Annotated in this window: 57 protein-coding genes and 1 tRNA gene (1 of these 58 running past the window's edge); 23 read left to right on the top strand and 35 right to left on the bottom strand. The window is 63.1% G+C overall.

Annotation, left to right across the window (positions count from 1 at the left end):
• Together IB263_RS00290 and IB263_RS00285 are read left to right on the top strand one after the other, a co-directional pair.
• Positions 1-426 carry the end of a LysR family transcriptional regulator gene (locus IB263_RS00290; RefSeq protein WP_192437335.1) on the top strand. Its footprint begins 474 nt before the window's first position, so the window shows 426 of its 900 coding nt (coding positions 475-900); the start codon falls outside the window, past its left edge; the stop codon is at positions 424-426.
• Positions 427-597: 171 nt separating this feature from the next.
• On the top strand, positions 598-975 hold the full coding sequence (locus tag IB263_RS00285) for a DUF3471 domain-containing protein (RefSeq protein ID WP_192437333.1): 378 nt from the start codon (positions 598-600) through the stop codon (positions 973-975).
• Between the two features lie 49 nt (positions 976-1,024).
• On the opposite strand, the gene IB263_RS00280 is transcribed toward IB263_RS00285, so the two are convergent.
• Both IB263_RS00280 and IB263_RS00275 read right to left on the bottom strand, forming a co-directional pair.
• The gene (locus tag IB263_RS00280; protein WP_034804933.1) at positions 1,025-2,029 is read right to left on the bottom strand and encodes an inorganic phosphate transporter; all 1,005 of its coding nucleotides are present in this window, start codon (positions 2,027-2,029) and stop codon (positions 1,025-1,027) included.
• On the bottom strand, positions 2,029-2,673 hold the full coding sequence (locus tag IB263_RS00275; protein WP_043622835.1) for a DUF47 domain-containing protein: 645 nt from the start codon (positions 2,671-2,673) through the stop codon (positions 2,029-2,031). Before IB263_RS00275 ends, IB263_RS00280 begins: the two co-directional genes overlap by 1 nt.
• Before the next feature lie 203 nt (positions 2,674-2,876).
• On the opposite strand from IB263_RS00275, the gene recF reads away from it, so the two are divergent.
• Genes recF through IB263_RS00260 form a run of 3 tightly spaced genes read left to right on the top strand, consistent with a single transcriptional unit; the run spans position 2,877 to position 5,268 of the window.
• On the top strand, positions 2,877-4,001 hold the full coding sequence (recF, locus tag IB263_RS00270) for a DNA replication/repair protein RecF (RefSeq protein ID WP_060580671.1): 1,125 nt from the start codon (positions 2,877-2,879) through the stop codon (positions 3,999-4,001).
• A gap of 27 nt (positions 4,002-4,028) precedes the next feature.
• On the top strand, positions 4,029-4,790 hold the full coding sequence (locus tag IB263_RS00265; RefSeq protein WP_192437331.1) for a molybdopterin-synthase adenylyltransferase MoeB: 762 nt from the start codon (positions 4,029-4,031) through the stop codon (positions 4,788-4,790).
• Positions 4,791-4,800: 10 nt separating this feature from the next.
• Positions 4,801-5,268: a GNAT family N-acetyltransferase gene (locus IB263_RS00260; RefSeq protein WP_192437995.1), complete on the top strand. Its 468-nt coding sequence runs from the start codon at positions 4,801-4,803 to the stop codon at positions 5,266-5,268.
• Between the two features lie 48 nt (positions 5,269-5,316).
• Here the strand turns inward: IB263_RS00260 and IB263_RS00255 are convergent, their stop codons facing one another.
• On the bottom strand, positions 5,317-6,321 hold the full coding sequence (locus IB263_RS00255; protein ID WP_034804939.1) for a D-glycerate dehydrogenase: 1,005 nt from the start codon (positions 6,319-6,321) through the stop codon (positions 5,317-5,319).
• Positions 6,322-6,503: 182 nt separating this feature from the next.
• Between IB263_RS00255 and IB263_RS00250 the strand changes: the two genes are divergently transcribed.
• On the top strand, positions 6,504-7,055 hold the full coding sequence (locus tag IB263_RS00250; RefSeq protein ID WP_034804952.1) for an SH3 domain-containing protein: 552 nt from the start codon (positions 6,504-6,506) through the stop codon (positions 7,053-7,055).
• A 39-nt stretch (positions 7,056-7,094) separates the two neighbouring features.
• On the opposite strand, the gene IB263_RS00245 is transcribed toward IB263_RS00250, so the two are convergent.
• On the bottom strand, positions 7,095-8,087 hold the full coding sequence (locus IB263_RS00245; protein ID WP_060580534.1) for an adenosine kinase: 993 nt from the start codon (positions 8,085-8,087) through the stop codon (positions 7,095-7,097).
• An 87-nt stretch (positions 8,088-8,174) separates the two neighbouring features.
• Complete coding sequence (locus tag IB263_RS00240) at positions 8,175-8,603, bottom strand: VOC family protein (RefSeq protein WP_060519439.1); 429 nt, start codon at positions 8,601-8,603, stop codon at positions 8,175-8,177.
• A 68-nt stretch (positions 8,604-8,671) separates the two neighbouring features.
• Between IB263_RS00240 and IB263_RS00235 the strand changes: the two genes are divergently transcribed.
• Positions 8,672-9,265 carry a TetR/AcrR family transcriptional regulator gene (locus IB263_RS00235; protein WP_060580533.1) on the top strand — a complete coding sequence of 198 codons (594 nt, stop codon included), beginning with the start codon at positions 8,672-8,674 and terminating at the stop codon, positions 9,263-9,265.
• 22 nt (positions 9,266-9,287) lie between these two features.
• On the opposite strand, the gene nth is transcribed toward IB263_RS00235, so the two are convergent.
• Positions 9,288-10,058 (bottom strand): endonuclease III, encoded by a 771-nt coding sequence (nth, locus tag IB263_RS00230; RefSeq protein ID WP_192437329.1) that lies wholly within the window; start codon positions 10,056-10,058, stop codon positions 9,288-9,290.
• Between the two features lie 22 nt (positions 10,059-10,080).
• On the opposite strand from nth, the gene IB263_RS00225 reads away from it, so the two are divergent.
• Positions 10,081-10,578: a DUF2244 domain-containing protein gene (locus IB263_RS00225; protein ID WP_034804964.1), complete on the top strand. Its 498-nt coding sequence runs from the start codon at positions 10,081-10,083 to the stop codon at positions 10,576-10,578.
• Positions 10,579-10,681: 103 nt separating this feature from the next.
• Positions 10,682-11,569 (top strand): bifunctional helix-turn-helix domain-containing protein/methylated-DNA--[protein]-cysteine S-methyltransferase, encoded by an 888-nt coding sequence (locus tag IB263_RS00220; RefSeq protein WP_034804968.1) that lies wholly within the window; start codon positions 10,682-10,684, stop codon positions 11,567-11,569.
• Between the two features lie 77 nt (positions 11,570-11,646).
• Here the strand turns inward: IB263_RS00220 and IB263_RS00215 are convergent, their stop codons facing one another.
• The 6 genes from IB263_RS00215 to mepA all read right to left on the bottom strand — a co-directional run bounded on the left by IB263_RS00215 (position 11,647) and on the right by mepA (position 17,776).
• Complete coding sequence (locus IB263_RS00215) at positions 11,647-12,282, bottom strand: 2,3-bisphosphoglycerate-dependent phosphoglycerate mutase (RefSeq protein WP_060519435.1); 636 nt, start codon at positions 12,280-12,282, stop codon at positions 11,647-11,649.
• Between the two features lie 34 nt (positions 12,283-12,316).
• Complete coding sequence (gene dapB, locus IB263_RS00210; RefSeq protein WP_134886741.1) at positions 12,317-13,135, bottom strand: 4-hydroxy-tetrahydrodipicolinate reductase; 819 nt, start codon at positions 13,133-13,135, stop codon at positions 12,317-12,319.
• A 21-nt stretch (positions 13,136-13,156) separates the two neighbouring features.
• Positions 13,157-14,992 (bottom strand): ABC transporter ATP-binding protein, encoded by a 1,836-nt coding sequence (locus IB263_RS00205; protein ID WP_089043069.1) that lies wholly within the window; start codon positions 14,990-14,992, stop codon positions 13,157-13,159.
• Between the two features lie 112 nt (positions 14,993-15,104).
• Positions 15,105-16,124, bottom strand: a complete 1,020-nt coding sequence (locus IB263_RS00200) for a glucokinase (RefSeq protein ID WP_192437327.1) — start codon at positions 16,122-16,124, stop codon at positions 15,105-15,107.
• Positions 16,125-16,237: 113 nt separating this feature from the next.
• The gene (locus tag IB263_RS00195) at positions 16,238-16,618 is read right to left on the bottom strand and encodes a methylglyoxal synthase (RefSeq protein WP_034805003.1); all 381 of its coding nucleotides are present in this window, start codon (positions 16,616-16,618) and stop codon (positions 16,238-16,240) included.
• A gap of 105 nt (positions 16,619-16,723) precedes the next feature.
• Positions 16,724-17,776, bottom strand: a complete 1,053-nt coding sequence (mepA, locus tag IB263_RS00190) for a penicillin-insensitive murein endopeptidase (protein WP_034805006.1) — start codon at positions 17,774-17,776, stop codon at positions 16,724-16,726.
• Positions 17,777-18,007: 231 nt separating this feature from the next.
• Between mepA and IB263_RS00185 the strand changes: the two genes are divergently transcribed.
• The 5 genes from IB263_RS00185 (at position 18,008) to IB263_RS00165 (ending at position 24,868) form a co-directional block, all read left to right on the top strand.
• On the top strand, positions 18,008-19,867 hold the full coding sequence (locus tag IB263_RS00185; RefSeq protein WP_192437325.1) for an extracellular solute-binding protein: 1,860 nt from the start codon (positions 18,008-18,010) through the stop codon (positions 19,865-19,867).
• A gap of 177 nt (positions 19,868-20,044) precedes the next feature.
• Positions 20,045-21,127, top strand: a complete 1,083-nt coding sequence (locus IB263_RS00180) for a microcin C ABC transporter permease YejB (protein WP_034805012.1) — start codon at positions 20,045-20,047, stop codon at positions 21,125-21,127.
• Positions 21,127-22,263, top strand: coding sequence for an ABC transporter permease (locus IB263_RS00175; RefSeq protein WP_060580527.1), 1,137 nt, complete (start codon positions 21,127-21,129; stop codon positions 22,261-22,263). The genes IB263_RS00180 and IB263_RS00175 overlap by 1 nt, the downstream gene beginning before the upstream one ends.
• Before the next feature lie 8 nt (positions 22,264-22,271).
• The gene (locus IB263_RS00170) at positions 22,272-23,900 is read left to right on the top strand and encodes an ABC transporter ATP-binding protein (protein WP_034805312.1); all 1,629 of its coding nucleotides are present in this window, start codon (positions 22,272-22,274) and stop codon (positions 23,898-23,900) included.
• A gap of 8 nt (positions 23,901-23,908) precedes the next feature.
• Entirely contained in the window at positions 23,909-24,868 is a 960-nt protein-coding gene (locus IB263_RS00165; RefSeq protein ID WP_060580526.1) for a glyoxylate/hydroxypyruvate reductase A, read from the top strand.
• A gap of 145 nt (positions 24,869-25,013) precedes the next feature.
• Here the strand turns inward: IB263_RS00165 and IB263_RS00160 are convergent, their stop codons facing one another.
• The 3 genes from IB263_RS00160 to IB263_RS00150 form a co-directional block, all read right to left on the bottom strand.
• Complete coding sequence (locus IB263_RS00160) at positions 25,014-25,868, bottom strand: NlpC/P60 family protein (RefSeq protein WP_034805036.1); 855 nt, start codon at positions 25,866-25,868, stop codon at positions 25,014-25,016.
• 6 nt (positions 25,869-25,874) lie between these two features.
• Positions 25,875-26,225, bottom strand: coding sequence for a helix-turn-helix domain-containing protein (locus tag IB263_RS00155; RefSeq protein ID WP_034805040.1), 351 nt, complete (start codon positions 26,223-26,225; stop codon positions 25,875-25,877).
• 87 nt (positions 26,226-26,312) lie between these two features.
• Positions 26,313-27,704, bottom strand: a complete 1,392-nt coding sequence (locus IB263_RS00150; protein ID WP_113079413.1) for a M17 family metallopeptidase — start codon at positions 27,702-27,704, stop codon at positions 26,313-26,315.
• Positions 27,705-27,835: 131 nt separating this feature from the next.
• Between IB263_RS00150 and IB263_RS00145 the strand changes: the two genes are divergently transcribed.
• Entirely contained in the window at positions 27,836-28,660 is an 825-nt protein-coding gene (locus tag IB263_RS00145) for a tetratricopeptide repeat protein (protein WP_060519421.1), read from the top strand.
• Positions 28,661-28,830: 170 nt separating this feature from the next.
• On the opposite strand, the gene IB263_RS00140 is transcribed toward IB263_RS00145, so the two are convergent.
• The 10 genes from IB263_RS00140 to IB263_RS00095 form a co-directional block, all read right to left on the bottom strand.
• Positions 28,831-29,817, bottom strand: a complete 987-nt coding sequence (locus IB263_RS00140) for a type II secretion system F family protein (protein ID WP_034805049.1) — start codon at positions 29,815-29,817, stop codon at positions 28,831-28,833.
• 9 nt (positions 29,818-29,826) lie between these two features.
• Positions 29,827-30,837 carry a type II secretion system F family protein gene (locus IB263_RS00135; protein WP_192437323.1) on the bottom strand — a complete coding sequence of 337 codons (1,011 nt, stop codon included), beginning with the start codon at positions 30,835-30,837 and terminating at the stop codon, positions 29,827-29,829.
• An 8-nt stretch (positions 30,838-30,845) separates the two neighbouring features.
• Positions 30,846-32,312, bottom strand: coding sequence for a CpaF family protein (locus IB263_RS00130; protein WP_162727380.1), 1,467 nt, complete (start codon positions 32,310-32,312; stop codon positions 30,846-30,848).
• 17 nt (positions 32,313-32,329) lie between these two features.
• Positions 32,330-33,616 carry a CpaE family protein gene (locus tag IB263_RS00125; RefSeq protein WP_060519415.1) on the bottom strand — a complete coding sequence of 429 codons (1,287 nt, stop codon included), beginning with the start codon at positions 33,614-33,616 and terminating at the stop codon, positions 32,330-32,332.
• An 18-nt stretch (positions 33,617-33,634) separates the two neighbouring features.
• On the bottom strand, positions 33,635-34,294 hold the full coding sequence (locus IB263_RS00120; RefSeq protein WP_034805061.1) for a CpaD family pilus assembly protein: 660 nt from the start codon (positions 34,292-34,294) through the stop codon (positions 33,635-33,637).
• 92 nt (positions 34,295-34,386) lie between these two features.
• A complete protein-coding gene (locus tag IB263_RS00115) occupies positions 34,387-35,964 on the bottom strand; it encodes a type II and III secretion system protein family protein (RefSeq protein WP_192437321.1) in 1,578 nt (525 codons plus the stop codon).
• Positions 35,961-36,770 (bottom strand): Flp pilus assembly protein CpaB, encoded by an 810-nt coding sequence (gene cpaB, locus IB263_RS00110; RefSeq protein WP_034805067.1) that lies wholly within the window; start codon positions 36,768-36,770, stop codon positions 35,961-35,963. The genes IB263_RS00115 and cpaB overlap by 4 nt, the downstream gene beginning before the upstream one ends.
• A 121-nt stretch (positions 36,771-36,891) precedes the next feature.
• Complete coding sequence (locus IB263_RS00105) at positions 36,892-37,404, bottom strand: prepilin peptidase (protein WP_089043059.1); 513 nt, start codon at positions 37,402-37,404, stop codon at positions 36,892-36,894.
• 114 nt (positions 37,405-37,518) lie between these two features.
• Entirely contained in the window at positions 37,519-37,704 is a 186-nt protein-coding gene (locus tag IB263_RS00100; RefSeq protein WP_034805073.1) for a Flp family type IVb pilin, read from the bottom strand.
• A 28-nt stretch (positions 37,705-37,732) separates the two neighbouring features.
• On the bottom strand, positions 37,733-37,918 hold the full coding sequence (locus tag IB263_RS00095; protein WP_034805075.1) for a Flp family type IVb pilin: 186 nt from the start codon (positions 37,916-37,918) through the stop codon (positions 37,733-37,735).
• A gap of 257 nt (positions 37,919-38,175) precedes the next feature.
• On the opposite strand from IB263_RS00095, the gene IB263_RS00090 reads away from it, so the two are divergent.
• The 7 genes from IB263_RS00090 to IB263_RS00060 all read left to right on the top strand — a co-directional run bounded on the left by IB263_RS00090 (position 38,176) and on the right by IB263_RS00060 (position 43,673).
• Positions 38,176-38,589: a pilus assembly protein N-terminal domain-containing protein gene (locus IB263_RS00090; protein ID WP_060519409.1), complete on the top strand. Its 414-nt coding sequence runs from the start codon at positions 38,176-38,178 to the stop codon at positions 38,587-38,589.
• Positions 38,590-38,705: 116 nt separating this feature from the next.
• Positions 38,706-39,344, top strand: coding sequence for a TadE/TadG family type IV pilus assembly protein (locus tag IB263_RS00085; RefSeq protein ID WP_192437318.1), 639 nt, complete (start codon positions 38,706-38,708; stop codon positions 39,342-39,344).
• Between the two features lie 11 nt (positions 39,345-39,355).
• Positions 39,356-39,943: a TadE/TadG family type IV pilus assembly protein gene (locus IB263_RS00080; RefSeq protein ID WP_113554105.1), complete on the top strand. Its 588-nt coding sequence runs from the start codon at positions 39,356-39,358 to the stop codon at positions 39,941-39,943.
• 141 nt (positions 39,944-40,084) lie between these two features.
• Positions 40,085-41,305, top strand: a complete 1,221-nt coding sequence (locus IB263_RS00075; RefSeq protein WP_192437316.1) for a phosphopentomutase — start codon at positions 40,085-40,087, stop codon at positions 41,303-41,305.
• Positions 41,302-42,270, top strand: coding sequence for an adenosine deaminase (locus tag IB263_RS00070; RefSeq protein ID WP_090296100.1), 969 nt, complete (start codon positions 41,302-41,304; stop codon positions 42,268-42,270). The genes IB263_RS00075 and IB263_RS00070 overlap by 4 nt, the downstream gene beginning before the upstream one ends.
• A 117-nt stretch (positions 42,271-42,387) precedes the next feature.
• The gene (upp, locus tag IB263_RS00065) at positions 42,388-43,017 is read left to right on the top strand and encodes a uracil phosphoribosyltransferase (RefSeq protein ID WP_034805105.1); all 630 of its coding nucleotides are present in this window, start codon (positions 42,388-42,390) and stop codon (positions 43,015-43,017) included.
• A 128-nt stretch (positions 43,018-43,145) separates the two neighbouring features.
• Complete coding sequence (locus IB263_RS00060; RefSeq protein ID WP_034805316.1) at positions 43,146-43,673, top strand: TIGR02281 family clan AA aspartic protease; 528 nt, start codon at positions 43,146-43,148, stop codon at positions 43,671-43,673.
• Here the strand turns inward: IB263_RS00060 and deoA are convergent.
• The 9 genes from deoA to IB263_RS00015 form a co-directional block, all read right to left on the bottom strand.
• Positions 43,666-44,982: a thymidine phosphorylase gene (gene deoA, locus IB263_RS00055; protein ID WP_192437313.1), complete on the bottom strand. Its 1,317-nt coding sequence runs from the start codon at positions 44,980-44,982 to the stop codon at positions 43,666-43,668. The two genes, IB263_RS00060 and deoA, sit on opposite strands and share 8 nt — an antisense overlap.
• On the bottom strand, positions 44,979-45,785 hold the full coding sequence (locus tag IB263_RS00050; protein WP_060580511.1) for a purine-nucleoside phosphorylase: 807 nt from the start codon (positions 45,783-45,785) through the stop codon (positions 44,979-44,981). Before IB263_RS00050 ends, deoA begins: the two co-directional genes overlap by 4 nt.
• The gene (locus IB263_RS00045) at positions 45,782-46,174 is read right to left on the bottom strand and encodes a cytidine deaminase (protein WP_034805117.1); all 393 of its coding nucleotides are present in this window, start codon (positions 46,172-46,174) and stop codon (positions 45,782-45,784) included. Before IB263_RS00045 ends, IB263_RS00050 begins: the two co-directional genes overlap by 4 nt.
• A gap of 4 nt (positions 46,175-46,178) precedes the next feature.
• A complete protein-coding gene (locus tag IB263_RS00040; protein ID WP_043622808.1) occupies positions 46,179-47,150 on the bottom strand; it encodes an ABC transporter permease in 972 nt (323 codons plus the stop codon).
• 4 nt (positions 47,151-47,154) lie between these two features.
• Entirely contained in the window at positions 47,155-48,288 is a 1,134-nt protein-coding gene (locus IB263_RS00035; RefSeq protein ID WP_034805123.1) for an ABC transporter permease, read from the bottom strand.
• Entirely contained in the window at positions 48,285-49,820 is a 1,536-nt protein-coding gene (locus IB263_RS00030; protein WP_034805126.1) for an ABC transporter ATP-binding protein, read from the bottom strand. Before IB263_RS00030 ends, IB263_RS00035 begins: the two co-directional genes overlap by 4 nt.
• A 248-nt stretch (positions 49,821-50,068) precedes the next feature.
• Positions 50,069-52,387 (bottom strand): heavy metal translocating P-type ATPase, encoded by a 2,319-nt coding sequence (locus tag IB263_RS00025; RefSeq protein WP_192437311.1) that lies wholly within the window; start codon positions 52,385-52,387, stop codon positions 50,069-50,071.
• Between the two features lie 95 nt (positions 52,388-52,482).
• Positions 52,483-53,895, bottom strand: coding sequence for a coniferyl aldehyde dehydrogenase (locus IB263_RS00020; RefSeq protein WP_371814041.1), 1,413 nt, complete (start codon positions 53,893-53,895; stop codon positions 52,483-52,485).
• Entirely contained in the window at positions 53,885-54,592 is a 708-nt protein-coding gene (locus IB263_RS00015; protein WP_192437307.1) for a lysoplasmalogenase, read from the bottom strand. The genes IB263_RS00020 and IB263_RS00015 overlap by 11 nt, the downstream gene beginning before the upstream one ends.
• A gap of 211 nt (positions 54,593-54,803) precedes the next feature.
• Between IB263_RS00015 and IB263_RS00010 the strand changes: the two genes are divergently transcribed.
• On the top strand, positions 54,804-55,535 hold the full coding sequence (locus IB263_RS00010; protein WP_192437305.1) for an alpha/beta fold hydrolase: 732 nt from the start codon (positions 54,804-54,806) through the stop codon (positions 55,533-55,535).
• An 89-nt stretch (positions 55,536-55,624) separates the two neighbouring features.
• Here the strand turns inward: IB263_RS00010 and IB263_RS00005 are convergent.
• Positions 55,625-55,701 (bottom strand) — tRNA-Met (locus IB263_RS00005).
• Positions 55,702-55,709: the final 8 nt, after the last annotated feature.

Here is a 55,709-nt window from a genome sequence, read left to right as displayed (position 1 = left end):
GCGAGAAGCCGGCGCCTGCTGGTCGCCGCGCCCGACTATCTCGACCGGCACGGCACGCCCGCGTCGCTCGCCGAACTCGACGGCCATCGCGGCATCTTCTACACCAACCGGGGTGCTGCCGACTGGCGCTTCGAAGGACCTGGCGGTGCGACAGTCGTACGGGCGCGCCTGGCGCTTGGCATGAACAATGGCGACATGTTGCACGATGCCGCCGTCGCCGGGCTCGGCATCGCGCTGTTGCCCGCCTTCATCGCCGGTCCGGCCGTGCGCGAGGGGCAACTGAACGAGATCGACGTCGGGCTCAGCCCGGAGCCGGAGTTCATCTACATGGCGCATCCAGAGGGCCGGCGCGCCTCCACCAAGCTCAGAGCCATCGCCCAGCACCTGAAGGAAGCCTTCGGCGATCCGCCCTATTGGGATCCGTGACGGCTCCGCAATCCCGGCACAATCGTTGCGGGCGACGGTATCGCGCCGATCGCCGATCAAGTCTTGACCAAGGCTTGACCGAAACCGGCTGGTGAGCAGTTCATCTGGCACAATGGGGGAACCGGCGGCTATAGATCCTTCGTCGGCTACCGTCCGTCGACGGGTGTCGGCGTGGTCGCCCTGTCGAATGCGTCGACCGACGTCGGCGTCGACGACATCGGCCGCCATCTGCTCAATCGCAACGCGCCGCTTGCGCCGCCGATCGTCAAGCGCACGGCCATAGTGATCGACCCGGCGCGCTATGATGCCTATGTCGGCACCTACAGGCTGGCGCCCGACTTCGAACTCACGATCTTTCGGGATGGCGATAGTCTGTTTGCCCAGGCGACCGGGCAGGACCGGCTCGAAATCCTTCCGGAGGCCGAGCACCGCTTCTTTACGAAGCTCATCGATGCCCAGATCAGCTTCACGCTCAAAGGCGACCGTGCCGAAAGCCTGACCTTGCACCAGGGTGGGCAGAGCAGCCCTGCGCCTCGGGTCTCGAAATGACGAGCGCCTCCCGCCTGCTTATGAGGGCGGGAGACGATTTCCAGATCGATCAGAACAGCAGATCGATGGTGAAGTAGGCGAGCGCCGAAATCGCCGCTGCGGCGGGCATGGTGATGAACCAGGCAATGACGATATTGCCGGCAAGCCCCCAGCGCACGGCCGAAACGCGACGCGCAGCACCAACGCCGATGATCGCTCCGGTGATGGTGTGGGTGGTCGAGACCGGGATGCCGAGCCAGGTGGCGGCAAAGAGCGTGATCGCTCCGCCGGTCTCGGCGCAGAAGCCCTGCATCGGATTGAGCCTGGTAATCTTCGAGCCCATGGTGTGGACGATGCGCCAACCGCCGAACAGCGTGCCGAGCGCGATCGCCGCCTGGCAGGTGATCACCACCCAGAACGGCACATAGAACTCCGAGCCGAGATAGCCTTGCGAGTAGAGCAGCACCGCGATGATGCCCATGGTCTTCTGCGCGTCGTTGCCGCCATGGCCGAGCGAATAGAGCGAGGCCGAGACGAACTGCATGACGCGGAAGGTGCGGTCGACGGCAAAGGGCGTCTGGCGCACGAAGATCCAGGAAACGATCAGCACCAGCATGAGCGCCAGGAAAAAGCCGATCGCCGGCGACATGAAGATCGCGCCGACGGTCTTCAGGAGGCCGGTCCAGACGATCGAACTGAAACCGGTGCTCGCAAGACCGGCACCGACGAGGCCGCCGATCAGCGCGTGCGACGAACTCGACGGGATGCCGAAGAGCCAGGTGACGATGTTCCAGACGATTGCGCCGATCAGCGCCGAGAAGATCACCAGCGGCGTGACGATGCCGGGATCGATGATGCCCTTGCCCAGCGTCTCGGCCACGTGCAGGCCGAAGAACAGGAAGGCGATGAAGTTGAAAAAGGCCGCCCACATGACCGCGTACTGCGGTCTCAGCACCCGTGTCGAGACGATCGTCGCGATCGAGTTGGCGGCGTCGTGCAGACCGTTCAGGAAGTCGAAGAACAGCGCGATGCCGATCAGCCCGACGAGCAACGGAAAGGCGAGCGTCGCATCCATCAGACGTTCTCGATCACGATGCCGCTGATTTCATTGGCGACGTCCTCGAAGCGGTCGACGACCTTTTCGAGCTCGCCATAGATCTCGCTGCCGATGATGTAGGCCATCGGGTTGCTGGCGCCGTGGCGGCGGAACAGGTCCTTGAGGCCCTGTTCGTGCAGTTCGTCGGAGCGGCCCTCGATGCGGGTGACCTCTTCGGCGATCGCGATCAGGCGGTCGTGATTGGCGCCGATCCTATCGAGCAGCGGAATGGCCTCGGCGATCAGGTGCGCGGCCTTGACGACCGTGGTGCCCATTTCGCGCATGCCGGGATCGAAGCTCTTCTGTTCGTAAAGGCGGATCGTCTTGACGGTCTTGTGCATCATGTCGATGGCATCATCCATCGACTGGATCAGATCCTTGATGTCGCCGCGGTCGAAGGGCGTGATAAAGGACCGGCGCACGGCCAGCAGCACCTCGGCGGTGATGTGGTCCGCCTCATCCTCGAGCGCGACGATCCGGTCGCAGTGTTTTTCCAGATCGTCGCCGCCAGCGAGAACCTTGTCGAGCGCATCGGCAGCACCGACGACGGTGCGCGAATGTTTTGCGAAGAGGTCGAAGAAGCGATCCTCGCGGGGAAGAAGTTTGCGGAACCAGGCCAGCATCACACGTATATCCATCTGTGGATTGTCATGCGGCTGTCATATTTCACTAGGTCCTTTATGAAAAGCACCGAATCAAAGGGGTTTGTCGCCTTTCCCCTGTCGATATCGGCCTATCTTGCACGATATGGCGACGCGCCCCATTTCGCCTTGCCTTGGCAGGCGCTTTCGTCCTAGCTGCGCCCAACGTCGAATCCGGACTGCCGATGCCAAACAAGGTCTTTCTCAACCGCCTGAAGCTTACGGAGTTCCGCAACTATGCGGCCCTCTCGCTTGAGCTCGATCAGCGCCATGTGGTGCTGACGGGGGAGAACGGCGCCGGCAAGACCAACCTCATGGAAGCCGTCTCTTTCCTTTCGCCCGGCCGCGGCCTCAGGCGCGCAGCCTATGCGGACGTGACTCGGGTCGGTGCCGGCGACGGGTTCTCGGTCTTTGCGGAAGTCGAGGGCATGGAGGGAACCGTCGAGATCGGCACCGGGACTGCCGGCGTCACGGAAGGGCAATCCCGGCGGCTGCGGCTGAATGGAACACCGGCAGCGACCGTAGACGAACTGACCGATCACCTGCGCGTCCTCTGGCTGACGCCATCGATGGATGGGCTCTTTACCGGGCCTTCGGCCGACCGGCGGCGTTTCCTCGATCGTCTTGTGCTGTCGCTCGATCCGGAGCATGGCCGTCGCGCCAGCGAATTCGACCGGGCGATGCGCAGCCGCAACCGGCTGCTCGGTGAATTCCGCCCGGACCCTTCCTGGCTGACGGCGATCGAAAAGGAAATGGCCGGTCTCGGCGTCTCCATGGCGCTGGCGCGGCAGGAAATGCTCGGTCTGTTGACGGCGCTGGTCGAGCGCACTGTCGATGAAAGCGTCTTTCCCTCGGCGCGCCTGGCGTTGTCGGGCTTTCTCGACGACGAGGGCCATCGTCCGGCCTATGATCTGGAAGAACAATATCTGACGATGCTGCGTGATGGGCGTCCGCGCGACGCCGCGGCGGGGCGCACGCTCGACGGGCCGCACCGGAGCGACCTGCTCGTGCGTCACCGCGAGAAGGACATGGAGGCAGCACGCTGCTCGACCGGGGAGCAGAAGGCGCTGCTCGTCGGCCTGGTGCTGGCGCATGCGCGCCTCGTCGGCGACATGACCGGCCACGCGCCGATCCTGCTGCTCGACGAGATCGCCGCCCATCTCGACGTCAACCGGCGCGCCGCTCTGTTCGATCTCGTCGACGGCCTTGGCGGCCAGGCCTTCATGACCGGGACGGACCAAGCGATGTTCGAGGCGCTGGGCGAACGCGGCCGCTTTCTGACGGTTTCGCACGGCAGTGTTACGGGATAAGCAGAGGTCACCGAGGAGGATTTTGCCATGACCGGTGAGAACAAGCTCGACCAATCGGAGATCACCCGCTACGCCCGCCATATCGTGCTGCCGGAGATCGGGGGTGCCGGGCAACAAAGGCTGAAGGCGGCCCGTGTGCTGGTGATCGGGGCCGGCGGGCTCGGCGCTCCAGTGCTCGTCTATCTTGCCGCCGCCGGCATCGGCCGGATCGGCATCGTCGACGACGATGCGGTCGCGCTTTCCAACCTGCAGCGGCAGATCATCCACCGCACTGAAGACATCGACCGCGCCAAGGTCGAGCGGGCCGCCGAGGCGATCACCGCCCTCAACCCGCATGTCGGCGTCGACGAACACAGGCTCAGGCTCAACCCCGACAATGCCGAGGCGCTTTTCCGGCAATATGACCTGGTGATCGACGGCTCGGACAATTTCGATACGCGCTATCTCGCCGCCGATACGGCGGCAGCGGTCGGCATTCCGCTGGTGACCGGCGCCGTCGGCCGCTTCGACGGATCGCTGTCAGTGCTGATGCCCTACAGCGCCGGCGCCGATGGACGGCCGAACCCATCCTATCGCGATCTCTTTCCCGAGCCGCCGCCGGCCGGTGTCGTGCCCTCCTGCGCGGAGGCCGGCATCGTCGGCGCGCTGACTGGCGTCATCGGCACCTTGCAGGCGATGGAGGCAATCAAGGTGATCGCCGGCTTCGGCGAACCGCTGGTCGGACGGCTGCTGATGTATGACGCACTGACGGCACAGTTCAACACCATCCGCTATCGCCGCAGAGCATAGGCCGACCATGGTGCAGATCTTTCGCATCGACGAAGCATTCGACCGCTACGAGGAACTGCTGGCGCTGATCCTTGGCGCCTTCTCCTACATGGACGGGCGGATCGACCCGCCGTCGTCGGCGCATGCATTGAACATCGAGTTGCTCCGGCAGAAGATCGTTGAAGAGATTGCCTTCGGCGTTCGCGACGGCGAAAGGCTCGTCGGCTGCATCTTCTGCAAGCCGGGGGACGATTGTCTCTATATCGGCAAGCTTGCCGTCGCGCCTGAGACGCAAGGAAAGGGTATCGGTCGGCTGCTGCTCGCCGAAGCGGAGGCGACGGCGCGTGCGCTGAAGCTGCCGGCGCTGAGGCTCCTCACCCGCATCGAACTCATCGACAATCACCGCGCCTTTGCCGCCTGGGGCTTCGTCCAGAGCGGCACGATGTGCCATCCCGGTTTTACCCGGCCGACGGCGATCGAGATGCGCAAGACACTTTAGCTTCCGGGCTTGAGCGAACCGAATGGACGGCCGCACGGCGTTTCGCGTTCAGTCGCGGCCCGGAAGCACGCGGTCCGGTGGTCGGTGGCCATCGAAGAAGGTGCGGATGTTAATCACCACCTTCTCGCCCATGTCGATGCGGCCCTCAAGCGTCGCCGAGCTCATATGCGGCAGAAGCACGACCTTGCCCTCACCGGCAAGCTTGATCAGCTTCGGATTGACGGCCGGCTCGTTCTCGAAGACGTCGAGGCCGGCGCCAGCGATCTTGCCTTCGCGCAGCGACTTGATCAGCGCCGTCTCGTCGATGATGCCGCCGCGGGCGGTGTTGACGATGTAGCTGTCCGGTCGCATCAGCGCCAATCGCCGTGCCGAGAGCAGGTGGTAGGTCGCCGGCGTCGACGGGCAGTTGACCGAGACGATATCGACGCGGGCAAGCATCTGGTCGAGGCTGTCCCAATAGGTCGCCTCCAGCATCTCTTCGGTTTCCGCCTTCACCCGGTGGCGGTTGTGGTAGTGGATCGAAAGGCCGAAGGCCTTGGCGCGGCGGGCGACAGCGGTGCCGATCCGGCCCATGCCGACGATGCCGATGCGCTTGCCGGCAATGCGCCGGCCGAGCATCCAGGTCGGCGACCAGCCAGCCCATTCACCCTTGCGATCGGTCAGGATCTGCGCACCTTCGGCAAGCCGGCGCGGCACGGCGAGGATCAGCGCCATCGCCATGTCCGCGGTGTCTTCGGTCAACACGTTCGGCGTGTTGGTCACGGTGATACCCTTGCGGGCCGCAGCATCGACATCGATGTTGTCGACGCCGTTGGAAAAGCTTGCGATCAGCTTCAGCTGCGGGCCGGCCTGCTCGATCAGCGCCGCATCGATGCGATCGGTCACCGTCGGCACCAGCACGTCGGCGCGTTTCACCGCGGCAACGAGTTCCGGCTGGCTGCGCGGCGTGTCGTCGATGTTCAGCTCCGCATCGAAGAGCTCGCGCATGCGCGTCTCGACGATGTCAGGCAATTTGCGGGTGATGTAGACCGTGGGCTTCTTCTTGCTTGTCATTGCTGCGACGGGCCTTGTTGACGGGTCCTTAACCAAGTTGGGCGATACTTTCTCCCTGTAGCCGCAATTTCTACCAGACCCCACCGGGAAGACAAACAAAACTCGCGTCGTCGTCCCCGCGATTTCCGCCCGACCCATGGGCCTCAAGTGAACTGCGCCTGCAAAAGCTAGTGCCACGGAAAATGGGCTTCGTCATGCGTCACGTCATTTCCAGATTCTCGCTCTCGTTGATCGCCGCCTGCCTTGGCGCCGCGATCATGACGTCAGCGGCTTACGCTCAGGCCGCCAAGGGCGCCAGCGGGCTGCCGCTGCCGCGCTTCGTCAGCCTGAAGTCCAAGAGCGTCAATCTGCGGATCGGCCCGAGCGTCGATTACGCGGTCGCCTTCCGCTACATGAAGCCGGGCGTGCCGGTCGAGATCATTCAGGAATACGACAACTGGCGCCGCATCCGCGACGCCGACGGCACCGAAGGCTGGGTGAACCAGGCGCTGCTTTCCGGCGACCGCACAGCCGTTGCAGCCCCCTGGATGCGCGGCAAGGGCGAAGGCGTCTTCGTCAACATGCGCCGCGACGCGCAGGGCAATTCCCCGATCGTCGCCCGCATGGAGCCCGGTGTCATCGTGAAAGTCGGCGAGTGCAATGGCGACTGGTGCCATGCCGAAGCGCAAGGCGTCGAAGGCTGGATCGCCCAAGGCGAAATCTGGGGCGCCTATCCGGGCGAGGCCTTCAAGTAAGGCCGCGCCCGTCTTTAACCAAAAATCAATTCGGTCGGATCAGGCGAGACCAGCCTGTTTGGCGGCCGTTTCCAGCGAGACCATCGGCCGCGGCCCGATCTGGCCGATGACGATGCCGGCCGCGAGATTGCCGAGCTTGCTGCAGTCTTCGAGCGAGCGCCCGGTCGTGTAGCCGTGAAGGAAGCCGGCGGCATAGAGGTCGCCGGCGCCGGTCGTATCGACAACCTGGGCGATCGGCGTTGCGGTGACCCGAACGCGTTCGTCGCCGCGCACGACAACCGAACCCTCTTCGCTGAGCGTTACCGCCGCAAGCTTGCAATCCTTCGAGAGCTTCTCCAGCGCCAGATCGAAATCCTCGGTCTCGTAGAGCGCCAGCGCCTCCTGCTTGTTGGCAAAGACGATGTCGACCGTGCCGGAGCGCATGAGTTCCAGGAACTCGTCGCGATAGCGGTGAACGCAGAAGCTGTCCGACAGCGTGATCGCGGTCTCGCGGCCATTCGCGTGGGCGATCCGTGCGGTTTCGCGGATAGCATCCTTGGCGCGCGGCGGATCCCAGAGATAACCTTCGAAATAGGTGACCTTGGCCTCAGCGACGACGTCGGCTTCGACGTCCTCGGGGCCAAGCTCGACGCAGGCGCCGAGATAGGTATTCATCGACCGTTCGCCATCCTCGGTGACGAAGATCATCGAGCGCGCCGTCGGCGGCACGGTTTCGAGCGGCTTCGTTTGGAAATAGACGCCCTGGGCACGGATGTCGTGGGCGAAGATCTCGCCGAGCTGGTCGCTTGCGGTCTTGCCGAAATAGGCAGCGCGGCCGCCGAGGCTGGCAACGCCCGCAGCCGTATTGCCGGCGCTGCCGCCGGAGGCTTCGACCGCCGGGCCCATGCGCGAGTACAGCAACTCGGCTCGCTCGGCATCGATGAGGTTCATGGCGCCCTTTATGATGCCGTTTTCATTGAGAAAAGCATCGTCGCAGCGCGCGATGATATCAACGATGGCGTTGCCGATCGTCAGCACGTCGTATTTTGTCATGAACCTCGTCCGGTCTCCGTGATGGCCGGTGTTCGTTAATACCGGTTTTCCGGCCATTTGGAAGACAAAAGACGCGTGCAGGCGGCTTCACGCCGTAGGAAGCGCGCTTTCCTCATAGGCGGCGGCGAATTCGGCGCTCGGCGGAATGGGCTTGATGATATCGATCAGCACGCCATTCGGGTCGGCAGTGATGAAATGGCGCTGGCCGAAATCCTCGTCGCGCAAGGTTTTGAGGATCGGCAGGCCGGCAGCAAGCGCCTGCGCATAGATCGCATCCGGATTCTCGACCTCGAAGTTCAAAAGCAGACCGCGCGTCGGCGCACGCGCCTCCTCGGGGATCGTCTCGTGGCGGTAATCGAGCACGGCCAACGTCACATGCTCATCCTCGACCGATTGAAGATGCACATACCAGTCGCTGGTGAAGAGCGCCTGGAAACGGAAGTGATCGACATAGAAGGCGGCGGTGGCGGCAACGTCGGCCGTCATGATGACCGGGTAATAGCTCGTCGATTTCATGGCTTTTCCTCGCTCCGGCAATATCATACAATCTGCATGTTTCTTTAATTAACATACAGGCTGCATGTATGCAACAGGAAATCTCCCGACGCTCCAATCGCGAGCGCTCCGACACGACGCGCGCCGCGATCCTCGATGCCGCCCGCGGCCTCTTCGTCACCAGGGGCTACGCCGACACGTCGACGCCGGACATCGTCGCGGCCGCCGGCCTGACCCGCGGCGCGCTCTATCACCACTTCGAAGACAAGAAGGCGTTGTTTCGCGCGGTGGCGGAACGGGAAGCAATTGCTGTGGCGACGTCGATCGAGCAGGCGACGTCAGGCGACCTTTCGGCCCGCCAGGCACTGAAGGTCGGCGCCCATGCCTATTTCGACGCCATGCGCGAGCCGGGGCGTATCCGCCTGCTCTTGCTCGATGGGCCTGCCGTCCTCGGCAAGCGGGAGATGATGGCGATCGACGTGGCCAACGCGCAGAGAACGCTCGAGGAAGGGATTGCCGAGGCAATGGCTCCGGCCACCGTTTCTGCCGAAAGGCTGTCGGCCATGGCTTCGCTGCTTTCAGCTGCCTTCGATCGCGCGGCGCTCGACATTGCCGATGGCGCGTCGAGCGAGGTCTATGCGGAAACGATCGGCACGCTGATCGACCGGATGGTGTCGACGTAAGGATCAGCGTTTACGGCAGGCGTCAGCTTGCGGCGGAGATCATCTGCGGCGGCAGTTCGACGAGCGACGCCGGGATGTCGCAGGTCTTTTCCGGCGACTTGCAGATATCGGCGATGACACAGCGCTCGCATTCAGGCTTGCGCGCCTTGCAGCAGTAGCGCCCGTGCAAGATCAGCCAGTGATGGGCGTGGTAAAGATACTCGTCGGGGATGATCTTTATCAGCTTGTCTTCCACCTCGTCCGGGGTCTTGCCCGGCGCCAGACAGATCCTGTTGGCGATGCGCAGGATGTGGGTGTCGACGGCGATCGTCGACTGGCCGAAGGCCATGGAGAGCACGACATTGGCGGTCTTGCGCCCGACGCCCGGCAGAGTCACCAGCTCTTCGCGTGTGCGCGGCACCTCGCCGCCGAAGTCGCGGATCAACTTTTCGCTCAGCGCGATGACGTTCTTCGCCTTGTTGCGATAGAGGCCGATGGTCTTGATGTAGTCCCGGACTTTTTCTTCGCCGAGCGCCAGCATCTTTTCCGGCGTATCGGCGATGGCAAAGAGCGCACGCGTCGCCTTGTTGACGCCGGCATCGGTCGCCTGCGCCGAGAGCGCCACGGCGACGACCAGCGTGAAGGGATTGACGTGCTCGAGTTCGCCCTTCGGCTCCGGCCGCTGGATCGAGAAGCGACGGAAGATCTCCTTGAGCTCGTCCTGGCTATAGAGGCTCCTCACCCGCGGCGTGGCGCGGCGGCTCGCCTTCGGTTTTGCAACACCCACGGGCAATTTTGGCTTCACGTTTTTCATGATGCATCTATAGTCAAAGGTCATGATCCATGGCAACGCCACCACCCCATCTGAGGACGCTCCGGTCTTCACCGCCGAGCTCACGCCCTATCGCTCGCTCGGGCGCCGCGGCTTCAAAATGTTCTTCCTGATCGCCGGGCTCCTGAGCCTCGTTCACGGCCTCGTCTTCCTCATCATCGGCGCCTGGCCGGTGGTGTTCTTTTTCGGGCTCGACTACCTGCTGCTGTTCGGCGCCTTCTGGCTGAACAATCGCTCGGGGCTCAGCCGCGAAGAGGTCCGCGTTAGCAGGACGGACGTTTCGGTGCGCAAGTTCACGCCCTCGGGCCAGATCAGCGAGCATCGTTTCAATCCGTTCTGGGCGCGCTTGAATGTCGCCCGGCATCAGGAGATCGGCATCGTCTCGATGACGATCAGCGGCGGTGGCCGCCGAACCGATATCGGCTCGTTCCTCAACCGCGACGACCGCGAGACTTTTGCGCTGGCGCTCTCGGGCGCGCTTGCGACCGTTCGCCGCCGCTGACGCCTGGCGCTTGTGGCGGCATCCCGCCGATCGCATGTTTTCAAGTTTCGGGTGGTTGACGGGGCCAGCAAATGGTTACCTGTGACAAGACAGGAGAAGAGCCATGAACATTGCGACATCCGTACCCACCGACATCACGCCGAAAGGCACCGACTATGATACGGTCAGCCGCGTGATCGAAATGCTCACCGAGGACTATCGCGACCAGCCGTCGCTCGAATCCGTGGCACAGCGCCTGAAGCAGTCGCCGACGCAGCTCCAAAAGGTCTTCACCCGCTGGGCCGGGCTTTCGCCCAAGGCCTTCCTGCAGGCCGTCACGCTCGACCACGCCAAGCGCCTGCTGCGCCAGGAAGACATGCCGCTGCTGGAAACCAGCATCGAAGTGGGCCTGTCAGGACCGAGCCGCCTGCACGACCTGTTCGTCACCCACGAGGCGATGTCGCCGGGTGAATGGAAGGCGCGCGGCGAAGGGCTGACAATCCGCTTCGGCTATCACCCCTCGCCCTTCGGCACGGCGCTGGTGATGATCACCGAGCGCGGCCTCGCCGGCCTTGCCTTCAACGATGCCGGCGGCGAGCAGGCAAGCTTCGAGGACATGGCGCAACGCTGGCCGAACGCCCGCTACATCGAGGACAGCGCGGCGACGTCCCAATACGCCGCGCGCATCTTCGATCCTTCGCGGTGGAGGCAGGACGAGCCGCTGCGCATCTTCCTCATCGGCTCCGACTTCCAGATCCGGGTCTGGCAGGCGCTGCTCAAGATCCCGCTCGGCTGCGCCACCACCTATTCGAACATCGCCGGCAACATCGGCCAGCCGACGGCATCGCGCGCCGTGGGTGCTGCGGTCGGGCGCAACCCGATCTCGTTCGTGGTTCCGTGCCACCGCGCCCTTGGCAAGAGCGGCGATCTCACCGGCTATCACTGGGGCCTAACGCGCAAACGCGCCATCCTCGGCTGGGAAGCCGGCAAGGCGGCCGACGGCACGATCTGATTACAGGCTTCCCAGCATCATCACAGACGCAAAAAGGGGCGCCCAGCGCCCCTTTTTCATTCTCCGTCTGTCAGCGCTCAGTGGGCGCCGGACATGTCGCCGAGCACTTCCTTGGAAGCGACGGTCGAATTGGCGTTGAGCTTGTAGACCATCGGCACGCCGGTCGCGAGGTTGAGCTTCAGGATCTGTTCCTTGCTCAGGCGATCGAGCACCATGACCAGCGAGCGCAGCGAGTTGCCGTGTGCAGCGACCAGGACCTTTTGGCCCGACAGCACGCGCGGCAGGATCTCGGTCAGGTAATAGGGCCAGACGCGTGCGCCGGTGTCGCGCAGGCTCTCGCCGCCCGGAGGCGGAATGTCGTAGGAGCGGCGCCAGATATGCACCTGCTCTTCGCCCCACTTCTCGCGGGCGTCATCCTTGTTAAGGCCCGACAGGTCGCCGTAGTCGCGTTCGTTCAGCGCCTGGTCGCGGATCGTTTCGAGCGAGGACTGGCCGACGGCGTCGAGCACGAACTGGCACGTGCGCTGGGCGCGGATGAGATCCGAAGTGAACGCGATGTCGAACTTGATGCCGTAGTCGGCAAGCGCCTTGCCGCCGGCCTTGGCTTCCTCGACGCCGAGTTCCGTCAGGTCCGGATCACGCCAGCCGGTGAACAGGTTCTTCAGGTTCCAGTCGCTCTGGCCATGCCGGACGAGGACGAGAGTACCGCTCATGTCGAATTCCCCTTGAGACTTGAGAGTGAAAAGGTCAGTTGAGCCCGAGAACGTCGAGCATCGAGTAGAAACCGGGCTTCTGGCCGCGGGCCCAGAGTGCAGCGGTGACGGCGCCGCGCGCGAAGATCGAACGGTCCGTGGCGCTGTGCGAGAGCGTCACCTGCTCGCCTTCGCCGGCAAGAATGACCGAGTGTTCGCCTATGACCGAGCCGCCGCGCAGCGTCGCAAAACCGATCGTGCCAGCCGGACGCGGACCCGTATGACCGTCACGCACGCGCACGGAGTGGTCGGCAAGGGCGATATCGCGCCCCTTCGCCGCCGCAGCGCCGAGAAGCAGGGCCGTGCCCGAGGGCGCATCTACCTTGTGCTTGTGGTGCATTTCGAGGATTTCGATATCCCAGTCGGCCGACCCCAGCGCCCGCGCCGCCTTCTCCGTCAACACACCGAGCAGGTTGACGCCGAGGCTCATATTGCCCGACTTGACGATACGGGCGTGGCGGGCGGCAGCGCGAATCTTCGCCTCGTCGTCGGGCGAGCAGCCGGTGGTGCCGATCACATGGACGATGCGGGCCTGGGCGGCGAGCCCGGCAAACTCGACGGTGCCAGCCGGCGCCGTGAAATCAAGGACGCCTTCTGCTTCGACGAAGGCTTCGAGCGGCTGGTCGGTCACCGGCACGCCGATCGGGCCTAGGCCGGAGAGTTCGCCCGCATCGCGGCCGATGAAGGGAGAACCGGAGCGCTCGACGGCCGCATGCAGCCGCACGCCGTCCATCGCGTGAACCGTCCTGATCAGCGTCTGACCCATACGGCCGGCCGCACCCACCACCACGAGCTTCATATCGTTTGCGCCCATCGGTGATTTCCTTCTTGTCCGCTAGTGAATTTCGGCGTCGGCCGGCGCTTCGGGCGCCTCGCCTTCAGGCGACTGCTCTTCCGAAGACTGACCCTGGAGATTGTGGAGGCGAGCGTAGAGACCGTCCGGCCGCCGTGCAAGATCGACATGGGTGCCTTCCTCGACGACGGAGCCATCCTTCATGACGATGATCTTGTCGGCGTTGACGACGGTCGAAAGTCGATGTGCGATCACGATCACCGTGCGGCCATCCATCGCGTGGTCGAGCGCCTTCTGCACGGCGGCTTCCGATTCGGTATCCAGCGCGGAGGTAGCCTCGTCGAGCAGAAGGATCGGGGCGTTGCGCACAAGCGCACGTGCGATCGACAGACGCTGGCGCTGACCACCCGATAGCGTCATGCCGTTCTCGCCGACCGGCGTATCGTAGCCCTGCGGCTGCGCAAGGATGAACTCATGGGCGTAGGCAAGCCGTGCGGCGTCCTCCACCTCGGCATCCGTCGCGTCGATGCGGCCGTAGCGGATGTTGTCGCGGATCGAGCCTTCGAAGAGATAGGGCTGCTGCGACACATAGGCGATACCCTTGCGCAGCGACTGCTTAGTGACGTCGGCGATGTCCTGCCCGTCGATAAGGATCTGGCCGGATGCCGGATCGTAGAACCGTGGAATGAGGCTGATGACCGTCGACTTGCCGGCACCCGAGGGGCCGACGAGCGCGGTCGTCTTGCCGCCCTCGGCCACGAAGCTGACGCCCTTCAGCACCTCGTCGCCATTGGGATAGCGGAAGCGCACGTCACGCAGTTCGACAGCGGCATTCGTAAACGCCAGTTCCTTGGCATCGGCCTTGTCGCGCTGGTGCGGCACGGTGTCGAGGATCTCGTAGACCATGCGGGCGTTGACGGCGGCGCGTTCGAGCGAGACCTGAAGACGCGCCAGGCGGCGGGCCGGATCATAGGCCATGAGCAGGGCGACGACGAAGGCGAAGAAGGCACCGGGCGGCACGTCGGCGTAAATGGCGCGGAAGGCCGAATAGGCAAGCACGGCCGAAATCGCCAGACCCGCGAAGGTTTCGGTCATCGGCGCGGTACGCTCGCTCAGCCGCGCAATGCGGTTGGCGCGGTTTTCGGCCCGGTCGATAATCGTCTCGACTTTGCCACGCAGCTCGCCTTCCATGGTGAAGGCCTTGACGATGGTGATGCCCTGAATGGTCTCCTGCATCGCGCCGAGAACACGGCTGTTGACCTCGATCGCCTCGCGCGTGGCCGAGCGCAAGCGCTTGGACACATAGCGCAGGCCCAGGAGCAAAGGAGGTGCTGCGACAAAGACGATGATCGACAGCAGCCAGTCCTTGGCAAACATGACGCCGACCAGGCCGATCAGCGTCAGCAGGTCGCGCGCGATCGAGGTAACGGTCAGATTGAGCACGTCGCGAATGCCGCTGACATTCTGGCTGATCTGGGCTGCAAGCTGCGCCGAGCGGGTCTCGTTGAAATAGCCGACGCTGAGCGCCATCAGATGGGCATAAAGGCGGCGCTGGTAGCGCGCGACGATGTTGTTGCCGATCTTCGAAAGCGCGACGGCCTGGCCGTAGGTGGCAAAGCCGCGCAGCACGAAGGCGGCAAGGATCGCACCGCAGACGAGCAGAACGATGTCCGCCCGCTTGTTGGCAAAAGCCTCGTTGATCACGGTTTCCATGATCGACGCGGTAAAGCCGGTCGTCGCGGCGACCACGGCAAGGCAGCTGATGGCGAAAACATAGCCGCGAATGTGGTCACGACCGTTTTCGGCAATCACCCGCTTGAGGATTCCGCTGATCGTATCGGAGTCGACCGCGTGCTGTTTTTTCTTGCTGGCGCTCAAAAAGCCCGTCTTCCCTGGAACCAATCTGGAGAGCCGGCATCCGGCCCGATCTTTCCCGGCGCTCTATAGTGGTTTGATATCGCTTTGGCGAGTCTTTGCGCGCGCAGCGGGCTCAGCTTCTCCAGCGGCGTCCTTCCGTTGCCACACCGAAATCCCTCGGCGTGCGGGCAAAAGCGGCCAAACCGGAGAGCGCCGCCATCGGGTGAATGACGGCAAAGGTGGGGATCGTCCGCATCAGCGCCGAGTGCGGCGCCTTGTCCTCGAAGGCAGCACGGAAGGGCGACTTCAAGAGCGCCGGCAGGATCTTCTGCGAGATGCCGCCCGCCAGAAAAACGCCGCCACGCGCCATGAAGATCAGCGCCATGTCGCCGGCGACTCGCCCGAGATAGGTCGAAAACAGCGAGATGGTCTCGATCGCCGCCCTGTCGCTGTCGGCCAGTGCGTGCGTCGTTACTTCCGCGGGGTCCGTCAGAACCGGGTCAACGCCATCGGCGGCGCAGACCGCGCGGTAAAGGTTCATGATGCCGCGGCCGCAGAGGATCTGCTCGCCGGCCATGCGGCCTTCGATCGGCTCGAGAAAGGGCCAGATCTGGAAGTCGCGTTCAGTGCGCGGACCGATATCGACATGTCCGCCTTCGCCCGGCACCGGGAACCAGGTATGCTGGGCAAAGATCAGACCGCCGACGCCAAGGCCCGTTCCCGGACCCAGCACGACGCGGGAGGTCATCGGCCGGATGCTGCCGCCGCCGATCTGCACCAGATCCTCATCCGCCGGAGCGGCGACGGCAAGCGCCTGCGCCTCGAAGTCGTTGATGATGAGCACGTCTTCGAGGCCGAGGCTCGAAAGCATGTCCTTCGGCCGGATCACCCAGCCGGCGTTGGTCAACGGAATTTCGTCGCCCCGAATCGGACCAGCGACCGCCAGGATCGCCGAGCGCGGCTGCACGGAGGTCTTGTCGAGAATGCTCTTCTGCAGCGCCTCCTCGATCGTCTCGAAATCACCGGTCTTGATCGGCGGCAGCTGCTTCGGGTCGGCAAAAGCGTCGATGAGCAGGGCGAAGCGCGCATTGGTGCCGCCGATGTCGCCGATCAGGATCGGAAAGGGAAAGCTGTGTTCACTGGTACCGGACATCGCAAAGATCCATCCTGATCGTCATCTTGGGTTGCTGAACTGTCTATCAGACAGAACGGGATGAGGAAAAGTGCGGGAGGATTTCAGTAGAATCCGCCCGCCGGGAGCCCGCATCATCTGGGGTTCAGGTCGATCAACTGCTCGGCCGTTGCACGATTGAGCGCCATCGGAATGTCGTAGACGATGGCGAGGCGCATCAGCGCCTTGACGTCGACATCGTGCGGCATAGCGGTCAGCGGATCGACGAAGAAGATCAACAGTTGCACTTCGCCGGTGGCGATCATCGCGCCGATCTGCTGGTCACCGCCGAGGGGGCCGCTTTTCAGCCGGGTGATATCGAGGCTTGGGCAGACGTCGAGGACGCGACCGCCGGTCGTGCCGGTGGCGACGATCCGCCAGTCAGCCAGAACCGTCTCGTGCGCCTTGGCAAAGTCCGCAAGATCGTCCTTCTTCTGATCATGCGCGATCAGCGCAACACATTTTCGATCCGCCATGCCGGGCCTCGCATCAATATTTAAATCGATTTGATTGCCCTATACATGAGCGCCACGGGAATGGGAAGGCTGATGCCTCCCCGCCCCACTCGTGTGTCCTTAATCCTACTGCAGCGTCGGACGCGCCATTGGTACGGGGATATCGGCCGGCGGGACATCACCGGACGCACCGATCACCTGCTCGATACTATCGTTCGCTGCGGCCGGCGCGGCAGCCCGGTAGGCCGTGCCAAAAGTGGCGGCCGCTTCCGAGGCCGGCGCCGGGCCGTTCAGGACCAGAGCGCAGGCCTTCGGCAAGTCGGCAAGCGTCGTCACCTTCGGCTTGACGGGCTTTGCGTCCGGCTTCTTGGTCGGCTTCGCCCATGGCTCGTCGGTGAACCACCAGGCCAGCGACTTGTCGCAGCCGTCGCCCGCCGGCACTTCCGCCTGGTCCTTGCAGGTCGAAGCGCCGGCGGGGCACTTGATGCGGATGTGGAAGTGATAATCGTGGCCGTAGATCGGCCGGACCTTGCCAAGATTCGTGCGGTCGCCCGTCCAGGTATCGCAAAGCTTCTTCTTGATCGCCGGATTGACGAAGACGCGCTCCACCTGCGGGTAGCTCGCCGCCAACATGATCAGCTGCGCGTGCTTCGGCGTCCAGATCGAACGGTCGACCGTCAGGAATTTGTTCTTCTGCAGCATCGAGGTGGCGGAGATGTCCTCGCGCTCGCGATAGGTAAGCGTGCGTTGCGGCATCGGCGTCAGCCAGATATCGGCATCGAGCCCGATCTGGTGCGAGGCGTGGCCCGACAGCATCGGCCCGCCGCGCGGCTGCGAGATATCGCCGAGCAACAGGCCCGGCCAGCCGACCTTGTCGGCGGCGTCGTGGGAAAACTGCTCGATCAGCGCGATCATCTGCGGATGGCCCCAGCGGCGGTTGCGCGACAGCCGCATTGCCTGCCAGGTCGGCCCGTCGGTCGGGATGGCGACACCGCCGGCAAGGCATCCCTTCGCATAGAAGCCGTAGGAATTTGCCGCCATCTCGGCAGGCAGGGCCTTGGCGCCGAAAAGCGCCTTGGCCGGCGTTTCGTCCGCCGCGGCGTTGTCGGCGATCAGGAGGCTTGTTCCGAGCAACAGCGCAAGAAACGCCGAGCCGCAACGTCGAAATGGAGCAATCATTGAATTTCGTCCCGTTTGTCTCGCGGCGAGCGGCGCCGTTGTGCGGCATGCCTCTCCGGCGAACCCCGATCCTAAGGCCCCGTCTTTGCCTCAGCCTTACGCGTTACGTGGTTGTGAATCACCGGGATGTGACTCAAAAATTTGGCCTGATTTGCGGCAGTGCCTGTCATTTGCCCTGATTTCGCCTATGCTCTCGCAAAAGAAGATTGAAATATAAGGGGTACCGGCTGGATGCCAAACTTCTGCAGGACCGTGAAACCTGGCCTCGCTGCCTCGCTACTGACAGCGGCGTTTCTTCTCCTCCCTCCTGCAGGCAATGCCCAAGAACAGCCCGTCTGGCGCTACGGAACATCGTCAATCGGTGAACTGAAATACAAGCCCGATTTTGCGCGCTTCGACTACGTCAATCCTGACGCTCCCAAGGGTGGAGAGCTGCGCTTGTCGGAGAGCGGTACATTCGATACCTTCAATCCGATTCTCTCCAAGGGCGAGGCGGCGAGCGGCGTAACCTCGCTCGTCTTCGATACGTTGATGAAATCGGCCGAGGACGAGATCACAACCGCCTATGGGCTGCTGGCCGAGGGCGTTTCCTATCCCGACGATATTTCCTCCGCGACGTTTCGCCTGCGCGCCGAGGCCAAGTGGGCTGACGGCAAGCCTGTGACGCCGGAGGACGTGGTCTTTTCGTTCAAAAAAGTGAAGGAACACAATCCGCTTCTGTCCAACTACTACCGCCACGTGGTTTCGGCGGAAAAGACTGGCGACCGCGACGTCACCTTCCGCTTCGACGAGAAGAACAACCACGAAATGCCGAACATCCTCGGCCAGTTCCCCATCGTGCCGAAACACTGGTGGGAAGGCGAGGACGAGAAGGGCAACAAGCGCGACATCAGCCGCACGACGCTGGAGCCGGTGATGGGCTCAGGCCCCTACAAGATCGCGTCGTTCCAGGCCGGCGGCTCGATCCGCTTCGAACGCAGGGACGACTATTGGGGCAAGAGCCTCAACGTCAATGTCGGGCAATATAATTTCGGCGTGATCAGCTATGCCTTCTTCAGCGACAGGAACGTGCAGTTCGAAGCCTTCCGCGCCGGCAACGTCGATTTCTACCAGGACAACAGCGCCAGTCACTGGGCGACCGCCTATGACTTTCCGGCGATGAAGGATGGCCGTGTGGTCCGCGAGGAGATCGAGAATCCGCTGCGCGCAGCCGGCATCATGCAAGCCTTCGTGCCGAACATGCGCCGCGACAAATTCAAGGATCAGCGCGTGCGCGAGGCGCTGAACTACGCCTTCGACTTCGAGGACCTGAACCGCAACCTCGCCTACAACGCCTTCCAGCGTGTCGACAGCTATTTCTGGGGCACCGAGCTTGCCTCCAAGGCTTTGCCGGAAGGACGCGAGAAGGCCATTCTGGAGGAACTGAAGGACAAAGTTCCGGCCGAAGTCTTCACCGCGCCCTATACCAACCCGGTCAACGGCGACCCCCAGAAGGTGCGCGACAACCTGCGCAAGGCGCTCGCGCTGTTCAAGGAGGCGGGTTATGAACTCAAGGGCAACCGCCTGGTCAACGTCAAGACCGGCGAGCCCTTCAGTTTCGAATTGCTTTTGTCCAACCCGTCGTTCGAGCGCACCGTCACGCCGTTCATCAACAGCGTGAAGAAGATCGGCATCGATGCGCGCATCCGGACCGTCGACGATTCGCAATACACCAACCGCGTCCGAAGCTTCGACTATGACATGATCTACGGCATCTGGGCGCAAACACTGGTACCCGGCAACGAGCAGATCGACTACTGGGGTTCGGCTTCGGTCAATCAGCAGGGATCGAGAAACTATGCCGGCATATCCGATCCGGCGATCGACGAACTCATCCGCAGGATCATCTTCGCGCCCAACCGCGACGAACTGGTGGCAACAACACGGGCCCTCGATCGCGTTCTTCTCGCCCATCACTTCGTGGTTCCGCTGTTCTACTCGCGCTCGGTTCGCGTGGCTTACTGGAACCAGCTCGCCCGTCCGCAGGAACTGCCCTACTACGGAATAGGCTTTCCGGACGCGTGGTGGTCGAAAAACGCCTCCCCCAAATGAAGTCCTTGCACTCGAATGGCGTCTCGATTCCAAATGCAAAAAAACGAATCACTGAAACAAGCCCCGATCCGGGCCTGACAGCCGCAAGGAGACACAGGGATTGAGACACCATAGACGGCTTGCCGACGCTTCGCCGGTCCGGGCCACCGCCCACACGTCGATCGAAAGGCCCGCCTGATGGGTGCCTACATCCTGCGCCGCCTGCTTTTGATGATCCCGACGATCTTCGGGATCATGGCGATCTCCTTCATCGTGGTGCAATTCGCGCCCGGCGGCCCGGTCGAACAGGTGATCTCGGACCTGACCAATGCCGGCGGCTCCGATCGCCTGTCGGGCAGCAGCGGCGACCTGATGCAGGCCGGCGGCGACGAAGGCGGGCGCTATCGCGGCGCTCAAGGGCTTGACCCGGAGTTCATCGCCAAGCTCGAAAAGCAGTTCGGCTTCGACAAGCCGCCGCTCGAACGCTTCGCTACCATGATGTGGAACTATCTCCGCTTCGATTTCGGCGAGAGCTTCTTCCGCAACACCTCGGTGATCGATCTGATCAAGGAGAAGATGCCGGTCTCGATCTCGCTCGGGCTGTGGATCCTTCTATTCTCCTACGCGATCTCCATCCCGCTCGGCATCAAGAAGGCCGTATCCGACGGTTCGGCCTTCGACGTCTGGACCTCGGGCATCATCGTCATCGGCTACGCCGTGCCGAGCTTCCTCTTCGGCATCCTGCTGATCGTCGTCTTTGCCGGCGGCTCGTTCTTCGACTGGTTCCCGCTGCGTGGTATCGTCTCCGACAATTTCTGGGATTTGCCCTGGTGGCAGAAGATCCTCGACTACATCTGGCACATGACGCTGCCGCTGATCACGCTGCTGCTCTCGGCCTTTGCGACGACGACGCTGCTCACCAAGAATTCCTTCATCGACGAAATCAAGAAGCAGTATGTAACGACGGCACGGGCCAAGGGCCTGACCGACGGCCAGGTGCTCTATGGCCACGTCTTCCGCAACGCCATGCTGATCATCATCGCCGGCTTCCCCGGCGCCTTCATCTCGGCCTTCTTCACCGGCTCGCTTTTGATCGAATACATCTTCTCGCTCGATGGCCTCGGCCGGCTCGGCTATGATTCGGTCGTCAAGCGCGACTATCCGATCGTCTTTGCCACGCTCTTCATCTTCTCGCTGATGGGCCTGCTCGTCAGCCTGCTGTCGGACCTCATCTACACCTGGGTCGATCCGCGCATCGATTTCGAGCGGAGGGACGTCTGATGGCAAGCGTCGCAACGTCGCCGACCGCTGTGGCGCCGCGTGGCTGGTTGTCACCGGTCAACCAGCGCCGCTGGCAGAATTTCAAGGCGAACCGACGCGGCTACTGGTCGCTTTGGCTGTTCCTGGCGCTGTTCGGGCTCAGCCTGGTCGGTGAACTGATCGCCAACGACAAGCCGATCATCGCCTCCTACAAGGGCGAGCTTTTGTTCCCTGTCGTCATCGACTATCCTGAGGAAAAGTTCGGCGGCTTCCTGGCCGAGACCGACTATCGCTCCGACTTCATCCGCGACGAGATCGAGGCCAATGGCTGGATGATCTGGCCGCCGGTGCGCTATTCCTACCAGACGGTCAATTCCAACATCCCGCATTCGGCGCCGACCAAGCCGTTCTGGCTGATGGACAAGGAAGAGCGCTGCTCCGCCTACCCTGACAAGACCAACGACCGGAACTGCATCGTCGGAAACCTCAATTGGCTCGGCACCGATGACCAGGCCCGCGACGTCTTTGCGCGCATGATCTATGGCTTCCGCATCTCGGTGCTCTTCGGCCTGACGCTCACCATCGCCTCGGCGGTGATCGGTGTCACCGCCGGCGCCATCCAGGGTTATTTCGGCGGCTGGACCGACCTCCTGATGCAGCGTTTCATCGAGATCTGGTCGTCGATGCCGGTGCTCTACATTCTCCTGATCATCGCCGCGATCCTGCCGCCAGGCTTCTTCATCCTGCTTGGTATCATGCTCTTGTTCTCCTGGGTCGGTTTCGTCGGTGTCGTGCGCGCCGAGTTCCTGCGGGCTCGCAATTTCGAATACGTCAACGCGGCACGCGCGCTCGGCGTCGGCAATGGCACGATCATGTATCGCCACCTCCTGCCGAACGCGATGGTGGCGACGCTGACCTTCCTGCCCTTCATCCTCTCTGGCTCGATCACGACGCTGACTTCGCTCGACTTCCTCGGCTTCGGCATGCCGCCGGGATCGCCCTCGCTCGGCGAGATGATCGCCCAGGGCAAGTCCAACCTGCAGGCGCCCTGGCTGGGGCTGACGGCCTTCTGCGTCATGTCGCTGATGCTGTCGCTGCTGATCTTCGTGGGCGAAGCGACGCGCGATGCCTTCGATCCGAGAAAGACGTTCCGGTGAGCGCGACGATGACAGATCCAATCCTCTCCGTCCGCGACCTCTCGGTCGCCTTTCACCAGGGCGGCAACACCTCCGTTGCCGTCGACCATATCTCCTTCGACATCAGGCGCGGCGAGACCGTGGCGCTTGTCGGCGAATCCGGTTCGGGCAAATCGGTCTCGGCCAATTCGATCCTGAAGCTCTTGCCCTACCCGTCCGCCAGCCACCCGAGCGGCGAAATCGTCTTCAACGGCAAGGACCTGCTGAAAGCCAGCGATGCGGAGCTGCGCCACGCCCGCGGCAACGACATCACCATGATCTTCCAGGAGCCGATGACCTCGCTCAACCCGCTGCACTCGATCGAGCGGCAGATCGGCGAGATCCTCGAACTGCACCAGGGGCTGGAGGGTGCTGCGCGGCGCACGCGGATTCTCGAGCTGCTCAACCAGGTCGGCATCCGCGAGCCGGAGAAGCGGCTGAGCGCCTATCCGCACGAGCTCTCGGGCGGCCAGCGCCAGCGTGTGATGATCGCGATGGCGCTCGCCAACCGACCGGAACTCTTGATCGCCGACGAGCCGACGACCGCACTCGACGTCACCGTGCAGGCACAGATCCTCGAGCTGTTGAAGACGCTCAAGGATGAGCACGGCATGTCGATGCTGTTCATCACCCATGACCTCGGCATCGTGCGCAAGATCGCCGATCGGGTCTGCGTCATGACGAAGGGCAAGATCGTCGAAACGGGACCGACCGCCGAGATCTTTGCCAATCCGCAGCATGCCTACACCCGCCATCTGCTCGCCTCCGAGCCGAAGGGCAATCCGCCACCGTCTGACGCGTCGAAGCCGATCGTGATGGAAGCCTCTGAGATGAAGGTGTGGTTCCCAATCAAGGCCGGATTCCTGCGCAAGGTGGTCGATCATGTGAAGGCCGTCGACGGCATCGACCTGAAGCTGCGTGCAGGCCAGACACTCGGCGTCGTCGGCGAATCCGGCTCCGGCAAGACGACGCTCGGGCTTGCGTTGACGCGGCTGATCTCGTCGAAGGGTCGCATCGCCTTCATCGGCAAGGACATCGACCGCTACAGCTTCAACGAGATGCGGCCGCTTCGAAACCGGATGCAGATCGTCTTCCAGGATCCCTACGGCTCACTCAGCCCGCGCATGTCGGTGGCCGATATCATCGCCGAGGGCCTGAAAATCCACGAGCGCTCCCTATCCGACAACGAGCGCGACGCCCGCGTCGCGGCGGCGCTCGAAGAAGTGGGCCTCGATCCCGCGACCCGCTGGCGCTATCCGCACGAGTTCTCCGGTGGCCAGCGGCAACGCATCGCCATTGCCCGCGCCATGGTGCTTAAGCCGCAATTCGTGATGCTCGACGAGCCGACCTCGGCGCTCGACATGAGCGTGCAGGCGCAGGTGGTCGACCTCCTGCGGGACCTGCAGAGCAAACACGACCTCGCCTATCTGTTCATCAGCCACGACCTCAAGGTCGTGCGCGCCCTTGCCAACGAGATGATCGTGATGCGCATGGGCAAGGTGGTTGAGCAGGGCCCGGCCGAACGCATCTTCAATGCCCCGAGCCAGGACTACACGAAGGCGCTGATGGCTGCCGCCTTCAACCTCGAAGCCGTCAACTTGACCGCGATCCGCCAATAGGTGCCCGAATGTCCGCAAAAAGCCCCGTCATCGTCGATCTGAAGTTCATTCCGGAGGAGGTCGAGGCGGCGCTTCGCGGGGCCTTCCCGGATCGCGAGGTGATCAACCGCGCCGATGCCGTGCACCACAACCGCGACCTCTCGGGCATCGACTATGCGGTCGTCTGGAAGTCGGCACCGGACCTCTTCGAAAGGGCACCGGACCTCAAGGTGGTGTTCTCCGGCGGCGCCGGCGTCGATCATGTGCTTACGCTGCCCGGCCTTCCCGAAGTGCCGCTCGTGCGCTTCGTCGACCAGACACTGACGACGCGCATGAGCGAATGGGTGGTCATGCAGTGCCTCATGCACCTGCGCCAGCACCGCACCTACGAGGCGCAGGCGGCGAAACGCGAATGGCGCGACCTGACCCAGCCAGAAGCCGCCGACATCACCGTCGGCATCATGGGCATGGGCGTGCTTGGCCAGGACGCCGCCCGCAAGCTCTCGGCCATGGGCTTCAAGGTCATCGGCTGGTCGCGCAGCAAGCGCGACGTCGCCGGCATCGAGACCTTTGGCGGCAACGAACTCGACAGCTTCCTGGCACGCAGCGACTTCCTTGTCGGCCTGCTGCCGCTGACGCCGGACACCCGCGGCATTTTCAACCTGCGCCTGTTTGCAAGGCTCAGCCGTAACGGCCCGTTCGGCGCGCCTGTCTTCATCAATGCCGGCCGCGGCGGTAGCCAGGTCGAAGCGGACATCCTGAAGGCGCTCGACAGCGGCGTGCTCGCTGGTGCCTCGCTCGACGTTTTCGAGCAGGAGCCGCTTGCCCAGGACAGCCGCTTCTGGACCCTGCCCAACGTCTACGTCACACCGCACGTGGCGGCATCCTCCGACGTCAAGGCCCTCTTCCGCCATGTGGAGCAGCAGATCGCCCGCTTCGAAGGCGGACAGGCGCTCGAACACGTCGTCGACAAAGTAGCCGGCTACTGATCCAGCGAAAGCGAGGTGCGACGCTTGCCACGCCGAGCCTCCTGGCAGAGACGCAGCGTCGCATTCTGCGACGTGAACGGGTGTTTTGCCTTCATCGGCTACGATTGCGGAGGCTCGCGCCCCCCTACGCTCCGTTTGCGGGCGCTCAGGGACGGCGGTAGCCCGTCGGCTGCTCATAGAGCCAGCCAATCCGCTCGATCGAGGCCTCCAAGCCCTCTCGCGCAACCGTCATCGTGTGACCGTTGGCGTGGATCAGGGTTTCGTCGTCCTCCATCAGCGCGACGTGCCCTTTCCAGAAGACGAGGTCGCCGCGTGTGAGCTCTTCGCGCCCAATCGGCGTTCCCAACCCCGTCGCCTGCATGTCGGAATCGCGCGGCGCCTGCCTGCCGACCATCATCATCGACAATTGCACAAGGCCGGAGCAATCGATGCCGAAGCCGGAACGCCCGCCCCAGAGATAGGGTGTTTCGACGAAGCGGGCAGCGACCGAGACATAGTCTCCCGGCACGACGCTGCCGACCTCGATGCAGTGATTGGCGATGACCGCCTGGCCGCCGTCGAGCAGAAAGTAGCGCGTGCCCCTCGTTTCGCGTTCATCGACAACCGTCAACCGGCTGCCCATCGACAGCGGATAGACCGTCGGGAAACGCAGATCATGGCCGGTATAGACGAAGGTGCGCGGCGCCGTCACGATATGAGTCGGGCTCTTGACCACCGGCGCAAGGCAATACTCCGGAAGATAGCCGACATAGCCGTCGAGATCGGCCTTCACCCAGCACCAGCTTTCGTTGGTGTCGAGTACCCGAACGGATTCGCCGAGCAGCAGCTCGGTGTCGGTGCCGCAGGCGAGATCGGGCTTGGCCCGCAGGGGCGCAACCGGAACTGAGATGCGCGCAACGCTTCCCTCGACGTAGCGTTCGGCTTGCACGACACCGCGTAGCCGGCTCTCTGCGAGGTCGGGGCGATAGGCGTTCAGGCGGCGATCGGGCGGTGTCGACATGTCTACTCACTTCAGCTGCTTGCGGCCCTGATCAATGATCAGGTCACCGAATTTTTCAAGATAGAGAGCACCCTCGACTGTCCTTTTGATGACGACGTTGCGGCGATCACGCTCGTCGCGGGTGCGATCGACTAGTCCAAGCGCTCCCATGGTGTCGAGCGCGCGGGTGATGACCGGCTTGGTGACCCCAAGCGTCGCCGCCAATCCACGCACGGTGTGCGGCGGCGGCACGAGGTAGATGTGCAGCAGGATCGCCAGCTGCCGCAAGGTCAGGTCGCGGCTGTCGACGCGAACCTGGGCGAGCGACACCGAATGCCAAAGCCCGAGGGCCTGGGAGGGCGTTAGCTCGATCGGCAATGGCGGCTCCTACGCGTGATACTGATCCGCCACGATAGCGGCGGATCGTTACGCAAGCGTTTCTTTGCCGGTTACGCCTGGTTGCGGTTACCTCGTCATCTTCTGGACGTGCTGGTAAAGCGCACGGATTGCCTGCGCCTCCCCGCCAACCGTCGAATGCGGGCGCTCGGACGGAGCCCAGCCGAAGATATCGAAATGGACCCAGCTCTTGGCGTTGGTGACGAAGCGCCGGAGGAAGAGTGCCGCAGTGATCGATCCGGCCATGCCGCCCGCAGGCGCGTTGGTGAGGTCGGCGATGCGGGCCGAGACATCCTTGTCATACCCGTTATAGAGCGGCATGCGCCACATCGGATCGTCGACCTCGAGGCTTGCTTCCGTCAGATCGTGGGCCAGATCGGCATCGTCGGTGAAAAAAGGCGGCAGATCCGGGCCGAGCGCGACGCGCGCGGCACCGGTCAGCGTCGCCATGTCGACGAGCAGATCCGTCTTCTCTTCGTCGGCATAGGCGAGCGCGTCGGCAAGGATCAGCCGGCCTTCGGCATCGGTATTGTCGATCTGCACCGTCAGGCCCTTGCGGCTGCGATAGATGTCGCCGGGCCGGAAGGCATTGGCGGAAATAGAGTTTTCGACCACCGGCACGATGACGCGCAGATCCACCTTGAGCTTGGCGTCCATGATCATCAGCGCCAGGCCAAGGACGTTGGCGGCACCGCCCATGTCCTTCTTCATCAGCAGCATGGAGGCCGACGGCTTGATGTCGAGACCGCCCGTATCGAAGCACACGCCCTTGCCGACGAGCGTTACCTTCTTGTGGCCCTTCTTGCCCCAGCGCAGCTCCAGCAGGCGCGGAGCCTCGGCGCTGGCGCGGCCGACGGTGTGAACCAGCGGGAAGTTCTGCGTCAGCAGCGCTTCGCCGGATATGACCGAAACATCGGCCTTGTAGTGGGCGGCAAGCGCGCGGAACGCGCCTTCGAGCGCTTCCGGTCCCATGTCGTTGGTCGGCGTGTTGATGAGGTCACGGGCGAGGAACACGCCAGCGAGCTGGCGCTTGATGTCGGTCGCGTCCGCATCGGCGGGGATGAGCAGCGTCGGCGGTTCGCCCTTGGCGGACTTGTAGCGCTCGAAGCGATAGGAGCCGAGGCCGTAGCCGAGCGCCAGCCGGTTGGCCGTCAGCGGTGCCGTTTCGATATGCCATTTGCCGGCCGGCAGCGCCCGCGCCAGCTTGCCTGCGAGGAACGGCGCTTCCGACGGGTTGCTGCCGAGGCCGAAGAGCGCGCCGCCAAGATGGCCGTCGGCGGACGGGATCAACAACACCGCGCCTGACTCGGCCGTAAAGCCTGCCTTACGAGCCCAGTCCAAAGCGATCGGGTCGATCGTCCCCGTCTCGATATGCGCCGGCGTGACGGCGAAGATCGGCAGGGTCTTGCCGGCGCTGGTGTTGAACGGCGAAGGCCGCTCGATGAACTGATAGGGAGCCATGAAAGTCCTCGGCTGACAGAGATGGAATCGCGCTATTAACACTCTGTTAGGGTTAACAGATTATTGCTGGAGTGAAAGTTGCGCCGGTGTTGTCTGAAGTTCAGGTGCGCGAATGCATGCTGGGGACACACATGGCCAAATATACGACCTCATCCTCGAAACGCGCCCGTTTCTTGCAGGGCGCGGCGATCGCGCTGGTGGCGCTTTCGCTTGCCGGCTGCGCCAACCAGCCGAAGAAGGAACTGACGACGGGGTCGATCTCCAGAACGTCAAAACCGGTGCAGTCGATGACCGCGCCTGAGCTTTCGGCCGCTGCCGAAAGCATCGGCCAGGCCTATGAAAAGAACCCCAAGGATCGCGAAGCGGGCCTCAACTATGCCAATCTCCTGCGCATGACCGGCCGCAATGAGCAGGCGCTTGCGGTGATGCAGCAGGTCGCGATCAACCATCCGTCGGACCGCGAAGTGCTCGGCGCCTACGGCAAGGCACAGGCCGCCGCCGGTCAACTCGAGCAGGCGCTTGCGACAATCGGCCGGGCGCAGACACCCGACCGTCCGGACTGGAAGCTGAAATCGGCCGAGGGCGCAATCCTCGACCAGCTGGGCCGCGCCCAGGAGGCGCGACTGCGCTACCGCGAGGCTCTCGACCTCAAGCCGAACGAGCCGTCAGTACTCTCGAATCTCGGCATGTCCTATCTTTTGACCAAGGACCTTCGCACCGCCGAAACCTATCTCAAGTCGGCGGCAAGCCAGCCCGGCGCCGACAGCAGCGTGCGCCAGAACCTCGCGCTCGCCGTCGGTCTTCAGGGCCGCTTCCAGGAAGCCGAGACGATCGCCCGCCAGGAACTTTCCAGCGAGCAGGCCGAAGCGAACGTCGCCTATCTGCGCTCTATGCTTTCGCAGCAGGGCGCATGGAAAGAGCTCGCCAAGGCCGACGACAAGAAGGTCGCCAACTAAAGGCGCGCCGCGTTCTTCAGAGACGCTCTTGGCGCCTCTAGCGCTTCCCATCTACCGCTACCGTCATCCGCAAAGTCAGCCGCGCACATTCGCGCGGCATGCCTTTGTCCGCCACCGCGCACGCAGTCTTCGAACCCATGATTGTAGAGCGCCGATGCCGGCGCTGCTGTCTAGAACTTGTCGGCGACCTGGATGCCGGCCGGCCCAAGGATGACGGCGACCAGCACCGGCAGGAAGAACAGGATCATCGGTACAGTCAGCTTCGGCGGCAGTGCAGCCGCCTTCTTCTCGGCTGCCGTCATGCGCTGGTCGCGACTTTCCTGCGCTAGCACACGCAGGGCCTGAGCGATCGGCGTACCGTAGCGGTCCGCCTGGATCAGTGCCTGGACCACGGATTTCACCTCGTCGAGGCCGGTGCGCTGTCCGAGATTTTCAAGTGCAACCCGGCGCTCGGGCAGAAACGACAGTTCCGCCGTCGTCAGCACCAGCTCTTCCGCCAGTTGCTGCGATTGCGATGCCACCTCGTCGGCGACGCGACGCATGCCGAGCTCCATCGACACGCCCGATTCGACGCAGATCAGCAGGAGATCCAGCGCATCCGGCCAGGCCCGGCGTATCGACGCCTGGCGCTTGGTGATGGCGTTGGCCACGACGATGTTCGGCGCATAAAAGCCAAGATAGGCAAAGCCGATCGCAAAGAAGAGCCGCACCATCAGCGGCTTGTCGGCAAAATTGCCGAGTACGAAGATATAGACGAGCGCGACGAGCAGAAACAGGAAGGGCAGGCAGAAGCGCGCGAACAGGAAGGTGTTGAGCGCGTTCTGCGAACGGAAGCCGGCCATTTTCAACCGGTTGACGGTATTATCGTCGACGAGCGCCGAGCGCAGGTTGAGCCGTTCGACGACCTGGCGGATGGAGGCGTTGTTCTGCCCGCGCAGGCTTGCCCGGCCGTTTTGAACCTCGGCGGCAAGCCGCGCGCGTTCGCGCGCCCGGATCTGCTCGCGCTCGGTCGCAACGGACTTCATCCGCTTGCCGAGATCGCCGCGATCGAACAGCGGCACGATCAGCGAATAGAAGGTTGCGAGCACGGCGAGCGAAACCAGAATGGCGACGACGACGTTGGGATCGGTCAGGGTCTTGATCAGGTCAGTGCTCATCGACGCCCCTCAGATGTCGAAGTTGATCATGTTGCGCATCACCCAAATGCCGATGCTCATCCAGAACAGGCCGGCACCGATGATCAGATGACCGCGGGGGTCGGTGAAAAGCACCATCATGTAGGCGGGCGATGTCAGGTAGACCAAAAGCGCGACGATGAACGGCAGGGCGCCGATGATGCAGGCCGAGGCCTTGGCTTCCATCGACATGGCACTGACCTTCGCTCTCATCTTCCTGCGCTCGCGCAGGACCTTCGACAGGTTGCCTAGGGCTTCCGAGAGATTGCCGCCCGCCTGCGCCTGAATGGCGATCACGATGGCGAAGAAATTCACCTCCGGCAGGGGAATGCTGTTGACCATACGGGCGCAGGCTTCGGTCACGCTCAGGCCCACCTGCTGGGATTCCACCACGCGGCGAAACTCGGTCTTGACCGGCTCCTGGCCGTCGGCGGCGATGAGACGTAGTGCGTCGTTCAAGGGAAGGCCCGACTTGATGGAGCGGACCATGACTTCGAGCGCATTCGGGAATTCCTCGAGGAACTTCTTGCAGCGCCGCTTGACCAGGTAGCCGATGAACCAGCGCGGCAGGCCGAGACCGGCGACCAGGCCGAAGCCGACGGCAATGGCGAGCCCGGCCCCCAGCATCAGCATGATCAGAAAGGCAAAAAATCCGAAGAGCGCGCTGAACAGATAAAAGCGCCCGATCGAGATCGACAGGTCCGCCTGGGTGAGACGCACCTTCATCGAGGGCGCTGTCTTTGCCGAGCGTTCCTGCTGCTTCTTTTCCAATTCTTTCAGCGAATCCTGGACGGATTTTCGCCGTTTCGACAGTTCGCTCACGCGGTCGCGCGCGGCCTTCATCTTGGCGCGGTCGGTTTCCGCCGCGCTGATCTTGCGCACGCGGCCTTCCGCCTTCTTTTCGCTTTCGATGCGCGAGAACAGCAGGCCGTAGGCAAGCGCCGCCGCCGATATGGCGACGAGGGCCGCTAGCGCCAGAACGGTGATGTCTATCCCGAACATCGCAGCTCCTAGCCCTTGTCCATCGCGTCGAGGGTCGCGGCCAGTCGCTTGTCCTCGTTGAAGTAGCGCGCACGATCCCAGAAATGCGGCCGGCCGATGCCGGTCGACATGTGGCGGCCGATGATCCGCCCGCCGGCGTCTTCGCCATCGATCTCGTAGCGCATCAGGTCCTGGGTGATGATTACGTCGCCTTCCATGCCCACCACCTCGGTGATGTGGGTGATGCGGCGGGAACCATCGCGAAGGCGGGACGCCTGGATGATCACGTCCACCGATCCGGCGATGATCTCGCGCACGGTCTTTGCCGGCAGCGTATAACCGCCAAGCGCGATCATAGATTCCATGCGGCTCAGGCATTCGCGCGGCGTGTTGGCGTGGATGGTTCCCATCGAGCCGTCATGGCCGGTGTTCATCGCCTGCAACAGGTCGAAGACTTCCGGGCCGCGCACTTCGCCGACGATGATGCGTTCGGGGCGCATGCGCAGGCAGTTCTTGATGAGATCGCGCATGGTGATCTCGCCTTCGCCTTCGATATTCGGTGGGCGGGTTTCGAGGCGCACGACATGCGGCTGCTGCAATTGCAGTTCGGCCGTGTCTTCGCAGGTGATCACCCGCTCGTCCGTGTCGATATAGCGTGTCAGGCAATTGAGAAGCGTCGTCTTGCCCGAGCCCGTGCCGCCCGAAATGACGATGTTGCAGCGGACACGACCGATAATCTGCAGGAGAACGGCGCCCTCTGGCGTGATCGAGCCGAAGCGGACCAGCTGCTCGAGCGTCAGCTTGTCCTTCTTGAACTTGCGGATGGTCAGCGCCGTGCCGTCGATGGCGAGCGGTGGGGCAATAACGTTGACGCGGGATCCGTCCGGCAGGCGGGCGTCGCAGATCGGGCTCGATTCGTCGACACGGCGGCCGACCTGGCCGACGATGCGCTGGCAGATCGAAAGAAGCTGCGCGTTGTCGCGGAAGCGGATTTCCGATTCCTGCACTTTACCGGCGACTTCGATGAAGGTCTGGCCTGCACCGTTGACCATGATGTCGGCGATGTCGTCGCGGGCAAGCAGCGGTTCGAGCGGACCGTACCCCAGAACGTCGTTGCAGATATCGTCGAGCAGTTCCTCCTGCTCGGAGATCGACATCGCGAAGTTCTTGATCGTGATGATGTCGTTGACGATATCGCGGATTTCCTCGCGCGCGCTCTCCGTATCGAGCTTGGCGAGCTGCGACAGATCGATCGTGTCGATCAGCGCGGAGAAGACCTGCGATTTCGTGTCGTAGTAGTCTTCCGTCCGCGCCTGCCGCCGTCTTGCCGGCGGGGCTGGCGTCGGCGACCTGGCACCAGCGGAGGGCGTATCAGCGAGAACCGGCACGGCGCGCTCGACCACCGGCGCTTGCACCGCAGCCACGATCGGCGGAGGGGCGGAAACCGGGGTGCCGCCGCCTTTGCCGAAGCCTTCGTTTCCGCGCTTGCCAAACATCTGCGTAATCCTACGTCCTATTTCCTGCCGAGCGCTGCAAGCATCTTGCCGAGGCCGCCGCGCCGGGCCTTCTTCATCGTCACGCGGCCGGTCAGAAGATGTGCGAGCTGCGAGAAGGTTTCAGCGGCCGGCGCTTTCTTGTCGATTTCGGCGATCATCCGCCCGCTGTTCGAAGCGTTACCAAACAGAGCCGCGTCGAAGGGAATGATGGCCGCGGCTTCGATTTCCAGCGAATCGCAGAACTCGTTGGCGGCAATCTCCGGCCGCTTCGGCATGCCGACCTGGTTCAGCACCAGGTGGGGCGCCTTGTCGTTGGGGCGCAGCCTCTTCAGGGCGTCGAGCAGGTTCTTGGTGTTGCGCAGGCTGGCAAGATCGGGGATCGCCGTGATCACCACCTCGTCGGCTTCGCCGAGCACGGACCGTGTCCAGTCCGTCCACAGGTGCGGAATGTCGAGAACGGAAACGGGGGCGCTGCGCTGCAGGATCTCGAGGATCGGGTGAAAAGCCCCGGTCTCGAAGTCATAAGCGCGGTCGAGCATCGAAGGTGCCGCAAGCAGCGACAGGTGCTCGGAGCACTTGGTCAGCAGACGATCGAGAAATACCTCGTCCAGGCGCTCCGGCGCAAAGACCGCCTCGGCGATGCCCTGCGGCGGATCCTGGTCGAAATCGATGTTGGCGGTGCCATAGGGCAAGTCGAGATCAGCGAGAATCGTTTCGGTCGAGAACAGGCTGGAGATGCCCCAGGCGCAATTGTGCGCGATCACGGACGATCCGCAACCGCCCTTCGCACCGATGAAGGCGATGCTTCGCCCCAAGGGCTCGGCATCCGGGTCGACGAAGATCGCCGAAACGGCAGTGAGAATGTCCGGCATCGAGACCGGCGCGACCATGTATTCGGAAATGCCGTTGCGGATGAGTTCGCGGTAGAGCCCGATATCGTTGTGCTTGCCGACGAGGATCACCTTGGTGCTGGGGTCACAGACTTCCGCCAGCGGCGCCAGTTCGGTCAGCAGCGACCGAGGTTCCGTCGCCGTCTCGAGAATGATCAGGTTGGGCGTCGATACGGTCGCGAACATGTTGGCGGCGGCATCGATGCTGCCGCTGTTGATGCGCAGGCTAACCTTCGCCATGCGCCGATCCTGGCCGCACCGCTCCATCAGCTGCAACATCGCGTTGCTTTCGCAAAACGCGTGGATCGAAATCCGCGGCAACGGACGAACCTGCTCCAGATCGCTCATACGCGCATCGAAGGACGGGTCGTCCCCCTCGGTGCCAGTCTCGATCCTGTAATCGATGGTACTCATCTTTTCATCCAGCCGATATCAGTTGAAGGTGATGACCGTGCCGTCCTTCTTCTCGGTTCCACGCCAATCCGTGATCACCTGGCCGCGTTGCTCGGCGTCGATCGGCGACATCTGACGCGGACCGAGGAGGTCCGTCGGGTTGGCAAGCTGGGCCGCCAGGTTCGATTGCGAGGCGCAACCGAAGTTGTAATAGTTCTTGTTTTCCAAGGTGTTGAGGTTCAGGTCTTCCGGCCAGGTGCCGCAAGGTCCCGTCTGTGCCGTGATCGCCACATAGCTCAGACGGATAGGGGCCGCGTCGCCATAGGGTCCGGCGTCGTAGCTCGTCTCCAGCAACCTCTTGGCCGGTACGCCTGCATTCACCAGCACGCCGCGGATTTCCCGGCGCATCGCCTGGGCGGCGTGGCTGTTGGCAGCGCCCCGCGGCATCATGATCTGCACGACGCCGCTTGCCGAGTTGCGATAGTCGGCCGCAAAACCGGCGACGACATCGCGCGTACCCTGAGTAAGACGGCGATCGCCCGAGGCGATCGGGATGTCGATGACGCGTTCCCCCTCGGCGAGCACAATCGGATGCCGGGTGCGGTAGTCATCGGGGATGGAGCCAGTCGCGAGATTGTCCCTCGTGCCGCAACCGGCAAGCAGGGCACCGGCCAGCACCAGGACGGCTGCCCGGCTCATGCGACGGATGAATGTTCCGGACGGACCTGAGGACATGGCGTTCGGCCTTTCGGAATTCACGTGGAAATCGGTTCGAAGCGTCATGACCCAGCCTATTTGTAGATGAAGCCAACGTTGCCGTGGTAACGGCCTGCCGGAGCGGCCGCTTCCGGCCGGCCGTAAATGCGGTTCACGCGGCCGAGGAAGTAGCTGTCGAGATCGTTGGCCGGATTGAAGTTGTCGTCGGGTCGGGAGATCGCACTTCTGGCGACCGGACGGACCAGATAAGGCGTGGCGATGATGACCAGTTCGGTCTCGTTGCGCACGAAGTCCTTGCTGCGGAACAGCGTGCCCAGCACCGGGATCTTCGAAGCGCCCGGCAGGCCGGACATCGCCTGGCGAATGTTGTCCTGAACGAGACCCGCGATCACGATCGAGCCGCCGGACGGCAGTTCGACGCTGGTCGAAGCCTCGCGCTTGCGTATCCCGAGGAAGGTGTTGCCGGGAACGGTGTTGTAGCTGTTGCCCGTGACGACAGACCCTTCGTAGGTCGGCTCGGAGACATTGGTCTCAATTTGCAGACTGATACGCCCCGGGCCAAGAACAACCGGCTTGAAATTCAGGCGGATACCATACTCGACATCGTTGACCTCACGCGTGACCTTGAGGTTGTCCGTCTTTTCGTCGGGTGCGACTTCCTGGGTTCCCGGCAGGCGGAACTCGCCGCCGACATAGAACTTCGCTTCCTGTCCCGAAATCGCGGTCAGGCTCGGTTCGGCCAGCGTCCGCATCACGCCGGCCTGTTCCATCGCGTTGATGTAGCTGGAAATCGTCGTGCCGCCGACCGTCTTGTTGATGATCGCGTTGACGCCGACGCCGACCGCATCGCCGAGATTGGCCGGATTTCGGAAAGCAATCCCGCTTTCGCCGTCGCCAACACGGCCGTTGAAGCCGAGCTGTTTCAGCACCTGGCGGCTGACCTCGGCCACGGTGACCTTGAGATTGACCTGATCGTCGCCATCGATGGTCAGGAGATTGACGATCTGCGACACCTGCCGGTCTTCGGCGAAAATATCGGCGTCGCCATTGTTGCCCTGGGCCGTGATGTTGCGCGTGGTCGCCTCACCGCCCTGAAGGAAGGCCTTGGCAAGGTCGACGGCACGGGTGGAATCGAGCGGTGTGCGCACGGTGCCGGTCAGCACGATGTTGTCCGAGACGATCTCGACATTGATATCGGCGTCCGGAATGAAGCGGCGCAGGTTGGACTGAAGGCTGGAGACATCGCGCTCGACCTCGATGTCGAGGGAGACGATCTCCTCGCCATTGGGACCGAAGACGAAGATGTTGGTCTGGCCGACGGACTTGCCGAAGAGGTAGATGCGCCGCGACGTACGGGTCACGGCGTCGGCGAGAGACGGGTCGGCAACGAGGATATCGTGCGCGTCTGCAGGCAAATCGACGACTACGGCCTTGTTCAGACCGAGGCTGACCTTCTTCTTCACGCCGGGGCCGCTTTCGACGATGCGGACGACCGAGGACGCGCCGGCAAAAGCTTCCGTCGGCGCCGGCAGATACATGCCGGTAACCGCCAGGCAGAATGATAGGCCGGCTGCGACAGACGCCCGAAATTTGTTTCCGCTCCGTTTCACCTTATGCCCCGTTCTCACCTTGTTCCTGCTCGTGTCTGTCATTGCTGCGTCTGGCCGACCGTTCCATCGCCCTTGACGATGGAGCCGGACTTGATGACCTGAATGTTCGGTTGGCCGTCGCCGCTCAGCAGATAGTCCGCGGCGTCCGTGTCAGACTCCTGCGCGTCGGCGACGCTTCGGAGCGCCAGCGAAATACGTTCCGCCATCTGCTGCGCGACCGTCATCACTTTCGACTGGTCGGGCGTAAGTTCCAGCGTGGCCGTGGTTCCAACCACCGCCTTGGTGCCGTCATCCTTTTCCTCGACCTGTTGGTCGATCGCGAGCACACGCACATTGCTGAGCACGGTTTCGGTCAGGTAGAGTTCGCCATCACCCTTGCGCACCATGATCACGTCGACGCGGTCGTTCGGCAGGATGAAGCCACCGGCACCGGTTGCGACCGTGATTTCGGTCGCAACGGCGCGCTTGCCGGCCGGCAGCAGCGACGACATGATGCGGCTGGACGAATCTGCCACCTTTTCGTGGCGCACGGGTTCGCCGTTGAAGATCGGCAGACGCACGACGGCACCGCTCAGATCATCGATCGCGGTCGGCTGATTTTCTTCGGTAATGATGCCATCGACCACGCCGTCCTTCGGCCAGGCCATCCATTGGATGCTGTCGCCGCCCAGTCGCGATCCGACGGGCAGGCTCTTGCTGGCGACAAGCACATTGACGGTGGGGGCACGCTCGACGACCGGTTCAGCCATCTGTGGCGCAGGCGCGCCCGTCAGCCTCATCGCCAAAAGACCGGCCATCGCAGCCGAGAGAACGGCCACTGCCAGTATGATGATGCGAACCGGTTTCATGATTGTTTCCGAGCCCCGAAAAAATGCCAGGCTCAGATTGATCAGGAATTGGTGTAATTATGGTTAACGGATTACTTATGAGCGCAGTTAACAAAAGCTGACCAGTCAGCTCAAATGCCTCTCAAGTGAGCCGCGCGAAGGCCGCCTCCATAAGCGGCGACGAGGGATAGGCGGCAAAGCCCCCAAGCGCGATCGCGATCCCGTAAGGAATTTTCTTGGCCGTGAGCAAAAGCTGCGGGAAAGGAATGCCGCTCGCAAGGATCGTATCCTCCTGCTGGCGCAACAAAAGCACTGCGAGCGTCAGCACGCCGCCGAAGATCGAGACATAGAGCAGGAAGGCCGTCAACGACGGCGTCAGGCCGAACCAGATGGCGCAGGCCGTCAGGAGCTTCGCGTCTCCGCCGCCCATCACGTTCGTCGCAAACAGGGCAAAACATGCGGCAAAGACTGCAGCGGCCGCGAGCAGATGCAGGCCGATCTCAGCGAGCCCCAAGCCGGACATTGGCGCCACCAGGAAGAAGGCACCAAGCAGGATCACCGAAACACGGTTCGGGATCGTCATCGTCAGCAGGTCGGAAAACGCCGCAAATCCCAGGCAAAAAGGGAAGACCACGAATATGGCAGCTTCAATCATGCTTCCTGCCTCCGAAGTGAGAGCAAACAATCTGCGATGCCTGCTGGCTTCCAGATAACAATAGAGCCGCCTTTTGGGGGCGGCTCCATTACAGGTTCTTGCGAAACCTGTTCGTCAGAGCTTGCCGGACGTGCTCGTCGTGATCTTGCCACCGATCCCGTTGAACGTGGAATCTAGCGAGTTCCCGAGCGTGCTTGCACCAGCAATCAGGGCGACGGAAATGAGAGCCGCGATCAGGCCATATTCAATGGCAGTCGCGCCGGTTTCATCCCGAAGCAGGCGATGGAAAATCTTCGTCATGCGAATTTCTCCTCGCTTGCTTTCCCGATTAGAGCTTGCCAGCCGTGGTGCTGGTCAGCTTGCCGCCGAGGCCGTTGAACGTGCTGTTCAGCGAGTTGCCGAGGGTCGTTGCGCCTGCGATCAGGGCAACGGAGATGAGCGCGGCAATGAGGCCATACTCGATGGCGGTCGCGCCGGACTCGTCCTTCATCAGACGGGCAAAAATCTTCTTCATGATGATTCTCCTACTTCACGTTTGTTGTTCAGCACTTCCGCCAACTGTTGCCGTTGATCGGATGAACCCCAAACTAGTCCTGGCGCATTGCCATCGACTTAAAGAAGGCGGTTACCTGAAGGTTAACGAAGCATCCCTGATTTTTGGGTAAACGAACAGAAAACGGCGAAGCCTCCGCAAGGCCTCGATAGAACCGACTTAACGGTTCGTTCACCAAGAGCGGTGAGTATGGCGTGAACACCACCTAGGGACCCGCCATGACCACGCCATTCGCGACCGGCCGAGCCGCCATTTTCGCATACGCGATCGCCGCCCTCGCCCCCTCGGTTGCCGCCGCGGCCGAAAGCGACATGATGCGTGTGTATATGGATCATGCGCGCGTATTGAAGCTCGATCGCCCGGTCAGCAAGGTCATCATCGGCAATGCCGAGGTGGCGGACGCGACGGTTGCGGACGCCCGTACGATCGTCATTACCGGCCGCAACTTCGGAACCACCAACCTGGTCATCCTCGATCAGGACGGAAACGCCATCGTCGACGAGCGGATCCTGGTGTCGATCGACGAAGGCAACACCGTGCGCGTCTATAAACAAACGTCCCGCACCGTGCTCTCCTGCACACCAAATTGCGAGCGTCACGCGGAACGCAAAACCACAGGTAGCACCAATTGATTTTTATGGGTTCGAAGCGCGTGGTTCGTTAAAATGCGCACCATCCCTGAGAACGAAATATCAATGGTTGCTCCATAATCTGCCGCCCGTCTGGCGTAACATGATGGGACGGCGCAATGAACATCGAGCAGGCAACATGGCGGCCGAGCGGGGCCGAAAAAAGGCGAACCGAAAAAAGGCGAAAAGGCATTTTCAGCCGCTTCCTTCGCGACCGCAAAGGCACGACGAGTATCGAGTTCGCCATTCTCGCGCTTCCCTTCTTCGTGGTGATCTTCGCCTCGCTCGAAACCTTCGCCGCCTTCTACGGCGACCAGCTCCTGGCGAATGCGACGGAGACGATGGCGCGCAAGGTCCGCACCGGTCAGATCACCTTCCAGCAGGGAAAACAGACCGACATGAGCGAGGCTCAGTTCCGCCAGGCGTTCTGCGACGAGATCTCGGTCCTGATGAAGTGCTCGGCCACTGAAGCCGGCCTACCCTCGCAATTCTATCTGGACGTCAGGGCGGTCAGTGATCTCAGCAAGTTTCCCGTGCTGATCCCGCGGAAGGCCGATTCCACCGACATCGACACGACCGGCTTCAAGTTTGCCCCTGGCGGCCCCGGCTCCTTCAACGTGGTTCGCGCCTATTATCGCTGGAGCGTCTTCACGGACCTCGTCAGGCCGTTCATCACCAACCTGCGGCCCGCCGGCTCAAGCATGCCGAAGGACTATCTCATGGTGGCGACCGCCACCTTCCGAAACGAGAGCGAGTGAGGCGCCCCGCGATGCCGTATTCCGCGTTTGAAATCCTGCGCCTCAAGCCGATCACCAAGACACTTGGCGCGCTGCGGCGCGACAGAAGCGGCGTCGGTGCGGTCGAATTCGCGATCGTCGCCCCGCTGCTGGTGATGGCCTATCTCGGCGCCTTCGAACTCTCGGTCGGTTTTACCGTTGCCGGCAAGACCGCGCGCGCCGCAAGCGCTACGGCCGACGTCGTCGCGCAGCAGACGGAGGTCAACAAGGCCTTCCTCGCCAACGTGCCGAACATCGCAAAGAGCATCCTGGCGCCCTACGGAAATGCCAACTACACGCTGAAGATCAGCGGCATCGCGGTCACGAACACCAATGAGGGCACGATCCTGTGGTCGCGCGATCAGGCAGGCGGCACGCCCTATGCCGTCAATACCAAGGTCTCCCTGCCCGCCCAGTTCACAGCGACCAACTCCTTCGTCATTCGCACGGAACTGACCGTACCGCACGAACTCCTGCTCTATGCGCCCAACCTTCAGGCGACGGCAAAGACCATCGATCTCTCCAAGACGGCCTACTTCCACGCACGCCTCTCCCAGCCGATAAAATGCTCGGATTGCTGATCAGACAGACATGCGGCGCAATTGCATTGAGCAACGAGCGGCGCTATCCCTTCAAGATTGCGCGGGTGCCCTAGCGGGCGTACCTGCGCTTTTCCGGAGGTTTCGGGCCGCGGTCGCCGCGCGCCCGCTGTCAGGTGCATCATGGCGCGTGCCTTTCTATTCGTTCTCGATTCCTTTGGCATAGGCGGAGCGCCGGACGCCGAAGCCTTCGGCGATCTCGGTGCCAACACGCTTGGCCATATCGCCGAGTTCTGCGCTATCGGCGCTGCCGACCGGCCCGGATTACGCGAGGGGCCGCTCAGCCTGCCGAACATGTCCGCGCTTGGTCTGATCCACGCGGCAAAGCTTGCGACCGGCACCATTCCCCAGGGCATGCCGGTGCCCAATCGTGTCTATGGCGCCTATGGCGCGGCGAGCGAAGTATCGCGCGGCAAGGACACGCCCTCCGGTCATTGGGAAATCGCCGGGACACCCGTCATGTTCGACTGGGGCTACTTCTCCGCCGAAGGCGACGCCTTTCCGCCGGAGCTCGTCGAAGCGATCTGCCGCGAGGCCAACATTCCCGGCATTCTCGGCAACTGCCACGCCTCCGGCACCGACATCATCGTCCGCCACGGGGAGGAGCACATGCGCAGTGGCAAGCCGATCTGCTACACTTCGTCGGACTCGGTCTTCCAGATCGCAGCGCACGAGCAGAGTTTTGGCCTCGACCGCCTGCTCGAGCTTTGCCAGATCGTTCGCCGCCTGCTCGACCACTACAATATCGGCCGCGTCATCGCCCGCCCCTTCGTCGGCACGAGCCCGCAGACTTTTGTACGCACCGGCAACCGGCGCGACTTTTCGGTGCTGCCGCCGGAGCCGACGATCCTCGACCGGCTGGTGGAGGCCGAGCGCTCGGTTCACGCTATCGGGAAGATCGGCGACATCTTCGCGCATCAGGGCGTGACCAAGCTGACCAAGGCCGATGGCAACATGGCGCTCTTCGATGCCAGCATTGCAGCCATAGACGAGGCCGAGGACGGAAGCCTGGTCTTCACCAACTTCGTCGATTTCGACATGCTCTACGGGCATCGTCGCGACGTTGCCGGCTATGCGGCTGCCCTCGAGGCCTTCGACGCGCGCCTGCCCGATCTCGACCGGCGCCTGCAGCCGGGCGACATCGTCATCCTGACGGCCGACCATGGCTGCGACCCGACCTGGCGCGGTACCGACCATACGCGCGAGCGCGTGCCGGTGCTGATGTTCGGGCCGTCCCTGCGCAGCCGCTCGCTTGGCATTGCCAATACCTTCACGCATATCGGCGAAACCGTCGCCAAGCATCTCGGCATCGCGCCGGGCCACCATGGGAGAAGCCTCATTTGACCGCACATCTGAAGAAGGCGGAACTGCATTGCCACATCGAGGGTGCGACGCCGCCCGAACTGGCTTTGGCCCAGGCCGAGAAATATGGCGTCGACACCAGCGCAATCATCCGCGACAAGGCCTATGTCTGGGAAGACTTCACCAGCTTCGTGAAATGCTACGACGCCATCGCCTCGCTGTTTAAGACCGAGGAAGACTACGCGCTGCTCGCGGAAGCCTATCTGACCGAACTTGCCGAAGCCGGAACGATCTACAGCGAAATCATCGTTTCGCCCGACCACGGCAACACGATCGGCCTGGGTGCCCACGCCTATCTCGAAGGTCTTGCCGCCGGCATGGAAGCGGCCCGGCAGAAGACCGGGATCGAATCGCGCATGCTGATCACGGGCATCCGCCATCTCGGCCCGGAATCGGTGATCAAGACGGCCGAATTCGCCGCCAGGCGCGAACACAAGCTCGTCACCGGCTTCAACCTTGCCGGCGAAGAGCGCATGCACAAGGTCGCCGACTTCGCTCGCGCCTTCGATATCGTACGCGATGCCGGCCTCGGGCTGACGATCCATGCGGGCGAACTCTCGGGCGCCTTCAGCGTTCGCGACGCGCTCGACCACGTGCGCCCGTCGCGCATCAGCCACGGTGTGCGGGCGATCGAAGACGCGGATCTGGTGCGGCGCCTCGCCGATGAGGGCGTGGTGCTCGAGGTCTGCCCCGGCTCCAACATCTCGCTTCAGGTCTTCCCCGATTTCGCGTCGCATCCGCTGCGGGCCCTGCACGAGGCCGGCGTGCGCGTCACGCTCAATTCCGACGACCCACCGTTCTTCCACACTTCGCTCGCCCAGGAATACGACATCGCCTCCGCGGTGATGGGCTTCAGCGACGATGAGATCAACGGCATGACCAGGACCGCGATCGAAGCCGCCTTTGTCGACGAGGCGACGCGCCAGCGGTTGCTGACGCGGATCTAGGGGTACAGGTCGCGATTTGCCGGCTGGGGATGACGGTCTCCGGTCGGCCAATACCCTTGCGGCGACGGCGCATTCCATGGAAAAAGGACGGATACAAAAAATCCGGAAAGGTGAGCCATGAACGGCGTTACAGTGATCGATCATCCGCTTGTGCAGCACAAGCTGACCATCATGCGCAAGAAGGAGACCTCGACTGCGGGTTTCCGCCGGCTTCTCCGTGAGATCTCGACGCTGCTCTGCTACGAGGTGACGCGCGATCTCGAGCTGACGATGGAGCGCATCGAAACGCCGCTGCAGGAAATCGACTCGCCGGTCCTCGAAGGCAAGAAGCTTGTCTTCGCCTCGATCCTACGCGCCGGCAACGGGCTGCTGGAAGGCATGCTCGAACTGGTGCCTTCGGCCCGCGTCTCCCATATCGGCGTCTATCGCGACCATGAGACGCTGGAGGCGGTGGAATACTACTTCAAGGCACCGGAGAGCCTGTCAGAGCGTCTGATCATCGTCGTCGATCCGATGCTTGCCACCGGCAATTCCTCGATCGCGGCGATCGACAAGCTGAAGGAGCGCGGCGCCAAGAACATGCGCTTCCTCTGCCTGCTCGCCGCTCCTGAAGGCATCCGCAATTTCCAGAGCGCGCACCCGGACGTGCCGATCTTCACCGCCTCGATCGACAGCCACCTGAACGAACTCGGCTACATCATGCCCGGTCTGGGTGACGCCGGCGACCGCATGTACGGCACCAAGTGATTTTCAGATCCTTAACCAGGATCTGAAATCTATGAGAAAACCGTCGGATCCCGGCGGTTTTTTTATGTCGTCTTAGGCATCATCGGCTCTACTTGCACGAGCATAAGTTCGATTGAGAGGTGATGTCCATGCTGGTCCGTCTGCTGACATTGGCCGGCGCTGCGGCAGTCGCGGCCATCGTGGTCCCGAACCTTGCGACCAGGTTTCTGTCCCACCCAGACAACGGGAAGGTCACTCAGGTAGCTGCAGCCCCGCCGACGACCACCGCGAAATACGCGATGGGGCGCAGCGTCGTGCTCGACGCCGACGACAGAGGGCACTTCATTGGCACCTTCCGCATCAATGGGCGAACGGAACGCGGACTGGTCGATACCGGCGCCAGTGCGATCACTATCAACTTTTCAACCGCAAGGCGGCTCGGGATTTCGGCGAACACGCTCGACTTCGCCGCGGCACGTGTCAACACGGCCAATGGCATCGTCGGGGCAGCGCCGGTGGTCCTCAGCCGAATCGAGATCGGCGGCATATCGGTGCGCGACGTTCAGGCGCTGGTGCTTCCGGACAAGGCGCTCTCGGGGACTCTGATCGGCATGACCTTCCTGAACCGGCTGTCCTCTTTCCGTGTCGAGGACGGCGACCTGCATCTGGTCAGGTGATTTTCGCGAGGATCGGGGACCTCGTCTCCGGCTCGACCTCATCGATCGTGTAGAGTGCCAAAAGGCGTCGCCGGGCCGCTTCCGCCGCCTGCTGGTCTGCCGCGTGAACGAAGGCGATGAGATCGCCCTTCTCGACCCGCGTTCCAAGCGGCTTCAGCGCATCGAAACCGACGCGGTGATCGATCCTGTCGTCTGGATGCGAACGCCCGCCGCCGAGCGCGATGACGGCCATGCCCAGTTCCCGCGTCTCACAGGCGGCGAGATAGCCGGACTGCTCGGCTTCGACCGGCAGAATGACCGGCGCACGTCCGAGATAGGCGACCGAGCGCTCGATGAAATCCGCCGGGCCACCCAGCGCATGTACCATCTTCCCGAACCGTTCCAGTGCCGCTCCGCTGCCAAGCACTTTGCGCGCCTGGGCTTCACCCTGTTCGGCATCGCCGGCAACGCCGCCGGCCACCAACATTTCGGCGGCAAAGGCGAGCACGACCGTTTCAAGCCGCGTTCCCTTCTTCTCGCCTCGAAGGAAAGCCAGGCAATTGTCGATCTCCAGTGCATTGCCGGCCGCGTCTGCCAGGGGCTCGTTCATGTCGGTCAGGAGTGCGGAGGTTCGAACGCCGGCGCCATTGGCAACGTCGACCAACGAGCGCGCCAGGATTTCGGCCTCACACGCATCGCTCATGAAGGAGCCGTTGCCGAGCTTGACGTCCAGCACCAGCGACTGAAGGCCGGCCGCGAGCTTCTTCGACAGAATCGAGGCCGTGATCAGCGGTACCGAATCGACGGTCGCAGTGACATCGCGGATCGCATAGAGGCGCTTGTCGGCAGGCGCGAGATTAGCGGTCTGGCCGATGATGGCGCAACCGATCTCGTCGACCGTCCTGCGGAAGACACTCGCCGACGGCTGGATATCATAGCCGGGTATGGATTCGAGCTTGTCGAGCGTGCCGCCGGTGTGCCCGAGGCCGCGCCCTGATATCATCGGCACGGCGAGCCCGCAGGCGGCAACGATCGGCGCCAGCATCAGCGAGACGTTGTCGCCGACACCGCCGGTCGAATGTTTGTCGGCAATGGGTCGTTCAATGGCGCTCCAGTCGAGTGTTTCGCCGCTATCGCGCATCGCCAATGTCAGCGCGACGGTCTCCTCGCGGCTCATGCCGGAGAACCAGATCGCCATGGCGAAGGCGGCGACCTGCCCTTCGGAGATCGAACCATCCGACAGGCCGCGAACGAAATCCGCGATCTCGGCCGGGGCGAGGTGCTCGCCGTTGCGTTTGCGCCTGATGGTTTCCTGCGGAAGCATCGTCACCCGCACACCGCGTCGGCCGCGATCATGTCGGCGAGGATCGCGGCAAGCCGCTTGCCGCCGATCGGCGCCATGTCCTTCGTCTCGTGATGGCTGATCTCGCCACCGGTCATGCCGGCGCCGAAATTGGTGATCACAGAGGCGGCAACGACGCGGAGGCCGAAGAAGCGCGCGAGGATGACTTCCGGAACCGTGGACATGCCGACCGCATCGGCGCCAAGGATGCGCGCCATGCGGATCTCCGCCGGCGTTTCGAAGCTCGGTCCGGAGAACCACATGTAGACGCCGGCGAGAAGCGGAATGCCGAGGCGCTCGGCGCTCTCCTGCATTCTTTCCGCAAGCTCGGCATCATAGGCATTGGTCATGCCGACGAAGCGATCGTCGCTGTCGACGCCGATCAGCGGGTTGAAGCCCGAATAGTTGATGTGGTCGGATATCCGCATCACCGATCCCGGCGGCAGATCGTCCCGCAGCGATCCGGCGGAATTGGTCAGCACCAGGCATTCGATGCCGAGCGCCCTCAGGGTTTCGAGCGGGACGCGCATCGCATTGGCGTCGCCCTGCTCGTAGTAGTGGACCCGACCAGACAGCATGACAACAGGCACGCCCGAGAGCGTTCCGGCCACAAGTTCGCCGGCATGGCCGGAGACGCTGCTGACCGGGAAGCCCGGGATTTCGGCGTAGGAGAGGCGCAACGTCTCGTCCAAAGCCTCGACCAGAGAACCGAGGCCAGAGCCGAGCACGATGCCATAGCGTGGAGAGAGGCCCCCGAGCCTGGCCTTCAACAGTTCAGCGGCCGCGGTCATCCGAGAATCTCGGTCTCGAAGCTGTGCGGCAGCAGGTCCGACAGTGCCAGGGTCTTTTTCACGCCGGTCTCGTCGCACAGGAAGATACGCGTGCTGGCGCCGGAGAACTCCGCCAGCCGCTGGCGGCAGCCGCCGCAGGGCGGGCAGAGCGCCAGCTTCTCGGCAATGACGGCGACTTCCATGATCTTGCGCTGGCCGGCCATGACCATATGGCTGATCGCGGTGGTTTCGGCGCACCAGCCCTCGGGGAAGGACAGGTTCTCGATGTTGGCGCCGGTATAGATCTTGCCGTCCTCGGCGCGGATCGCCGCGCCGACCGGAAACTTCGAGTAGGGCGCATGCGCCTTGGCCATTGCGTCACGCGCGGCTTCGAACAGTTCCTTTTCCATGGTTCTAGCGCTCCTTGACATAGGGGACGCCGCCGGCCTTCGGCGGAATGGCCTTGCCGATGAAACCGGCAAGCAGGATTACGGTGAGGATATAGGGCAGCGCCTGCATCAGCTGCACCGGCACCTGGCCGATCAGCGGCAGCGGATTGCCCTGCAGGCGGATGGCGAGCGCATCGAGGAAGCCGAAAAGCAGGCAGGCGAGCATGATGTTGAATGGCCGCCACTTGGCGAAGATCAACGCTGCCAACGCGATATAACCCTTACCGGCGGTCATTCCCTTGACGAAGCCGGCGGTCATGGCCAGCGACAGATAGGCACCTGCAAAGCCGCAGAGAATGCCGCAGCAGATGACGGCGCGATAGCGCATCCAGATCACCGAAATACCGGCTGTGTCGACCGCGCCCGGGTTCTCGCCGACGGCGCGCAGCCGCAGGCCGAAGCGGGTGCGGTAGAGGATCCACCAGCTGATCGGAACCATGGCAAAGGCGACATAGGTCAGGATGAAATGCCCGGAAAGCAGGTCCGAATAGATCGGACCGAGGATCGGGATTTCGCGGATGCTGTCGGCATAGGGGAAGGTGATCGTCTGGAAGCGCGCACCTTCGCCGAGTGCCGGCGTGCGGCCGCCCTGGCGGAACCACGCCTCGCCAAGGATGACGGTCGAGCCGGCGACGATGAAGTTGATCGCGACACCCGAGACGATCTGGTTGCCGCGCTGGGTGATCGACGCATAGCCGTGCACCAGCGACAGCGCGATCGAGATCAGGATGGCGGCGAGCAGCCCCATCCAGACCGACTGGGTGACGGCCGCAACAGCGCCGGCGGCAAAGGCAGCACCAAGCATCTTGCCTTCAAGGCCGATGTCGAAGATGCCGGCGCGCTCGGTGAACAGCCCTGCCAGCGCTGCGAAGATCAGCGGGACGGATACGCGGATGGTGGACTCGAGGAGCACCACGATGACGTGGAAGAAATCCATGGCTTCAAGCTCCCTTGGTCTGTGCCACGACGGCCGCACGGCGGCTCTGCATCGCAAACAGCCGGGCGATCGCCGGCCTGAACATGTTTTCGAGTGCACCGGCAAAGAGAATGACGAGACCCTGGATGATCACGATCATGTCGCGCGAGATCGACGGCATTTCGAAGGAGATTTCGGCTCCGCCCTGGTAAAGCATGCCGAAGAGAATGGCGGCCGGGATGATGCCGGCCGGATGCGAGCGGCCCATCAGCGCCACGGCGATGCCGACGAAGCCTGCGCCCTGCACGAAGTCGAGCTGCATGCGCCCCTGCTCGCCCATGATCGGATTGAGCGCCATCATGCCGGCAAGCGCACCGGATATCATCATGGTGATGACGGTGATGCGGCTTTCACTCATGCCGGCGTAGCGCGCGGCCGAAGGGCTGTGGCCCATGGTGCGCATTTCATAGCCGAGCTTGGTGCGCCAGATCAGAAGCCAGACGCAGAAGGCCGCGACGAGCGCCAGCAGGAACGAGACGTTGAACGGCGCCGTGCCGATATCCAGCCCGAAGATCGCGAGCAGCCAATCGAGCTTGGGCAGTTGCCCGCCTTCGGCGAAGGTGCGCGTCTGCGGCGACATCGATCCGAGCGGCTTCAGCACGCGCGTCAACAGGTAGACCATCAGGCTCGAGGCGATGAAGTTGAACATGATCGTCGTGATGACGATGTGGCTGCCGCGCTTGGCCTGCAGCCAGCCGGGCAGGAAGGCCCAGGCGGCGCCGAAGAAGGCGGACCCGAGGATCGCCAGCGGGAACACCACGAACCACGGCATCGTCTGGTCGAGCCAGAGGCAGGCAAGCGCCACGCCGATACCGCCGACATAGGCCTGGCCTTCGCCGCCGATGTTGAAGAGGCCGGCATGGAAGGCGACTGCGACGGCAAGACCGGTGAAGATGAAGGTGGTGGCGTAGTACAACGTGAAGCCGAGATATTCGCCGCGGCCGAAGGCGCCGTTGATCAGGTGATAGGCCGCTTCCAACGGATTTTCACCGACGAGCAACACGACGAGACCGGCGACGAGGAAGGCAACAGCGAGGTTGACCAGCGGGACGAGGCCGTATTCGACCCAACCCGGAAGCTTAGCATAGGGGGTGCTCATTCTGCGGCCTCCTTGCGGCCTTCAACGCCGGCCATCAGCAGGCCGAGTTCGCCCTCGGTCGCATCCGGATCGCGCTCGCCGACGACACGGCCGGCAAACATGACGAGGATACGGTCCGACAGGGCGCGGATTTCATCGAGTTCGACGGAGACCAACAGGACAGCCATGCCCTGGTCGCGCATCTCGATGATCCGTCTATGGATGAATTCGATGGCGCCGACATCGACGCCGCGCGTCGGCTGGCCGATGATCAGCACATCGGGCCCGCGCTCCATTTCACGCGCCAGCACGATCTTCTGCTGGTTGCCGCCGGAGAAATTGGCGGTCTTCAGCCGCGGATTCGGCGGGCGGATATCGTATTCGGCGATGCGCTGCTCTGCGTCCTTGCGGATCGCATCGACGTTCAGGAAGACGCCGTTGAGGTAACGCTTGTCGTGATGATAGCCGAGGATCGCGTTTTCGCATTCCTCGAACTTCAGCACGAGACCGACATGGTGGCGGTCTTCCGGCACGTGGGCGAGACCACGATTGCGCAGTTCGGAGGGGTCGGCGCGGCCGGTAACGTCGATGGGCTTACCGTTGAGAAGCACGGAGCCCGACACGGCGCGACGAATGCCCGAAATCGCTTCGAGCAGCTCGGATTGGCCGTTGCCGGCAACTCCGGCAATGCCGACGATCTCACCCGCCCTCAGGTTGAAGGAGACGTTGTCAACCATGGTGACACCGCGGCCGTCCTTGACCGTCAGCCCCTCGACCGCGAGCTTCACCTCGCCGGGCTTGGCCTCGCCCTTTTCGACACGCAGCAAGACGCGACGCCCGACCATGAGTTCGGCAAGCTCTTCGACCGAGGTTTCAGCCGTCGTGCGCGTTGCTACCATCTCGCCGCGGCGCATGACCGACACCTCGTCGGTGATCGCCATGATCTCGCGCAGCTTGTGGGTGATGAGGATGACGGTCTTGCCCTGGTTCTTCAGCTGTTCGAGCACCCGGAAGAGATGGTCGGCCTCAGCCGGCGTCAAGACGCCGGTCGGCTCGTCGAGGATCAGGATATCGGCCCGGCGATAAAGTGCTTTCAGGATCTCGACGCGCTGCTGCAGGCCAACGGGCAGTTCCTCGATGACGGCATCCGGATCGACTTCTAGCGCATATTCGCGCTCCAGCCGCTTCAGCTCGACGCGCGCCTTGGCAATACCTTTGTTGAGGATCTGGCTGTCCTCGGCGCCGAGCATGATGTTTTCGAGCACCGTGAAGTTCTCGACCAGCATGAAATGCTGGTGGACCATGCCGATGCCGGCGGCGATCGCCGCATTCGGATCGCGGATCGCGACGGGTTTTCCGTCGACGAGGATTTCACCGCTATCGGCCTGATAGAAGCCGTAGAGGATCGACATCAGGGTCGATTTTCCCGCACCGTTTTCGCCGATGATGCCGTGGATCGTCCCTTTGCGGACTTTTAGATTGATGTTCTTGTTGGCGTGGACCGGACCGAAACTCTTGTCGATCCCACGCAGTTCGATGGCAATATTGTCCATATTGGCCTTGCGATCCCCAAACTGGCCCGCTTCGGCATTCTTCCCAGAAACCGTGCCGGCGATTTTTTTACCATTTGGTCTAAGTTTATCATCGATTTTTCGGGGCGAAAGCCCTCAACCGTGATCTCCTTATACTCTCATCAGATCGCTGGTGAGAGTCCAGCGTGAATATACACAGGCACTTGGACGCGAAAAACCGGCGACAACGGGTGCCGCCGGTCCTTCATATTGGGATTATTTGGTGGTTCTCAGACGGCTCGTACGGGCCGAAGCAGCCTGAGGGCATTCATCGTGACGAGAACGGTCGCACCGGTGTCGGCGAGGATCGCCGGCCAAAGGCCGGTAACGCCGATGATCGTCGTCACCAGGAAGACCGCCTTCAGGCCAAGCGCAATCGTGATGTTCTGAACGATGTTGCGCATCGTCGAGCGGGAGAGCCGGATCATCGCCGCAACGTCGCCGACACGGCCGTGCAACACCGCCGCGTCCGCCGTTTCCAGCGCCACATCGGTGCCGCCGCCCATGGCGATGCCGATGTCGGCCGCGGCCAGCGCCGGCGCGTCGTTGATGCCGTCACCGATCTTGGCGACGTTGAAGCCTTCCGCCTTCAGTTCGCGCACGATACGTTGCTTGTCCTCGGGCAGGAGTTCCGCACGGACCTCCATGCCGAACTGGCGGCCGATCGCTTCGGCCGTGCGGCGGTTGTCGCCCGTCAGCATGACGACGCGGAGGCCGGCGTCCGTGAGCGCCTTCACACCCGCGGCCGCATCCGGCCGAGGCTCGTCACGCATGGCAATGGCACCGGCCATCACGCCACCGGCGACCAGCACAGAAACGGTTTTGCCCTCATCGTTGAGAGCGGCGACGCGCGCCTTTTCGTCGGCCGTCATCGGCGTCCGCTCGGCTGCGGCCTTCGGCGAACCGAAGAACAGCGCGATGCCTTCGACGGTGCCTTCCAGCCCCTTGCCGCCCACCGCATTCACAGTGGCGATATTGGGGATCGCAACGCCATCAGCCGTGCTGCGCTCCAGAATGGCCCGGGCAAGCGGGTGGCTCGATCCCTGCTCCAGTGCTGCGGCAAGACGCAGGACCTCCGCCTCCGTCCGGCCGAAGCCGACGATGTCCGTCACCTTCGGCTTGCCTTCGGTCAGCGTTCCGGTCTTGTCGAAGGCGGCGGCCGTGACCTTGCCGACATTCTCAAGCACAGCGCCGCCCTTCATCAGCAAACCGCGACGGGCGCCGGCCGAAAGGCTGGCGGCGATCGCTGCCGGTGTCGAGATGACCAGCGCGCAGGGGCAGCCGATCAGAAGGATGGCAAGACCCTTGTAGATCCACTCGTCCCAGGAGCCGCCGGAGAGAAGCGGCGGCAGCACCGCCACAAGCGCCGCGACGACGACGACACCCGGCGTATAGTAGCGCGAGAAGCGGTCGATAAAGCGCTCGGTCGGCGCCTTGCTTTCCTGGGCTTCCTCCACCATGCGGACGATGCGCGCAATGGTGTTGTCGGCAGCGGCGGCCGTGACCCGCACGCGCAGCGCGCCGGAGCCATTGACGGTGCCCGCAACCACGGTGTCATCGACTTCCTTGCGCACCGGCGTGCTCTCGCCGGTAACCGGCGCTTCGTCGACGGCACTTTCGCCGGAGAGAATGACTCCGTCAGCCGGAATGCGGTCGCCGGGGCGAACGAGAATGACGGCGCCCACGCTCAGCGTTTCGGCCGGAACCTCATCCAGCCGCCCATCGCGCTCGACGAAGGCGGATTTCGGAACGAGCGCCGTCAGCGACTGGATGCTGGCGCGCGCCTTGCCGGCGGCCACGCCCTCCAGCAGTTCACCGACCAGGAAGAGCAGGACGACCATTGCCGCCTCTTCCGTCGCGCCGATGAAGACCGCGCCGATCGCGGCGATCGTCATCAGCATCTCGATCGAAAACGGCGTGCCCATGGTCGCAGCGACAAAGGCGCGCCGCGCAATCGGCAACAGGCCGACGAGCATGGCGAGGGTAAAGATCCAGGGCTCGGTCGCCGGGATCGTCTTGCCGACCGCATAGGCGGCAATCAGCGCCAGGCCGCTGGCAATCGTCAGCTTGCCCTTGCCCGACTTCCACCAGGGGCCGCTCGTCGGGCCGTGGTCATGACCGTGAAGGCCCATCGCTGCCGCGGCTGTCTCGCCCTTCTGGCTGGCGTTACCCTCGTGATGATGGGCGTGCTCATCGTGTCGATGACCATGATCATGGTCATGGTCATGGTCATGACTGTGATCGCCGTGATCGTGGTCGTGGTTATGGTCATGATCGTGTCCGGAGCAGACATGCGCCGCTTTCCGCTCCGACGCCTGGCCTGCCTGGATCGGATGCAAACGATAGCCGAGCTTTCCGACCCTGCTCACAATCGACGTCGCAAGATCGTTTTCGTCGGCAAACTTGACCGACATGGTGCCCGCCGACACAGAGACCGATACGTCCTCGACGCCCGACAGCCGGCGCACCGCCGTATCGATCTTGGACGCGCAGGACGCGCAATCCATGCCCTCGACGCGATAACGGGCTTCCCGAATAGTGCTCGCCATAACCTGCTCCTTGCAAATTCTGAAGCAAGGCTACGACCTCTAGCAACTAGAGCTACAAGGCCAAATTGCTGCGTGATTGCAGATTTTTTGGCGAATTATCGCGACAGGAAGCGGATGACCCAGTCGGCAATGCCCCGATAGGGCGGTTTCACCAGGTCGCTCGGCGCCGGATCGAGTTTCCTCAGCACCGGCATCGCCTTGGAGAAGGTCAGGAACCCGTCGCGCCCGTGATAGTGGCCCATGCCGCTGGCGCCGACGCCGCCGAAAGGCAGGTCGTTGCAGCCGAACTGGTAGAGCGTGTCGTTGACGCAGACCCCGCCGGCGACGATGCGTGACAGGACGGCCTCGATTTCAACGTTATCGCGACTGAAGCAATAAAGTGCCAACGGGCGGTCGCGATCGCGCGCATAGGCGATGGCTTCGTCGATGGAAGCGTAACTGACGATGGGAAGGATGGGCCCAAAAATCTCCTCGCCCATGACGGCGCTGTCGTGGTCCGGATCAAGCACGAGCGTCGGCAGCAGGACGCGTTCCCGCGCTATCGCGTCTGCTGCCCCTTCGAGAAGGGAAACCACCGGATGACCGCGCGCCTCGGCATCCGCAATGAGCCGCTTCAGGCGCTCGTACTGGGCGTCGTTGATGATCAACGTGTAATCGTCGAGACCACGCTTCGACCGATAGCGCGCCACAGCCTCCCGTTTGAGCTGCTCCACGAAAGCATCCCGCCTGCTCTCATGGATCAGCACATAGTCGGGCGCGATACAGGTCTGCCCGGCGTTGAAGAACTTTCCGGTCGCGATGCGCGCAGCAGCCTTGGCGAGGTCTGCGGCTTCGCCGACGATCGCCGGCGATTTGCCGCCGAGCTCCAGCGTGACAGGTGTCAGGTTCTGCGCGGCCGCCGCCATCACCTTGCGGCCGACGGCGGTCGAGCCGGTGAAGAACAAGTGATCGAAGGGAAGGGCGGAGAAGGCTGCCGAAAGCTCGGCGGCCCCCAGGGCAACAGCCACCCGTGTCTCGGGAAAGACTTCGGCAAGCAGCGAGCGAAGGAATTCCGCGGTGCGCGGCGTGTGTTCGGACGGCTTCAGGTACACGTGGTTACCGGCCGCGATCGCCGCCACCAAGGGGGCAAGCGCCAGGTTGACCGGGTAGTTCCACGGCGAAATGATACCGACGACACCGAGCGGCACGAAGCGCACTTCGGCCTTCGCCGGCCATAGCTTCCAACCGGCCTTGCGTCGTTCCGGCCGAACCCAGTGTTTGAGCTTCGCCAGCGTGTGGTCGATCTCCGAGAGTACGACACCCCCTTCGCCAAGCAACGTCTCATGCCGGGCGCGATGACCAAAATCCTCTTCGATCGCCTCGCACATCTCCTCCATGCGGGCGCGCAGGCGATCCCTGAGCCGGCTCAGGTCCGCACGGCGTTGTTCGACGGACGGCCGGTTGTCGCGCCAGGTCGTGCGTAGCCCGTCGAAAGTGGCATGGAGACCTGCGGGGTTGTCAGTGGCTATGGTCATCGGTCGAGCGGGCAAAGAACCATTGGGCTGCGTAGTAGGTGCCAAGCACCCAGAGCGCGTTGAAGGGGATCGCGAAGCGGAAGCGGCCATAGGCGAGTATGCTGTCACTGATCAGGAACAACAGGCCGCCATAGGCGGCGAGCCGTGCCGCCGTTGCCCGGGGCGTTCCCGAAAGCTGTCGGGCGCGGGAAATGGCCTGAGCCGCCATTGCTCCAAGCGCCAGGGCGTAGATGATGACGGGAATGCGCATTTCGTCAGGAAGCGAGGTCCAGAGCCCACCGACAACGGCGAGCGCAACGAGGGCAAAGGCCGCGAAGATGCCTTTGCTTTCGGCAAACTTGGCATCACGGGTGAGTGCGTAAATATAGGTGCAATGGGTCAGCAGAAAGCAAACGAGGCCTGCCAGGAAATAATCACCCGGCAGCATAAGAAAGACATCGCCGGCCGCCGCGAAGACGAGACCGATAGCAACGGCCCAGGCATAGGCGCTGGGTGTTTCAGAGATCGTTCGCAACACCACGACGAGAAGCAGCAGCGTCGCCGTCGGCTTCGCCAGATAATGCAGCCAGCGCCAGGGAGAATCGTCGGGGGCGGCAAGCAGGCTGCCGAGGATCGCCAAAGCGGCGCAGACGAAAAAGAGCACGTGGACGGGCCGGCTTCGGTGAACGTCCAAGGTTCCCTGATAACTCATGTCGCGCCACTCCCGCCCTAAGGCCGCGTTTCGACTCTGTTCCGGTCACGGCGATAGTTTCTATTTTTGCGCGATTGTCCAGCGGGCGCGCGCGGGCATATCGAGCAACACTACACTCCTGACGGACTATTGCGGACATCGCTCCGCTGGTGAACCGTCCGAAGCGCCGCAGGATTGCCCTTTCGCCGGCGGCTGGCTCATAGTGCGTTCCATGATCGCCCATTCCGCCAACGGACCGCAGCCAAGATCGGCCCCCGAACTCTTGCTGCTGCACGCATTGCCGCTCGACGGTTCCATGTGGGCGGAGCAGATGCATCTGCTGCCAGACGCAACCCATGCTCCGACCCTCTATTCTTCGGGAGAGACGATTGACGCATGGGCGCGGGCCGCACTCGAACCGCTGAAGGGCGACAATATCATCGTGGTCGGCTGTTCCGTCGGCGGATCATGCGCGCTCGAGGTCGCGACCATCGCACCGCAACGGGTCTCGGCGCTGGTGCTGATCGGCACGAAGGCCAGGCATCATCCCGATCCGACTTTCCATGCCTCTGCGCTCAGGCTGATTGACGAGGAAGGCCCGGAAGCTGCCTGGGAATCCTATTGGGCGCCGCTGTTTTCCCGCGCCACCGGTGCGGCGACTGTCAACCGGGCGAAAGAAATGGCGTTACGATCCTCGGCGGCGGAGATAGCAAGGGGCGTTACCGTGTTTCATACGCGACCGAGCCGGGATCACTGCCTCTCGACGTTTCCAGGGCCGATCACGATCGTGTCCGGAGCGGACGACGTCGCTCCGGGGCCAAGGGCGGGCGCCTTGCAGGCCGCCGCCGCGATCGACGGCCGTTTGCACGTCCTCCCGGCTTGCGGCCATTATGTCCCACTGGAGCGTGCGTTTGCGCTGAACGCGATCCTTACGGGTCTGATCGGCTCTTTGGCCGTTGCCTGATCTGCCCGCCTGCGCCCGTCTGGGTCTTTTCCCTGCGGTTTAAACGTCAAAAAGCCCGCTGGATTTCTCCATGCGGGCTTTTTTTGATTTGGTTGCGGGGGCAGGATTTGAACCTGCGGCCTTCAGGTTATGAGCCTGACGAGCTACCGGGCTGCTCCACCCCGCGTCCAGCGC

Origin of the sequence: Ensifer sp. ENS03 (genome assembly GCF_014852035.1) — a bacterium.
Taxonomy (GTDB): Bacteria; Pseudomonadota; Alphaproteobacteria; order Rhizobiales; family Rhizobiaceae; genus Ensifer; species Ensifer adhaerens.
Note: the sequence above shows the minus strand (reverse complement) of the source record. Positions and strands in the feature narration are given on the sequence as shown.

Excerpts from the sequence above, each read along its gene's own strand:
- IB263_RS00280 (WP_034804933.1), bottom strand. The coding sequence starts at position 2,029 with ATGGATGCGACGCTCGCCTTTCCGTTGCTCGTCGGGCTGATCGGCATC.
- IB263_RS00275 (WP_043622835.1), bottom strand. The coding sequence starts at position 2,673 with ATGCTGGCCTGGTTCCGCAAACTTCTTCCCCGCGAGGATCGCTTCTTC.
- recF (WP_060580671.1), top strand. The coding sequence starts at position 2,877 with ATGCCAAACAAGGTCTTTCTCAACCGCCTGAAGCTTACGGAGTTCCGC.
- IB263_RS00265 (WP_192437331.1), top strand. The coding sequence starts at position 4,029 with ATGACCGGTGAGAACAAGCTCGACCAATCGGAGATCACCCGCTACGCC.
- IB263_RS00255 (WP_034804939.1), bottom strand. The coding sequence starts at position 6,321 with ATGACAAGCAAGAAGAAGCCCACGGTCTACATCACCCGCAAATTGCCT.
- IB263_RS00250 (WP_034804952.1), top strand. The coding sequence starts at position 6,504 with ATGGGCTTCGTCATGCGTCACGTCATTTCCAGATTCTCGCTCTCGTTG.
- IB263_RS00245 (WP_060580534.1), bottom strand. The coding sequence starts at position 8,087 with ATGACAAAATACGACGTGCTGACGATCGGCAACGCCATCGTTGATATC.
- IB263_RS00240 (WP_060519439.1), bottom strand. The coding sequence starts at position 8,603 with ATGAAATCGACGAGCTATTACCCGGTCATCATGACGGCCGACGTTGCC.
- IB263_RS00235 (WP_060580533.1), top strand. The coding sequence starts at position 8,672 with ATGCAACAGGAAATCTCCCGACGCTCCAATCGCGAGCGCTCCGACACG.
- nth (WP_192437329.1), bottom strand. The coding sequence starts at position 10,058 with ATGAAAAACGTGAAGCCAAAATTGCCCGTGGGTGTTGCAAAACCGAAG.
- IB263_RS00225 (WP_034804964.1), top strand. The coding sequence starts at position 10,081 with ATGATCCATGGCAACGCCACCACCCCATCTGAGGACGCTCCGGTCTTC.
- IB263_RS00220 (WP_034804968.1), top strand. The coding sequence starts at position 10,682 with ATGAACATTGCGACATCCGTACCCACCGACATCACGCCGAAAGGCACC.
- IB263_RS00215 (WP_060519435.1), bottom strand. The coding sequence starts at position 12,282 with ATGAGCGGTACTCTCGTCCTCGTCCGGCATGGCCAGAGCGACTGGAAC.
- dapB (WP_134886741.1), bottom strand. The coding sequence starts at position 13,135 with ATGGGCGCAAACGATATGAAGCTCGTGGTGGTGGGTGCGGCCGGCCGT.
- IB263_RS00200 (WP_192437327.1), bottom strand. The coding sequence starts at position 16,124 with ATGTCCGGTACCAGTGAACACAGCTTTCCCTTTCCGATCCTGATCGGC.
- IB263_RS00195 (WP_034805003.1), bottom strand. The coding sequence starts at position 16,618 with ATGGCGGATCGAAAATGTGTTGCGCTGATCGCGCATGATCAGAAGAAG.
- mepA (WP_034805006.1), bottom strand. The coding sequence starts at position 17,776 with ATGATTGCTCCATTTCGACGTTGCGGCTCGGCGTTTCTTGCGCTGTTG.
- IB263_RS00185 (WP_192437325.1), top strand. The coding sequence starts at position 18,008 with ATGCCAAACTTCTGCAGGACCGTGAAACCTGGCCTCGCTGCCTCGCTA.
- IB263_RS00180 (WP_034805012.1), top strand. The coding sequence starts at position 20,045 with ATGGGTGCCTACATCCTGCGCCGCCTGCTTTTGATGATCCCGACGATC.
- IB263_RS00175 (WP_060580527.1), top strand. The coding sequence starts at position 21,127 with ATGGCAAGCGTCGCAACGTCGCCGACCGCTGTGGCGCCGCGTGGCTGG.
- IB263_RS00170 (WP_034805312.1), top strand. The coding sequence starts at position 22,272 with ATGACAGATCCAATCCTCTCCGTCCGCGACCTCTCGGTCGCCTTTCAC.
- IB263_RS00165 (WP_060580526.1), top strand. The coding sequence starts at position 23,909 with ATGTCCGCAAAAAGCCCCGTCATCGTCGATCTGAAGTTCATTCCGGAG.
- IB263_RS00160 (WP_034805036.1), bottom strand. The coding sequence starts at position 25,868 with ATGTCGACACCGCCCGATCGCCGCCTGAACGCCTATCGCCCCGACCTC.
- IB263_RS00150 (WP_113079413.1), bottom strand. The coding sequence starts at position 27,704 with ATGGCTCCCTATCAGTTCATCGAGCGGCCTTCGCCGTTCAACACCAGC.
- IB263_RS00145 (WP_060519421.1), top strand. The coding sequence starts at position 27,836 with ATGGCCAAATATACGACCTCATCCTCGAAACGCGCCCGTTTCTTGCAG.
- IB263_RS00140 (WP_034805049.1), bottom strand. The coding sequence starts at position 29,817 with ATGAGCACTGACCTGATCAAGACCCTGACCGATCCCAACGTCGTCGTC.
- IB263_RS00135 (WP_192437323.1), bottom strand. The coding sequence starts at position 30,837 with ATGTTCGGGATAGACATCACCGTTCTGGCGCTAGCGGCCCTCGTCGCC.
- IB263_RS00130 (WP_162727380.1), bottom strand. The coding sequence starts at position 32,312 with ATGTTTGGCAAGCGCGGAAACGAAGGCTTCGGCAAAGGCGGCGGCACC.
- IB263_RS00125 (WP_060519415.1), bottom strand. The coding sequence starts at position 33,616 with ATGAGTACCATCGATTACAGGATCGAGACTGGCACCGAGGGGGACGAC.
- IB263_RS00120 (WP_034805061.1), bottom strand. The coding sequence starts at position 34,294 with ATGAGCCGGGCAGCCGTCCTGGTGCTGGCCGGTGCCCTGCTTGCCGGT.
- IB263_RS00115 (WP_192437321.1), bottom strand. The coding sequence starts at position 35,964 with ATGACAGACACGAGCAGGAACAAGGTGAGAACGGGGCATAAGGTGAAA.
- cpaB (WP_034805067.1), bottom strand. The coding sequence starts at position 36,770 with ATGAAACCGGTTCGCATCATCATACTGGCAGTGGCCGTTCTCTCGGCT.
- IB263_RS00105 (WP_089043059.1), bottom strand. The coding sequence starts at position 37,404 with ATGATTGAAGCTGCCATATTCGTGGTCTTCCCTTTTTGCCTGGGATTT.
- IB263_RS00100 (WP_034805073.1), bottom strand. The coding sequence starts at position 37,704 with ATGACGAAGATTTTCCATCGCCTGCTTCGGGATGAAACCGGCGCGACT.
- IB263_RS00095 (WP_034805075.1), bottom strand. The coding sequence starts at position 37,918 with ATGAAGAAGATTTTTGCCCGTCTGATGAAGGACGAGTCCGGCGCGACC.
- IB263_RS00090 (WP_060519409.1), top strand. The coding sequence starts at position 38,176 with ATGACCACGCCATTCGCGACCGGCCGAGCCGCCATTTTCGCATACGCG.
- IB263_RS00085 (WP_192437318.1), top strand. The coding sequence starts at position 38,706 with ATGAACATCGAGCAGGCAACATGGCGGCCGAGCGGGGCCGAAAAAAGG.
- IB263_RS00080 (WP_113554105.1), top strand. The coding sequence starts at position 39,356 with ATGCCGTATTCCGCGTTTGAAATCCTGCGCCTCAAGCCGATCACCAAG.
- IB263_RS00075 (WP_192437316.1), top strand. The coding sequence starts at position 40,085 with ATGGCGCGTGCCTTTCTATTCGTTCTCGATTCCTTTGGCATAGGCGGA.
- upp (WP_034805105.1), top strand. The coding sequence starts at position 42,388 with ATGAACGGCGTTACAGTGATCGATCATCCGCTTGTGCAGCACAAGCTG.
- IB263_RS00060 (WP_034805316.1), top strand. The coding sequence starts at position 43,146 with ATGCTGGTCCGTCTGCTGACATTGGCCGGCGCTGCGGCAGTCGCGGCC.
- IB263_RS00050 (WP_060580511.1), bottom strand. The coding sequence starts at position 45,785 with ATGACCGCGGCCGCTGAACTGTTGAAGGCCAGGCTCGGGGGCCTCTCT.
- IB263_RS00045 (WP_034805117.1), bottom strand. The coding sequence starts at position 46,174 with ATGGAAAAGGAACTGTTCGAAGCCGCGCGTGACGCAATGGCCAAGGCG.
- IB263_RS00040 (WP_043622808.1), bottom strand. The coding sequence starts at position 47,150 with ATGGATTTCTTCCACGTCATCGTGGTGCTCCTCGAGTCCACCATCCGC.
- IB263_RS00035 (WP_034805123.1), bottom strand. The coding sequence starts at position 48,288 with ATGAGCACCCCCTATGCTAAGCTTCCGGGTTGGGTCGAATACGGCCTC.
- IB263_RS00030 (WP_034805126.1), bottom strand. The coding sequence starts at position 49,820 with ATGGACAATATTGCCATCGAACTGCGTGGGATCGACAAGAGTTTCGGT.
- IB263_RS00025 (WP_192437311.1), bottom strand. The coding sequence starts at position 52,387 with ATGGCGAGCACTATTCGGGAAGCCCGTTATCGCGTCGAGGGCATGGAT.
- IB263_RS00015 (WP_192437307.1), bottom strand. The coding sequence starts at position 54,592 with ATGAGTTATCAGGGAACCTTGGACGTTCACCGAAGCCGGCCCGTCCAC.
- IB263_RS00010 (WP_192437305.1), top strand. The coding sequence starts at position 54,804 with ATGATCGCCCATTCCGCCAACGGACCGCAGCCAAGATCGGCCCCCGAA.